Below are 55,848 nucleotides of genomic sequence, written 5' to 3'. Positions count from 1 at the left end.
GGCGGGTAATGCCCCTGGTGATTGCCCACGCGCTCCTGGACATCGTGGCGTTCGTCGGCTTCAGCCTGTTTGGCAGGGCCATGGGATTGGGCTAAAGCGTCCAATCCGACGCCGCGCAAATAGCAACACGGCGCGGATCCCGGGAGTTGGGCAGGCCGAATCCAGCTCCTGAGGCGGGAGCCGGTTTCGACGAAGGTTCATCCACCGCCGGCAGGCAGGTACCGCTCGATGCCGTCTTCTGCGAGGGATAAACCGATGCAAACAAGATCCACGTCGACTCGTGGAGGATCCCCGGGCGCCGGCTGCAATTGGTGCGGCCAGTGGGGTGGTTCCCAGTCCTGGTGTTCGCTTTTGTAGAGCCGGCCGGTGGGTGAGATCCAGCCGGGTGGTTCGGTTTTGGTCGCTGGGGTGGGTTTCCAGCCGCTGGTGTGACGGAGTTTGTGGTGTTTTGGGCAGGGCTGTCCGAGGTTTGATACCCCTGTGGTGCCGCCGTTGTGCCAAGTGAGGATGTGGTCGGCTTCGTTGTCGAGGGAAGAGTTATTGCAGCCAGGGAAGGGGCATTTGCCGTCCCGCAGGCTGAGCCAGTTCCGCATCGCCTTGCTGACCCGGTATTTGGTGCTGCCGATTTCCAGCGGCGCCCGTCCCGGGGGTCCACCAGGACCCGGTGGAACGAGCCGGCGCCGTCGGCGATGAGCTTGCGTGCCATCGACGGCGGGATGAGTCCGTACCCGTCGAGCATCGCCGGTTCATCGGTCAGGCCCATGAGGGAGAACACCGGCACCGTTACCAGCACCTGGGGCCGGATCGACGACGACGGGCCGGCGGCCGTTCCTGTATCGGATCCATTACCGTGGTGATCTCCGGTGGTTGTTCCGCCGAGGAGGCAGCTGCCGTACAGGTCCGCCCGCAACTGGGTAAGGGTGCGGGTTTCTGCCGGGCCCTGTAACTCCCGCGCATCAGCGGTGAGTTTGTTCCAGACCGCCGTGGCTTCGTCGGCGGGCAGGTAGGCAGAGAGCCAGGCCATTCCGTCCTGATCGGGCCGATATTCCACCCGCCGGTCCGCCACACCTTTGGCGTGGCGTTTCTCGATGGGCTCGGCGTGGTGCCGCTCCCGCCAGGTCCGGGCATTGTGGCGGAACCGGGAGGCCGGCATCTCCCCGATCGGGGCAGCAGCGGCCGGCCTGGGTGTGTTCGGGTCCAGGAACTGTGCTTCCAGTGCCGCCGCCCCGGCCGGGTCGAGGCTAGCCGTTTCCTCCACCATCACCAGGGCGTGCTGCCAGGAGATGGTTCCGGCCTGCAACGCCGACAGGGTCAGCGGCAACTCCTTGGCCAGGGCATGGGATGCTGCAAGGAATGAACCCGCTGCCCGGGGGCCGAGGGCCAGCAGGGTGCCGATTTCCGCGGCGATAGCCATCTCCTGCGCCTGCACCGGTGCGTCCGGCGGCGCTATGGCGACGGCGCTGTCCGCGTACTTCACGGCAGCCCGGGCCTTAAGACCCGCGAACCCGGCCTCCGCCGCCCGTGCCCCGGCAAGGATGTCCAGGCACCCATCCGCCAGCCCGGCCAACGGATCAGCATACGAAAACGGCTCAGAGTCACACCCGTCCACCTCAGCATTAAGCACAGCAAGGGCGGCGTTGATGTCGTCATACGCCTTTGCCACCGCCGCTTTGCCCATAAACCAATCATGACAAGGGGGTCGGACATTCCGGTGAGGGCTGATGCAATCCGGGTTCACAAAAGGATTCGGCCGCCATCGGCGGGTGACGCCGTTGTCACCTGCTGATGGCGGCCGAAGTTCTGGAGGGCAAACGGGAACGCCTGCCCAACAGGCGGAGGTCCGGGCAGAGCTGCCCAGGCCCAGGAAGGATCAGATCGTGACAGCTCCGTTGGAGGTCTCGAACGTCACCGAAAGGATTCCGGGGGTCCCGTGCGGTGCCACCCACTCCACGGCCACGTCTTCCAACGGCTTTTCCACCGGTTCACCCAGCCATTCGGTGACCCGGGCTGCCGAACCGGCGATGGTCAGGCAGCTCATCTTCACGTTGCTGTCGTAGGCGTTGGAGGGGTGCAGGGAAGGGTCGCCGTCCCACTTGAGCATGTAGGGAACCTGGGGGTCGGCTATCAAACCCAGGATGCCGATCTGTTTCCAGACCAGTTCGCGGCCGTCCGGAAACTTGCGGTTGCCGTTGACTGCGGAGCGTCCCAGACGTTCCTCAAAGGGGGCGAGGTCGTCTACTTCGACGCACCAGCCCATCCAGCCGCCCCCTGCTGCAGACCGTGCACGCACTGCCTGGCCGAAGGGGGCCTTGTCCGAAGCCGGGTGGTCCAGGACCTCCACCACTTCAAGGTACTTGTGGCCCGCGAGCGGGATAATCATGTTTCGGGTGCCGAACCGGGGGTGTACCCCGCCCTTCACTGCCTCGACGCCGAGGGCAGAGGAAATACGTTCGGTGGTGGCAGCCAGGCCATCGTGTTCACAGGCGTAAGAGACGTGATCCATGCGCATGCCATCATCTTGGCACTTTGTGATCGGGCTCTCAGCTAAGGGTAGCCTTACTGGGATTTTCCCTTGTGAACCCTGATTAAGCCCCCGTCACACCCAGGCAACTTTGAGGACTATGTTCGTCACAATCCTGTTCGGCGCTGCGTGCTCCTTCCTACACTGAGCTCAGGTCATGAGTGCCAGTGACAAGCCCCGGCTCGCTGGCCGGCAACCCTCCATCCGCGGTGGGGTGCCCCGGGTGAGGACCTGGCTGTCCGGCAACGGCCGGATGGCAAGCGCGGCCCGCGGTGCTTCCAGCATGCCGGGCCCATGTCAAAGGAGCCTTAGTTGTCCAACGGATGGTCTTTCGAAACCCGCCAGATCCACGCCGGGCAGGAGCCGGACGGCGCCACGGGCGCCCGTGCACTGCCCATCTACCAGACCACGTCCTTCGTGTTCCCCAGCGCCGAAAGCGCTGCCAAGCGCTTTGCCCTGGCCGAACTGGCGCCCATTTACACCAGGATCGGCAACCCCACGCAGGAGGCCGTGGAGCAGCGGATAGCCAGCCTGGAAGGCGGACTGGGGGCGTTGCTGCTCAGCTCCGGTCAGGCCGCGGAGACTTTCGCCGTCCTGAACATTGCCGAGGCGGGGGACCATATCGTCGCCAGCCCCAGCCTCTACGGCGGCACCTACAACCTCTTCGCCCACACCCTGAAGAAGTTCGGGATCTCAGTCACGTTTGTCGCGGACCCGGACAATCTGGACCAGTGGCGCGCAGCAGTGCAGCCCAACACCAAGCTCTTCTTCGGCGAGGTGGTATCCAACCCCCGGCAGGATGTCCTGGACATCGAAGGCGTGTCCCAGGTCGCGCACGGGGCCGGCGTTCCCCTGATCGTGGACAACACCCTGTCCACCCCATACCTGATCCGGCCGCTGGAATGGGGCGCGGACATCGCGGTGCACTCGGCCACCAAGTACCTGGGCGGCCACGGCTCCGCGATTGCGGGCGTGATCGTCGACTCCGGAAAGTTCGACTTCGGCAAGGACCCCGCAAAGTTCCCCGGCTTCAACACCCCGGACCCCACCTACAACGGGCTCGTCTACGCCCGGGACCTTGGCGCCCAAGGTGCCCTGGGCGCCAATCTCTCCTACATCCTGAAGGCCCGGGTGCAGCTGCTGCGCGACCTTGGCTCGGCAGTGTCGCCCTTCAACGCCTTCCTGATCGCCCAGGGTCTGGAGACCCTGAGCCTGCGGGTTGAGCGGCACGTGGCCAACGCGCTGGAGGTGGCGCAGTGGCTGGAAGCTCGTGACGACGTCGAATCGGTCGCCTATGCCGGGCTGCCGTCCAGCCCCTGGTACGAGCGGGGCCGCAAGTACGGCCCCAAGGGGACGGGCGCCATCGTCTCGTTCAACCTCGCCGGGGGTGCGGAGGCAGGCAAGCGCTTCGTGGACGCACTGGAGCTGCACTCCCACGTGGCAAACATCGGTGACGTCCGCTCGCTGGTGATTCATCCGGCGTCGACCACCCACAGCCAGCTCTCGCCGGAGCAGCAGGTGGTGGCCGGTGTAAACCCGGGTCTTGTGCGGCTTTCGGTGGGTATCGAGCACATCGATGACATCCTGGCAGACCTCGAAGCCGGCTTCCGGGCCGCCAAGGAGGCCACCGGCGCCTAGACCTACCCCGGGGCACCCAAACGCGGCATCACGCCGGGGAAGTCACAACCAGTCACACTCTTGGCGGCAGGCAGGGGCTGTTTCGTACACTCGAACCAGGTCATGAGTGCCAGTGACAGCCCCGGCTTGCTGGCCGGCAACCCTCCTTCCGCGGCGGGGTGCCCCGGGTGAAGACCTGGCCTGCCGGTCATTCGACGGCGGGCAAGCGCGTAGAAGAGGTCTTGCCATGACGGTTACCGTCACCCGTACAACTGTCCCCGAACACGGGATTGTCCGCTATGCCTCCATTGGGGGACTGGAACTGGAAGCCGGCGGATACCTTCCGGACGTCACGCTGGCCTATGAAACCTGGGGCACCCTGAACGAGGACGGCAGCAACGCCGTCCTGATCGAACATGCGTTGACCGGCAGCACCCACGTGACCCGGGGCGATACGGAGGAAGCCGGCTGGTGGGAACAGCTCGCGGGGCCCGGTGCCCCGGTGGATACCAACCGTTTTTTCGTGGTGTCGATCAACATCGTGGGCGGTTGCTACGGGTCCACCGGGCCATCGTCCCCCGGGCCGGACGGAAATCCCTGGGGCTCACGTTTTCCACTGGTCACCCTGCGGGACAGCACCGTGGCCGAGGCCCGGCTGGCCGACCAGCTCGGCATCAGGAGCTGGTTCGCTGTGCTGGGCGGTTCCATGGGCGGAGCCCGGGCCCTCGAGTGGGCGGTCACGTTCCCGGAACGGGTGCAGCGTTGCGCAGTGATATCCGTGGGCGCCGCGAGTACCGCTGAGCAGATCGCTTTCGCCCAGGCACAGACGCTCGCCATCCGCCAGGACGCCAACTTCAACAGCGGTGACTACTACAACGGACCTGCCCCCGAGGAGGGCCTGGCCCTGGCCCGGCGCATTGCCCACATTACGTACCGCTCCCCGGTGGAGCTGGACGGACGCTTTGGCCGCGCGCCGCAGGCCCCCGAAACACCGCTTCAAGGCGAGCAGCTTGCAGCCCGCGGGCGCTACCAGGTTGAAAGCTACCTGGACCACCAGGGCACCAAGCTGGTCCAGCGGTTTGACGCCAACAGCTATATCGCCATCACCGAGGCGCTCATGAGCCACGATATCTGCCGGGGACGCGGCTCCCTCGCCCAGACCTTGTCCAGTTCGCAGGCTCGCTTCTTTGTGGCCGCTGTGGACTCGGACCGGCTCTACTTTCCATCCCAGTCGCGGGAGCTGGCCCAGGCACTCCCCGGCGAGGTGGACGTGCATCTTATCCAGGCACCCATCGGGCACGATGGCTTTCTGACCGAGATCGGCCAGCTGGGGAGCCAGCTGAGGGAGCACCTTTCGGATTAACACCGCGCCCCAAACGTCAACAGATGTGCATTAATGCAGATGCGCTCTGCATCATTCGGCGTTGAGCTGGGCGTTCCGGCAGACCATACTCGATGGGACCCGGCGGTTCGTGACCAAAACCACACGCATCCGCCATAGCCTGTCCCAGTGGTGTCGATGACGACGCCGAAGGAGTTCATACATGAGTACGGAAAGCTCGGCCGCACGGCGGCCAGAGGAAACCGACGTCAAGGCCTCAGGCCTGAAGAAAGTAGTCACGGCCTCCATGGCCGGCACCGTGGTTGAGTGGTATGAGTTTTTCCTCTATGCCTCCGCCGCCACCCTGGTGTTCGGCAAAATGTTCTTCCCCAATTCCGGGACCGAACTGGACGGCATCATCGCCGCCTTCGTTACCTATGCCGTGGGCTTCGTGGCCCGGCCGATCGGCGGCATCGTCTTCGGCCACTTCGGTGACAAGTTCGGCCGCAAGCAGTTGCTGCAGCTGAGCATCGTCCTGGTTGGCGTCTCCACCTTCCTCATGGGATGCCTGCCCACCTTCGCGCAGATCGGCTACTGGGCTCCGGCCCTCCTGGTGTTCCTGCGCTTCGTCCAGGGCTTCGCCGTCGGCGGTGAGTGGGGCGGCGCCGTTCTGCTGGTCGCCGAGCACAGCCCCAACAAGTCCCGCGGGTTCTGGTCCAGCTGGCCGCAGTCCGCCGTGCCTATGGGCAACCTCCTGGCCACCGGCGTGCTGTTCACCCTTTCCGCCACGCTTTCCCAGGAAGCATTCCTCGGCTGGGGCTGGCGCGTCGCCTTCTGGCTCTCCGCCGTGATCGTGATCGTTGGCTACTACATCCGCACCAAGGTCCAGGATGCGCCGATCTTCATCGAAGCCCGCAAGGAAGTCACGGTGGAGAAGAAGGGCTACGGTGTTGCCGAAGTCTTCCGCCGCTACCCACGGGGTGTCTTCACCGCCATGGGCCTGCGTTTTGCCGAGAACATCCTGTACTACCTCGTGGTGACGTTCTCCATCACCTACCTCAAAGTGGTCGTCCAGACCGACACCTCCCGCATCCTCTTGCTTCTGCTCGTGGCGCACTTCATCCACTTCTGCGCCGTGCCGCTCGTCGGCAAGATGTCGGACGCGTTCGGCCGGCGGCCGGTCTACATGGTGGGCGCCATCCTCGGCGGCACCTGGGGCTTCTTCGCCTTCCCCATGATGGACACCGGCAATGACATCATCATCCTGGCCGCCATCACCATCGGCCTGCTGTTCCACGCGCTGATGTATGCCGGGCAGCCGTCCATCATGGCCGAGATGTTCCCCACCCGGATGCGGTACTCTGGCGTTTCCCTGGGCTACCAGGTGACTTCCATCGTCGCCGGCTCGCTGGCACCGATCATCGCCACATCGCTGCTGGGAACGTTCAAGTCCTCCACTCCGGTGGCGCTGTACCTGCTGGGTGCCTGCATCGTGACCGCAATCTCCGTGTTCTTCCTCAAGGAGACCCGCGGCATTTCGCTGCACGACGTGGACGCCGCCGACGCGAAGGGCACCGCAGACCTGCTCGCAGCCGGCAAGAAGTAGGCGCTGCCACGCCCAAGCACGACACACAGCACACCCACTGCCCGGACCCGCGACCACGCAGGCCCGGGCAGTTGGGTGTCAGCACCTTCGACGAAGTCAGGATTCCCCATGAAAGCAGCCGTCCTTTACTCCACGGTCCCGTCCGGAGCCAGCTACACCGAAGCGCACGCCCTTCGGGTCGAAGAGCTTGACCGGCCGGAACCCCGAGCCGGTGAGTTGGGCATCACCATCACCTACTCGAGCCTGTGCCACTCGGACCTGTCCGTAGTGGACGGCTCCCGTGTCCGGCCCCTTCCCATGGCGCTGGGGCATGAGGCCGTAGGGCGGGTTGCCGCGGTGGGTGAAGGCGTCACGGACGTTTCCCCCGGGGACCACGTGGTGCTCGTCTTCGTTCCGAGCTGTGGCGCCTGCCGTGCATGCCGGGCGGGCCGCCCGGCGCTCTGCCACCGCGCGGCGGAAGTCAACGGGTCCGGGGACCTCCTGCATGGCGAGGCCCTGCTGCGGACGCCCGCAGGGGAGCGGATCAACCACCATCTGGGGGTTTCCGCGTTCGCCGATTACGCCGTGGTGGCACGGGAATCAGTGGTGGTCATTGACGACGACGTCCCGGACACTGTTGCGGCAATGTTCGGTTGCGCCGTGCTCACCGGAATGGGAGCGGTCCTCAACACGGCAGCTGTCCAGGCCGGACAGTCCATAGCCGTTTTCGGACTCGGCGCGGTAGGACTTTCGGCCGTAATGGCCGCGGCGCTCGCCGGCGCCTCCTCCGTGATCGCCATCGATCCCAATGCGGGCAAGCACGGGCTCGCCCTGAAGTGCGGGGCAACTGCCGTGGGGACCCCGGACGAGGCTTCCCGTCTGATCGGTGAGGCTGCCGGTGACGGCGTGGACGTCGCCATCGAAGCTGTGGGGTCAACCCGGGTCATATCGTCCTGCCTCGAGCACGTGACCCGCGGCGGGGCAGTAGTCTCGGTAGGGCTGCCGCACCCCACCGCAGAACTGACAGTGCCCGCGCTCCAGTTCGCCGGGGCCGGCAAGCGGTTGCTTGGCTCGTATATGGGCGACGCCGTTCCGGACCGGGACATCCCCCTGTACCTTGGCTACTGGCGCGAGGGCAGGCTTCCCGTCGAGCTTCTGCACACCGACACCCGGCCGCTGGAGGAGATCAACGAAGGCCTCGACGCACTCGCCGCCGGGCAAGTGGTGAGGCGGCTCTTCCAGGCCTGAAACCGGACCCGCATGTCGGAGGCCTAGGCAGCCAGCAGGTCCTGGCGTTCCGCCACCTCTTCCTTCAGGGCAACGATAACGGCCTGCACCCGTGCGGACCGGAGCGATTCCGGCCGGGCCACCGCCCAGATGGGCAACTGACGCTGGAAGGCGTCGGGGAGCACCGGAATGAACTCCGGATTGCGGGCCACCATAAAGTTCGGAAGCAGCCCGATGCCGGCGCCCCGCCGCACCGCCTCGACCTGGGCAAAGATGCTCGTCGCCTGGAAGCTGGACTTCGGCATCGGCAGCTGCGAGGACCGGTGGCCCAGTTCGGCAACCTGAAGCGCCGACTCAACGTAAGAGACAAAGCCGTGCTGCCCCACGCCGTCGAGCGTTTCCGGCAAGCCCCGCCGGGCGGCGTAGGAGGGGCTGGCGTAGAGCCGGAGGAAGTAGTTGGTCAGGAAGATGGTCTGGGCGTTGCTCACGTCCGTGCGGCCCACCACCACCTCCAGGTCCACGCCGGAGCGGTTCTGGCTGACCTTGCGCGTTGCGCTCAGCATTTCCACATTCAGCATGGCGTGCCGGTGCTGGAGGCGGACCAGCGCCGGCGTCACGAATTCGGCGCCGAAGCCGTCGGAGGTGCTGATCCGCACCATGCCGGCCAGGGCGTCCCGGTCCTGGCCGGTAACGGCTGCCAGGGACCCCAGCGTCTCCTCGATCGTTTCCGCCGCGGCGACGGCCGAAGCCCCGAGCTCCGTCAATTCCCAGCCGTGCGGGCTGCGCTCCAGGGTTCGGCCGCCCAGTTGCTTGTCGAGGGCGAGGATCCGGCGCGAAATGGTGGTGTGCGTGGTGCCCAGCGTTTCGGCGACGGCGTTGAAACGCCCCAGCCGGGCCACGGTCAGCAAAATGAGCAAGTCGTCCGGACTCGGAAGCCGCGCCACCCGGTGCCTCTCATCTGTGTGCATCAGTGCACATGCCGTCTGTGATTTTTCCCCTTGATTGCACTGTAGCAGGGTGTGATGGTGGACACAGACCTTCCGGCCGCCCTCGGCGGGAGAAACAGCAAAGGAGCTTGGGCCATGGCAGTAATAGGTTGGATCGGTTTGGGGAACATGGGCGGTTCCATGTCCGGGAACCTCGCAAAGGCGGGCCACGACGTGCGGGGATTCGATCTCAACCCCGCCGCCCTCGCCGCAGCGGAGGCCGGAGGCGTAAAACCGGTGGCGAGCATCGCCGAGGCCGTGGCGGGCGCCGACGTCGTATTCACCATGCTTCCGAAGGGCGAGCACGCCAAGGCCGTCTACCTGGGCGGGGACGGGGTGCTGGCTCATGCTGAGACGCGCACCCTCCTGGTTGATTCCTCCACCATCGATATCGCCGCCGCGAAGGAACTGCACGACGCCGCCGCTGCCGCCGGCTTCCGCTTCGTCGACGCCCCTGTCTCGGGCGGAATGAGCGGCGCGGCAGCAGGAACGCTTACCTTTATGGTCGGCGGTGAAGCAGCCGCCGTGGCCGACGCCACCGGCTACATCGAGCCGATGGCCGCCAACATCATCCCCACCGGTGGAGCCACCACCGGACAGGCAGCCAAAATCTGCAACAACCTGATGCTCCTGATCAACCTGGCCTCCACGGCTGAGGGTGCAGTGCTGGCGGACCGGCTCGGCCTCGACAAGAAGGTGTTCTGGGACATCGCCTCCGTCTCCTCCGGGGACAGCTGGGCCCTGCGTACCTGGTACCCCGTTCCCGGCGTAGTCCCCACCGCAGCATCCAACAACGACTTCGCGCCCACCTTCACTGCCGAGCTGGCGAACAAGGACATCGGCCTGGCCATCAGCGCCGCTGAGGACACCGGCACTCCGCTCGAAATCGGCAAGCACGTTCAGCAGCTGTACCAGCGCCTCATCGATGCGGGTGAATCCGGCAAGGACTGCTCCATGATCATCAAGCTCGTTGACGGCTCGCTGGATTCAGCAAAGTAGAAGAGAGACCTCCATGCAAACCATTCCGCACTTCATCAATGGCAGCCGCGTCACGGACGCTGAACGCTTCGGCCCCGTCTTCAACCCTGCCACCGGCGAACAGGAGAAGCAGGTGGCGCTGGCGTCGGCGGCCCGGGTAGAGGAAGCCATTGCCGCGGCCAAGGCAGCGCTGCCTGCCTGGCGGGCAACAAGCCTGGCCAAGCGGACCAACATCTTCTTCCGCGTCCGCGAAATCCTCACCCAGCGCAAGTCCGAACTGGCCGCCATCCTCACCAGCGAGCACGGCAAGGTACTTTCCGACGCCGAAGGGGAAATCTCCCGTGGCCTCGAGAACATCGAGTTCGCCACGGGGCTGTCCCACATGCTCAAGGGGGAGCGCTCCGAACAGGTCTCCAGCGGTGTGGACGTCCACTCCGTCCGGCAACCTGTGGGCGTGGTGGCCTGCATCACCCCGTTCAACTTTCCGGCCATGGTGCCGCTGTGGATGATCGGCAGTGCCCTGGCGTGCGGCAACACCGTGCTCCTGAAGCCCAGTGAAAAGGATCCGTCCTCGGCCGTCTTCATCGCGGAAGTCTTCGCGGAAGCAGGGCTGCCCGCCGGTGTGCTGAATGTAGTCCAGGGCGACAAGGAAGCAGTGGACGTACTGCTCGAACACCAGGACGTCAAAGCCGTCAGCTTCGTTGGCTCAACGCCCATCGCGCAGTCGATCTACAAGCGCGCAGCGGACCACGGCAAGCGGGTCCAGGCCCTGGGCGGCGCCAAAAACCACATGGTGGTCCTGCCGGACGCGGACCTGGACATGGCAGCCGACGCCGCCATTTCTGCTGCCTACGGTTCGGCGGGCGAGCGCTGCATGGCGGTCAGTGTGCTCGTTGCCGTCGGCAACATCGCGGACGATCTCGTGGCGGCCATCCAGAGCCGGATGGCTACCCTGACGATCGGACCAGGCACGGATCCGGCGTCGCAAATGGGCCCGCTGATCACCGCCGAACACCGCGACAAGGTGGCCTCCTATGTGGCCGGCGCCGAGAACGAAGGCGCCACGGTGGTTGTCGACGGCCGCTCGCAGCAGTTCGATTCAAACGGGTTCTTCATTGGAGTCAGCCTGGTGGACCACGTCAAGCCGGGCATGAAGGTGTACGACGACGAAATCTTCGGCCCAGTCCTGTCCGTGGTCCGCGTGGACACCTACAGTGATGCAGTCCGCCTGGTCAACGACAACGAGTTCGGCAACGGGGTTGCCATCTTCACCCGCGACGGCGGCGCCGCCCGTCAGTTCGAGTTCGACGTCGAGGCGGGCATGGTGGGCGTCAACGTGCCCATCCCGGTGCCGGTAGGTACCTTCTCCTTCGGCGGCTGGAAGAACTCCCTGTTCGGTGACACGCACATGTACGGACCGGACAGCATCCGGTTCTACACCAGGGGAAAAGTGGTCACCACGCGGTGGCCGGACCCGGCAACGTCGGTCATCGATCTGGGCTTCCCGCAGGTGGACTGACGGGTGGGTTGACCCAGGCTAGCCGTTCATGATCTCGCCGCGGCGGGTCATGTACTCCTCAACGGACAGTTCGCCGTTGCTGTACTTCTCATCCAGTTCGGCAAGCTTGCGGGCGCGGTAGCCCTGCGGGGCCGACGGCGGCGGGGGAGTCGCAGGTGCCGCAGGCTGCTGCGGGGCTTCTTCGCGGTAGCCCTGTTGTTGCCCATCCTGCGGCTGCCCGTACGGCGGGAACTGCTGGTCCACCGGCGGAACGGGGTGGATGGGCGGCAGGGGCTGCGGCCGGTCCAGCTCGCGGAATCCGCCGCTGAAGTAATCCTGCTGGGTGAAGCCGTCCCGCGGCTGCTTGTTCTGCGGGGCGGCTGATCCCGGGAACTGCCCTCCGCCGGGGAACTGCTCCGGGTAGCGCCCGGAAAAGGTCTGCTCGTGGTTCCTTCGCGCGACAGACTTCCGGTACATCCGCATGGCCATCGGGATCAGGAATGACAAAATGATGATCCAGAAAAACAAGTTGCTCACGGTGCCGTGCCTCTCATGTGTGTCCTTCCAGCTTAACCCCGGACTGCACCCGGACGGCCGGGAGTCCGGTGTATGCGCCGTACCGGTCCATTGCATCCTGCACTGCGGCGGCCAGCGATGAACCGGGGCGGTCAGCGGAATGCGTCAACCGGATGTCCAGTTCGCACCGCCCGGGAAGCAGCGTATGCCGCCAGGACCCAGCCATCCGCCCGTCCAGCAGCACCACGTGCATTGGCAAACCTTCAAAGGGAAAAGCGGGAGCGCCGCCGCCCATATAGTGCCGTGTGGCCGAATAACCCATGACATATTCGTCGTAGCACTGAATCAGGTCTATCCGTGGTCCGGCTTCCGAAGGAATGGTGCCGCCGGGCCGGGGCCCGGCTTCAGTCCTGCCGGCATCAGCTCTGCCGGCTTCCGCACTGTAATAGAGCACGACGCCGTCAACCACCGTTTCGGCGAGCGCGTCGGGGTGTGCCTCCAGAGTGAGTTGCAGGCCCTTGCGGACGTCCGTCATGGTCATCCCCGACCAGTCGGCGCAGTCCTTAACCGTTGCGGGGCCGCGGCCGGTGAAATAGCGGCGGGTCAGTTCGGCCAGTGCTTCAGCCCGGGTGGGGGCCGTATTCGGGCCGGCAGGAACGCGTTCGTCGAAAAGGGCATACGTCTGCTTCAGCGCGCCACCCGGGCTCCGCACCGGCGTCCCGCTCACCAGGACGCCGCTGATTTCGGCGTGCATGATCAGGTACGCAAGCTCCAGGCCTTTCGCCGCGAACCCGGCGTCCCGCAGTCTTGCCGCAAGACCTTCCCGGGTCAGGTGGTTCCCGTCAGCAACGGCCTGGGCCAGCACATCCGCGCTCCGGGCAGCAGCACCCGCGTCGATGCCGGTGCTCCGGTAGGTGAAGGCGTTGGCCTGTTCGAGGCGTGGCGCGGAGAGCGCACGGAGCCAGCGGAGGTCTTCGCGGTGGACGAAATGCCAGGTGGGCCGGAGGATATGGGTACGCAGGATCCGGCCATCGGCTACCGCCGTCTCGATGTCCGCTGCCGTTACAGGAGGATCAACACCGGCTGCTACGCGCTGCGCCAGGCTCCACCTGGCGTAGGGAAATTCCTGTGCCTGCACCGCCAGCAGGGTGCGAAGGGCAACCTCCGGCGAGGCGGCCCCGGGTTCCCGGAGCAGCTGGGACTGAAGCCGCAGCCGTACCACCGCCTCTGGTTCCATGCCCGTCACCTGAGCTGGTCAGCTGCCCGCACAAGGTGCCCTGTTCCGAAAACTCCCGGCGTCAGCGCCGGGCAGCCTCGGTGGTTCCCAACGGACCCTCGCCGGATCCCAACGGAACACCCGGACCAAAGACGGGACCCGGCGTCGGACGCTTCGCAGTGATTCCGTCGCCGGAGGACTGATGGCGCAGCCTGCGCAGCACCCAGGGCACGAAGTACTCGCGTGCCCATACCATGTCGCCTGAGCGCGCCTCGCGCCAGGTACGTGAAGGCACCGGCTTGGGCTGCAGCGGCTCCAGCGTATGGTCCACATTCAGCGAGTCCAGCACCATCGCCGCGATGGTGTGGTGGCCCAACGGAGAGAAATGCAGCCGGTCCTGGTCCCACATCTGCGGATCGCTGAGCTGGCGCAGGGACCACATGTCGGCAATGACGGCGTCGTGCCCGGCAGCTACGGTACGCAGGTTCTCGTTATAGATGGCCACCTTGCTGCGGATCCTGCCCAGCACCGACGAGCCAGTGTCCGGGCCGTTAAAGAGCACCACCGTGGCTCCGCCCATGGCCAGGATCTGCACCACCGAGTCGAGTTTCTCCGCCAGGACGTCGGGGTCGCCGCCCGGGCGCAGCAGGTCATTGCCGCCCGCCGAGAGGGTGACAAGGTCCGGCTTCAGCGCCAAGCAGGGGGCGAGTTGCCGGTCCACAATCTGCTGGAGCAGCCGCCCACGCACTGCAAGGTTGGCATATGCGAAGTCGGGCTGCGTACGGCCCAGCTCCTCCGCCACCCGGTCTGCCCAGCCGCGATAACCGCCGGGGCTGGAGGGCTCGGGGTCGCCGATGCCCTCTGTGAAGGAATCGCCCATTGCCACGTAGCGGGTCCAGGGGTGGGATCCGGCGTGGGCAGTGGGGGTCCGAATGGCACTCGTGTCAGTCACGGTCCTATCCTGCCTTCCGCTTCGCTGGCTACGCCAACGTAGGTTGTTACCTAGGGGTAACTGTAAGAATGGAAACCATGACTGAAGCCGAAGTATTTCCTGCCCCTGTTGTTTTGTGGTCCCATCCGGAGGACCAGCGCGACGGCAAGCCGCTGCTGGTACTGCTGCACGGCTACGGCGCCAACGAACAGGACCTGCTCAGTCTTGCTGACCTGCTGCCGGGGGACTTCGCCGTCGCCTCCGTCCGGGCGCCCATCGCCATGGGTCCGGGCTTCACCTGGTTCCCGCTCACGGCGTCCATCGACTACTCCCTGGAGCGGGTCAAGGAAGCCTCGTCCTACGTGCTCGACTGGATCGACGCCATCAGGGTGGGGCACCCCTCGGTGTCCCTGCTTGGCTTCTCCATGGGGATGGCCATGGCCACCACGCTCCTGCGGCAGCGGCCCACTGACTTTGCGGCCGTCGTCGGGCTCTCAGGCTTTGTGGTGGACGCGGGCGACGATCCCAGCTTCAGGGACTCCGAACTGGACGGCACGATTCCCATGTTCTGGGGCCGGGACCAGCAGGACCCGGTGATCACCCCGGACAAGATCGACTACACCATGGGCTGGGTCCGCCAGCACGTCAAGCTCACCAAAGTGCTCTACACGGGCATGTGGCACGGGATCAACCAGCAGGAGATTGGCCACGTGGGCGAATTCCTTACCCACGAGGTCCTCAAGAAGTAGGCGGACGACGGCGGGCCCCGGCCCGCGAGGTCAGCCCGCCTTCGGTGCCACGACCCGGACGGTCTGCCCGTTGACGGTGACAGTGTCCCCGTTGTGCAGCTGGCGGCCGCGGCGGTCGTCGATCTCGCCGTTGACCTTGACGAGCCCGTTCTTGATGAGCTCCGCCGCCTCAACACCGTCCTCCACCAGGCTCGCGAGCTTGAGGAGCTGGCCGAGGCGGATCATGCTGTCGCGGATGGGGATGTCTTCAACGGGGTTGCTCATGAAGCAATAATGCCTGACGTAAGGTGGATTCAGTGACCTCCACCTCCCGCCTGCCGTTGCTCGCAGGCCTTCCATTGGCGGTGGGCGCAGGCCTGGCCATTCCCCTGCAGGGCCGTATCAACGGCGCCCTGGGTGCGCGGTTGAACGACGGCATCGCCGCTTCTGTGGTGAGTTTCAGCACAGGGCTCGTGGTGATGATCCTGATCTCACTGCTCCTGCCCCGCGGCCGGGCCGGGCTGGCACAGATCCTGCCCGCCGTCCGCAGCAGGGCGTTTCCGCGCGTCTATGTCCTCGCCGGAGGCATCGGGGCGCTGTTTGTTTTTGCCCAGTCCTTTACCGTGGGCATCCTGGGCGTGGCCCTTTTCACCGTTGCCACGGTAACCGGCCAAACCGTCAGCGGGCTGCTCGTGGACCGGCTGGGCATCGGGCCTGCAGGCCGGAAACCCGTCACCGCGATCCGGGTCATCGGCTGCCTGCTGACCATCGCCGCCGTGGCCTGGGCAGTTTCGCCCCGGTTCACCGGGTCCTCCGGGGGAGGGTCCGACGGCGGACCCGCAACTTTGCTGCTTCCGCTCCTTCTCCCCGTCGTCGCAGGGTTCCTGATGAGCTTCCAGCAGGCCATGAACGGAACAGCCACAGTCCATTACGGGACGCCGATCGCAGCCACCCTGGTGAATTTCGTGGCCGGTTCGATGGTTCTCTGGACGGCGTACGCCATCAAGGTGGTAATTGCCGGGCCCGGCAATTCCCTGCCGGGGGAGTGGTGGTATTACGTCGGCGGTCCCATGGGGTGCGTGTTCATCGGCCTGGGCGCGCTGCTGGTCCGCAGCCTGGGCGTACTGGTCACAGGTTTGGGCATGATCGCCGGCCAGTTGCTCGGCTCGCTGGCGCTCGACGTGATCCTGCCCTCGCCCGGAACCGTGGTTGCGCCGGCCACGGTGCTCGGCACCATGCTTACGCTGGCCGCCATCATCCTGGCTACCCTGCCCTGGCCGCGGGGCGCGCTCCGCAGTGGGCACCGGTAGGCTAGGACACGCAGCTTTTTGCATCTTTCCTTCATCCGCCCCCGCGGCAGCCTGCGGTCACGTACCGCCGGCTTTCCCGGGGCCTGAAAACCGCGGACCGCACCCAGCGGCCCTGTAGAAATTGGAGTTTCCCCATGGCAGCAAAATCCGTTCTCGACCAGGTCATTTCCCTCTCCAAGCGGAGGGGTTTTGTGTTCCAGGCCGGTGAGATCTACGGAGGTTCGCGTTCTGCCTGGGACTACGGGCCCCTCGGCGCCGAACTGAAGGAAAACATCAAGCGCCAGTGGTGGCAGTCCATGGTCCGCGGCCGCGAGGACGTGGTGGGCCTGGACTCCTCCGTCATCCTGCCCCGCCAGGTATGGGAAGCTTCCGGCCACGTGGAGGTCTTCTCCGATCCGCTGGTGGAATGCCTTTCCTGCCACAAGCGCTACCGTGCGGACCACCTCGAGGAAGAGTACGAGGAAAAGAAGGGCCGCCCCGCCGAGAACGGCCTGAAGGACATCGCCTGCGCCAACTGCGGCACCCGCGGCGAATGGACCGAACCCCAGGAATTCTCCGGCCTGCTCAAGACCTTCCTCGGCCCGGTGGCCAGCGAGGAAGGCATGCACTACCTGCGCCCGGAAACGGCCCAGGGCATCTTCGTGAACTTCAACAACGTGCTCACCACCTCCCGCAAAAAGCCGCCGTTCGGCATCGGCCAGATCGGCAAGTCCTTCCGGAACGAGATCACCCCGGGCAACTTCATCTTCCGCACCCGCGAGTTCGAGCAGATGGAAATGGAGTTCTTTGTTGAGCCCGGTACCGATGAGGAATGGCACCAGTACTGGATGAAGGAGCGCATGTCCTGGTACACCGGCCTGGGCATCCGCGAGGAAAACCTGCGTTTCTTCGAGCACCCGCTGGAGAAGCTGAGCCACTACTCCAAGGGCACCACGGACATCGAGTACCGCTTCGGTTTCCAGGGCTCGGAGTGGGGCGAGCTCGAAGGCATCGCCAACCGGACCGACTTTGACCTCTCCACGCACGCCAAGGCCTCCGGCACGGACCTGAGCTACTTCAACCAGGCCACCAACGAGCGCTACACCCCCTACGTCATCGAGCCGGCCGCCGGCCTCACCCGTTCCTTTATGGCGTTCCTGGTGGACGCCTACACCGAGGACGAGGCGCCCAACGCCAAGGGCGGCGTGGACGTCCGCACCGTCCTGAAGCTTGACCCGCGCCTGGCCCCGGTCAAGGCCGCCGTGCTGCCGCTGAGCCGCAACGAGGACCTGTCCCCGAAGGCCAAGGACCTCGGCGCCCAGCTGCGCAAGAACTGGAACATCGACTTCGACGACGCCGGCGCCATCGGCCGCCGCTACCGCCGCCAGGACGAGATCGGTACCCCGTTCTGCATCACCGTGGACTTCGACACCCTTGAGGACCAGGCCGTGACCATTCGTGAGCGGGACACCATGAGCCAGGAGCGCGTCTCCCTGGACAAGGTGGAGGGCTACCTGGCCGCACGCCTGATCGGGGCTTAGCAGTGGCCATCGAATACCGCGAGTGGCGCGAGGGTGATGACCTGGCCCTCCTCGAGATCTGGGGCGGCCCGGAAACCCACCAGGCCCGGCAGTTCCGCGGTGCCTTGGCGCCTTCCTCCGACGGCGCCGGCTCGCCGTGGCGGCGGTGCATCGTGGCCGAGGACGTGGTGGACGGCGTCGGTATCCCGGTCGCCGCGGGCGTTGTCTACGAGGCCTCCTTGCACCCTGAGCGGCTCTGGACCTACATCGAGGTGGCACGGGATCACCGGCGCTCGGGCGTCGGTGCGACGCTCCTGACCATGCTGCGCCGCGAAGCCGAACAGTCGCCGTCGGGCGTGTCCAGGCTCCGCGCCAAGGTGGAGCCGGGCACCCCCGGCGCCGCCTTTGCGGAGGCCTTCGGCCTTTCGCCCATCCAGCGTTCCCGGCTGGTGGTGGTGGAACCGGGTGCCCTGCGGCTTCCCGTATTCCCGGCGAAGGACGACGGCGGCGGGCCGGCCAACGACGAAAACGCGGGCTCCGACGTCGTGATGGACCTGGCCACCGGCTCCGTGGAACTCACCGACGTGGTGGGGCGCTACTACACCGCCATCCACGGATGGGATTCACCGGGCGTGCTGTCTATGGGCCAGGTGCAGAAGCTGTTCCTGGACGACCTCACCGGTGCGCACGGCGCGATTGTGCTGCGTGCCCAGCCTGAGTCGGCCTTCGGTTCGGGAGTGGCGCCGACCAGGAAGGGCAGGATCCGCGCCTTTGCCGTAAGTTATGCAGCGCCGGCGCAGGGGCCGGACCAGGATCCGGTCCATGACGGGCAGGACGCGCCCACGGACGTTTTCGTTGGCCACGAACCTGCGCTTGCCGCCGATGACGCCGCGGAAGCCGTCCGGGACATGCTCGCGCTGATTGCGTACCAACACCCGGTGATGCTGGAGCTGGACGATTCCATGACAGCCCTGCGCGCCGCCGTCGAGCCCCTGCTCGAAAACGGCAAGGCGCGCCTCTCCGGTCCGGAAACCCTGGTCGTCTCGGACTAAGCAGTCTCCACCCAACTGACTCGCAGTTAACGTTCCCAAAAAGCGATTTCAGGACGTTAACTGCGAGTCACTTGGGTGCGTCAGCTGCGCTTGGGCGGCCGGGGGATAAAGCCGCTGGTGGCTTCGACGTACTCGCGGTAGCCCGGGCGCCCGGACATCGCCTTTTCCGTGAGCGGCTTGCCCGTCTTCGCCGCCAGGGTCCACACCATCAACGCCGGCGAGAGCACAGTCAGGATTCCGGGCCACGAATCGGCGGCGATGAGGAACAAACCAGTCCACACGGCGGCATCACCAAAGTAGTTGGGGTGCCGGGTGTAGCGCCACAGACCGGTGTCCAGGACAGTCCCGCGCCGGCCCGGGTCCCGCTTGAACCGCTGCAGCTGCCAGTCGCCCACCGTCTCAAAAAAGAACCCCGTGAGCCAGAGCAGGACACCCGGAAGCGCAAGCCAGTCGAGGCCGCCGGTGGCGAACATGCCGACCTGGACGGGCAGGGAAACAAAGAACATCACCATGCCCTGTGGCAGGTAGACCCGCCGGAGCGCATATACATCCCTGTTGCCGGGCGCACTGCTGAGCATGGCCTGGTACCGGGGGTCCTCATGGCCGTCGCGGGCGCGCCAGCCGATGTGGGCGCCCAGCCGCAGGCCCCACACCGCGGTCAGCAGGAGGAGCAGCACGCGCCTGGCATCGTCACCAACTCCGGCCGAAAGGTACCACGACACCAGTGCGACAGCCACAAAGCCCGGGCCCCAGGCCACATCCATCACCGAGTGCCGCCCCTGGCGGACTGCCACGGCGAAAGTGGTGCCCAGGAGCACGACGACGGCGAGCGCGGTCCAGGGCAGGGCGGTGGCAAAGTCCGCCCAGGGGAAGGGGGTCACAGGGTCACCTGGACCGCCGATGCCGGCAGGAGTTGGTCAAACCCCCTGGGCAGGGAGACGTCCGCCCCGGTTGATTCGCGGAAGGCCTTCAGGACGTACCCGGTGGAGAGCGTGTGCCATAGCCGGATCTTGCGGAACATAAAGTGCCCGACGCCTTTCAGTGCGACGTACTGCATGGACTCAGCATCTGCGGCGGCGCGGCGGGCGAACGCGAGCGACGCCGATGGGCTGGTCCACTTATCGAGGGTGCCGTGGACAATAAGCACCTTCCGGCCGGCCACTGCCGAGACAGGAGTCCCCGGGCTGAGCCAGGGCGCCAGGGCCACAACAGCTTCCACCTGTGCGTGGTCCGCAGCGCAGACCGCGGTCAACCCGCCCATCGAGTGCCCCACCAGGAAAACCGGCACGCCCGGGTGCTGGCTGCTGATCTGTTCGAGGGCCCAGCGCGCATCCTGCAGCGGCGACATGTCAGCCCCGTTCCAGCCACGCACGCTGTTGCGCAGGGACCACACCGCAAGTCCGTTCTTCCTGCCCGCCCGGTGCAGGTGCCGAGCGAAGGGGATCATCCTTGCGGGGCTCAGGTGGGTGGACTCCACCGGCTCGCGGCTGTGCGATTTTCCTCCGTGCAGCACCAGGGCAACCCCCAGGGTGGGCCCGGACGATGGAAGCACGCTGAGCACGGCCTGGCGGGCGGTTTCAGCCGTTGTTCCCGCGGCATCAAAACTGCCGCTTTCCTCAGTGCTGCGGTGGGCCATCCCGGTTCCTCCCAGTTCTGACGATCCATTTATCAACCCTATGGTGCCGGACGTAGAGTTCAACGTATGAGGTTCTACTGCTGATGGGGTCCGGCCACTCCCACGCTTCTACAGGTCATTCGGAGCCGACGCCGCAGGCGATGGCCGCCCGCCGGAAGGCAAACCGCATCCTCGCGGCGGTGCTGATTCCCCTGACGCTCCTGACCCTGGCCGGCATGGCCATGCTTTGGCCTTCCGGGAGCAAGGAAGGGATCTCGCTGGCGAACCCCTACTCCGCGGCCCCGGGCGTCACGTTCGACACTGGCAGCATCCAAAGCGTGGTCACCGAAAACTGCATGCAGGGCGTAGCCCAGCAGGGTCAAAGGCAGCCTGGCTCCGGCGAACAAAACCAAAACCAGCAGGGCCAAAGCCAGCAGGGATCAGACTGCACGTTCGCCTTCACGGAACCGGACAAGGGCGGAAGCCCGGTCAAGGTGGTTATCAACCCGGACGTCGCGAAGTCGCATGGGGTCAAACCCGGCGACCAGATCCGCTACCTTAACCTGTCCAACGCCCAGGGCGCCTCAGCTTCCCAGGGATCGCCCGCCTTTATCTTTGTGGACTTCGTTCGGACCCTGCCTATAGTCCTGCTCGCACTGCTTTATTCCGCGGTGGTCATCGCGGTGGCCCGCTGGCGCGGCCTCCGCGCACTGATCGGACTGGTTGGCGCCTACTTTGTGCTGGCCAGCTTTATGCTTCCCGGCCTGGTGGAAGGCAAACCGCCGCTGCTGCTGGCCCTGGTGGGATCAACGGTGATTATGATCGGGGTCCTTTACTTCGCCCACGGCTTCTCGGCCCGGACCTCAACCGCCCTTCTGGGCACCATGTTCGGGCTGGGCATCACGGCGCTCCTGGCAGCGTGGGCCACCGGTGCCGCGAACCTCGCCGGTGTGGGCAACCACGAGGCGACCACCCTGGTGAACACCTCGGCCAATATCTCCATCTCGGGGGTGATCCTGTGCGGGCTCATCATCTCGGGGCTCGGTGTCCTGAACGATGTGACCATCACACAGTCCTCCGCCGTGTGGGAGCTGTACGAACTGGCACCCGGCAGCAGCGCGCGGAAACTGTTCACCTCCGCCATGCGCATCGGGCGCGACCACATCGCCTCCACCGTGTACACCATCGCTTTCGCCTACGCCGGCGCCGCCCTGCCGATCCTCATCATTGTGATGCTTTACGACCGACCGCTGGCGGACACACTCACCAGCGCGGAGCTGTCGGAAGAGGTCATCCGGACCCTGGTCGGTTCCATCGGCCTGGTCCTGGCGATCCCGGTCACCACCCTGATTGCCGTGCTGGTGGTGAAGGCGACCGGTTCAGGAGCCGCGGAGCTACCGGGCTCCGGCGGCCGTGGAACGGAAATGGACCACGCCGAAGCCACGGCCACTCGAGGCTCAGCCCACCCGACAACGCAACCAATCGTCAACCCGGACGATCTCACCGATACGGGCACGCTCGCGGCCGCGGCCCTCCAGACCCGGCGGGGGCGCAGGGCGGCGGAGCGGGACTGACGGCGGCGGCTGCCGGGGGAGTGAGTTCTGCTGGAACTCCCGATTTGCCCGGCTTTGCAACAATGGAAAGGTGACTGTTACAGCAACTCCTCCCGCCCCCAAGCTGGAACTCCCGCCACTGAAGCTTGGCCCCATCACCGTGGACACCCCGGTGATCCTGGCGCCCATGGCCGGGATCACCAACTCCGCTTTTCGTCGTTTGTGCCGCGAATACGGCGGCGGCATGTACGTGGCGGAAATGGTCACCTCCCGCGCCCTGGTGGAAAGGACGCCTGAATCCCTCCGCATCATTTCCCACGACGACGACGAAAAGGTCCGGTCCGTCCAGCTGTACGGTGTTGACCCGGTGACAGTGGGCCGCGCCGTGCAGATGCTTGTGGAGGAAGACCGGGCGGACCACATTGACCTGAACTTCGGCTGCCCCGTGCCCAAGGTCACCCGCCGCGGCGGCGGCTCGGCCCTGCCCTGGAAGATCGACCTCTTCACTTCGATCGTCCAGACAGCCGTCAAGGAAGCCTCGAAGGGCAACGTCCCGCTCACCATCAAGATGCGCAAGGGCATCGACGACGACCACCTGACGTACCTCGACGCCGGCCGGATCGCCCGCGATTCCGGCGTTGCCGCCGTCGCCCTCCACGGCAGGACAGCCGCCCAGTTCTACTCCGGACAGGCTGACTGGTCCGCGATCGCCCGCCTTCGCGAGGCGCTGCCCGACATCCCGGTGCTGGGCAACGGCGACATCTGGTCCGCAGAAGACGCTGTGCGGATGGTCCGCGAAACAGGTGTTGATGGCGTGGTGGTGGGCCGCGGCTGCCAGGGCCGGCCCTGGCTGTTCGGGGACCTGCAGGCAGCCTTCGAAGGCAGCGACACCCGCTTCCGGCCCAACCTGCGGCAGGTGGCCGAGGGTGTGTACCGGCACGCGGAACTCATGGTGGAAACCTTTGGCGACGAGGGCAAGGCGCTCCGCGAGATCCGCAAGCACATCGCCTGGTACTTCAAGGGCTACGTGGTGGGCGGGGAACTGCGCACCAGGCTGGCACTGGTGACCAGCCTGCAGGTGCTTCGGGACACCCTCGCGGAGCTGGACCTGGACTCGCCCTATCCGGGCGGCGACGCCGAAGGCCCGCGCGGGCGGGCAGGCTCACCGAAGAGGCCTGCGCTGCCGAAGGACTGGCTGGAATCGCGGGCACTCAACGCCGACCAGTCACGGGAGATCTCCGCTGCGGAACTGGACGTTTCCGGTGGCTGAGACACGGACCGCTGCACCGGTGCTGCCGGGCTACGACAGCCACGATTCCGCCCGCTGGGTGGAGGAACCGAGCAAGAACGTTTACCGTTCGGACTTTGAGCGTGACCGCGCCAGGGTGCTCCATTCCTCCGCGCTCCGCAGGCTGGGGGCCAAGACCCAGGTGGTTGCGCCGGACACGGACGACTTTGTCCGGACCCGGCTCACCCACAGCCTGGAAGTGGCCCAGGTGGGCCGCGAACTGGGCCGCGCCCTGGGCTGCGACCCGGACGTGGTGGACACAGCCTGCCTCAGCCACGACCTGGGCCACCCGCCGTTCGGCCACAACGGGGAATCTGCGCTGAACGAGGTGGCTCACGCCATTGGCGGCTTCGAAGGGAACGCGCAGACCCTCCGGCTGCTGACGCGCCTGGAGCCCAAGGTGCTGACGCCAGATAACCAGCCGGCCGGGCTGAACCTCACCAGGGCCAGCCTGGACGCCGCAGCGAAGTACCCCTGGTCTGCGTTGGAAGCCCCGGTGATCCACGGGCAGCGGACCAGCAAGTTCGGCGCCTATGAGGACGATCTCCCCATCTTCAATTGGATCCGCGAGGGTGCCCCGGAGCGCCGGTCCTGCCTGGAGGCCCAGGTCATGGACCTTGCCGACGACATTTCCTACTCCGTGCACGACGTCGAGGACGCGATCGTGGCCGGACACTTCCAGCTCCGCTGGATGGACAATCCGGACCACCGCGCCCGGGTGGTGGGCTACGCCAAGCAGTGGTACCTGCCTCACAACGATCCCGCCGCGATCGACGCCGCGCTGGCGCGGCTGGAGGCCACGGACGTGTGGGTTCGCGAGGCGGACGGAAGTCGCAAGTCCATGGCAGCCCTGAAGAACATGACCAGCCAGCTGATCGGCCGGTTCTGCCAGAGCGCACTGGAGACCACCCGCGCGGTCTACGGCCCCGAGAACCTGACGCGCTACAGCGCCCAGCTCATGGTGCCGGACGAGACCGTGATGGAGATCGCCGTTATGAAGGGCCTGGCCACCACCTTTGTGATGACCACGGAACACCGCCAGCCCATCTACGAGCGCCAGCGCGAGGTACTTCACGCCCTGGTCACGGCGCTGAGCGCCACCGGCGACCGGCACCTCGAGCCGATGTTCGCTGCCGACTGGCGGGACGCGCCCGACGACGGTGCACGCCTTCGCGTCGTGATTGACCAGGTGGCGTCACTCACCGACGGCTCGGCGCTGGCCATGTACGAACGCCTTGTGGGGAGCCTTCCGTCGCTGTGGTGAGGAACGCCATAAGGCGACAGTCGCCGTCGTACCCCGGGGCTAGGATTGCACTGTGGCTGGGCTGATCAAACGTGAAGATATCGACGAAGTACGCCAGCGCACGGACATCAAGGAAGTGGTTGACGGCTACGTCACGCTCAAGGGCGCCGGGCTGGGGACCTTCAAGGGCCTGTGCCCCTTCCACGACGAGCGCTCGCCGTCCTTCACCGTCCGTCCCCAGGTAGGCCGTTACCACTGCTTCGGCTGCGGCGAGGACGGCGACGTCATTGCGTTTGTCCAGAAGCAGGACCACAGCTCCTTCCAGGAGGCCGTCGAGAAGCTGGCTTCCAGGATCGGCTATGAACTCCGGTACGAGGACGGCGGGACCGGCCCCAGCCGTGAGGAAGTGGGCCGCAGGCAGCGGCTGCTGGACGCCCACAAAATTGCCGACGAATTCTTCCAGGCCCAGCTGCTGACGCCCGGTGCCGCGGAGGGGCGAACGTTCCTGCACGGCCGCGGGTTCGACCGTGCCGCCGCCGAACAGTTCGGCGTCGGGTACGCCCCGCAGGGCTGGGATGCACTGCTCAAGCACCTCCGCGGCCGGAATTTTACCGACGCGGAGCTGAAGCTTACGGGCATGTTCTCGGAAGGAAACCGGGGCATCTACGACCGTTTCCGCGGGCGCCTCATCTGGCCCATCCGGGACATTGCGGGGGACACCATCGGCTTCGGCGCCCGCAAGCTCTACGAGGACGACCAAGGCCCCAAGTACCTGAACACCCCAGAGACCACCCTGTACAAAAAATCCCAGGTGCTGTACGGGATCGATCTCGCCAAGCGCAACATCGCCAAGGACCGGCAGCTGGTGGTGGTGGAGGGCTACACGGACGTGATGGCATGCCACCTGGCAGGGGTCCCGACGGCGGTGGCCACTTGCGGCACCGCGTTCGGCACCGAGCACATCAAGGTCGCCCGCAGGCTGCTTTCTGACGACGGTACCGGGGGAGAGGTCATCTTCACCTTCGATGGCGACGCCGCCGGCCAGAAAGCGGCGCTGCGCGCCTTTGAAGAGGACCAGCGTTTCACCGCCCAGACGTTTGTGGCCGTGGAGCCCACGGGAGCGGATCCGTGCGACCTTCGCCAAAGCAGAGGCGACGAGGCAGTACACGCGCTGGTGCAGTCGCGACGGCCGCTGTTCGAATTCGCCATCCGCACCACGCTGAAGCAGTTCAACCTGGACACCGTGGAAGGGCGTGTGCAGGGTCTGAAGGCCTCCGTTCCGGTGGTTGCCGCCATCCGCGACGCGTCCACCCGCACGGGCTACTGCCAGGCGCTCACGGGTTGGTTGGGCATGCCGGACCCCAACGAAGTGCTGCGTATGGTGACCGCTGCCGTTAAGCGCGGAGACCAGGGCGGGCCTCCCTCCGCCGATCCCCGGACTCCCGCAGGCGCCGCCCAACCCGGCGGACCCGGCGTCGCTGCCGGGCCGTCGTCGGGCGCTGTCCCGTCCTTCCACCGCCCGGATCCGCGTGATCCGGTGGCTTCCATGGAGCGGCAGGCCCTGGAGGTGGCACTGCAGGAGCCCGCGCTGCTGGCCGGCGGGGTGTGGGAGCGCTTCTCCGCTGCCAGGTTCGCCACACCTGCCTTCCAGGCAGTCCATGACGCCATGCGCGCCACGGACCCGGACCTTACTGCTGACCCGGTGCGCTGGGTGGAGCACGTGATGAACGAAGTCCCCGAACCGCTGCGGCCCCTGGTGTCCGAACTGGCCGTGGTGCCATTGCCCGCCAGTACGGAGGAAGCAGTGCAGAAGTACTGCCGGGACATCCTCTCGCGGCTTTTCGAGCTCCAGATCACCCGGGTCAAGGCGGACAAGATGGGCCAGCTCCAACGGCTGGACCCGGCGGCCGATCCGGGAACCTATCAGCGGCTCAACCGCGAGCTGATGATGCTGGAAATGGAACGCCGCGCCCTGCGCTCGGATGCCTGACCCGTTCCCCGGCACCGCACCGGCAGGGCCCGATTTCGTTTCCCGGCCAGACCTTTGCTAGGCTAATACCCGCTTCATTCCTCCTTAGCTCAATTGGCAGAGCATTCGACTGTTAATCGAAGGGTTGCTGGTTCAAGTCCAGCAGGAGGAGCGCACAATCCCCGTTCCGGCCTCCGGAACGGGGATTTTTTGTGCCCTTGAAGCGCAATGAGGCCCGCAAGACCGCCGATTTCACTTTGGTGTGAATCCTTTGCTAATGTCATACCTGCTTCATTCCTCCTTAGCTCAATTGGCAGAGCATTCGACTGTTAATCGAAGGGTTGCTGGTTCAAGTCCAGCAGGAGGAGCCAAATGGAAATTCCCTGTTCCTCCCTTGGAGGGACGGGGATTTTTCTTTCCTAGACGAAGTCCATTTCCACTTGGAGAAACCGCTCTGCCTCGACAATGGCGGCCAGGAACGCCTCGTGTTCCGTGGGCGACTTCCGCGGCTGGCGCGGGTTCCACTCGTGGGGCGCGGAATGGACGCGCACAAAGCCGGTTTCCGGTGGCGCGTAGAAGATGCCGAAGCGCTGCACGGGCCATTCGGGTGAGGTTTCCGGGGCTACCAGCAGTGCTGCCATGAAGGCGGGGTTGTACCACTGGGCGATCGGCCGACGGCGGTCCTCGGTGAACAAGCCCGCGGCGTAGAGGGCGGCGGACTGCTCGCCGCTCTGGGCACACAACCGGTCCCACCACAGTGGCAGCATCCCGGCATCGCACCGTTGCCACGTGGCCGGAAGCGGCGGTTGATTCTGCCGGCGGGGCACGGACACATTTTATCCCGGGACGGGCGTTCAGCGGCAGACGTGGAGGCTGCGGCGCAGCCGGGCCTGCGGGAGCGCCGCGGGGGGCCGTGCGGGAATGATCAGGGCCGGTTCCAGGGCCCGGGGTTGACCCGGTACAGCAAAGCGGATCCCGCGATCATGCCCAGGACAATCCCCATGGCGGGGTTGCCCAGGGCGCGGCCGGCGAAGTAGCCTGCGACGGCGCCCAGCACCGCCCCGAGGAAGAGTCCCGGCGGTTCCGGTGCGGCTTTCGCTTCTCAGGAGGCTTCATAACGTCAGTGAATCGACGGGACGGTGCGTGGCCGGACCACCAGCCAGAGGGCCGCGATGGCCAGCAGGATGCAGGCTCCCTGGACGGCGCCCATGGGAGCGGCGCTGCTGATGCCCAGCCAGCCCACCACCGGGGAGATGAGCCCTGCCATCATGAAGGTCGCGAAACCCAGCAGCGAGGCTGCGGTGCCGGCCTGGGCAGCATGGCTGGCCAGGGCGAGCACCTGCACGCAGGGGAACATAAAACCCGTGCCCATAATGTAGAACCACAACGGGACCAGCACGCCCCAGAGGCCGAACCCCAGCTGGTCGAACACCACGATCAGCATGGCCATCACGAACATCCAGGCCGTGGCGGCGGCAATGATCCACTGTGGCGGCACGCGGCGGATGAGGCGCGAACTTGTCTGGATTCCGGCGACGATGCCCAAGGAATTGATGCCGAAGAGCAGCCCGTACTCCTGCGCGGAAAAGCCGAAAACGTCCTGGAACAGGAAGGGGGAGGCCGAAAGGTAGGTGAACAGCCCGCCAAAGTTCAGGCCGGCCACCAGCAGCAGCCCAACGAAGACCCTGTCACTGAAGAGGACCCGGTAGCGCTGGCGGGCCGTCATGCCGCTTTGCCGGCGTTTTTCCGGAGGCAGCGTCTCGCGTACCAGGAACAGGGCGGCAACGATGACCAAAGTGCCGTAGGCGGCAAGGAAAACGAAAATCCCCGGCCACGGCATCACCAAGAGCAGCTGGGAGCCGATCACGGGCGCCAGGATCGGTGCCAGCCCGCTGACCAGGGACATCCGGGAAAACATCTTGACCAATGCGTAGCCGGAAAACAGGTCTCGAACCATGGCCATCGCCACGACGCCGCCGCCGGCAGCACCCACACCCATCAGGACGCGGAAAATCCCGAGGCTGGTGATGTCGGTGGACAGGGCGGCGCCCAGCGACGCTGCGATGTGAACTGCCGTGGCAAGGATCAGCGGGGTCCGGCGGCCGAACCTGTCGCTGAAGGGGCCCACCACCAGCTGGCCAATAGCAAAGCCCACGGTAGTCCCCGCGAGGGTCAGCTGGACCTGGGCCTCGGTCACGCCGAGGCTTTCCTCCAACGCGGGGAAGGCGGGAAGGTAAAGGTCGATCGTGAACGGACCCAACGCCGTCAGGGCGCCGAGGAGGAGGATGTACAGGAGTTTCCGGCGGCGGCTCAACAGATCGCCCGGATTGCTGGGTATGGTCACGGAGATTAATCCTAGGCCCGGGGCGGAAGGAATTCTGCAGCGTTGTAGGCCGCGCCGTCCGGCAAGCCCCGGGGTCCGTCATTCAGCTGAATGATAGTTTTGGTGCCGGGGACTGTGCAGTTGCACTTTCCCGCAGCACATGGAAGCCGAATCGGCCATGAAACAGTAAGGCGGAACCGATGAGCGGACGTCACAGCGGGCGGACCAGCCCGGGATTGCGCATCGCTGCGCTGCCCAGGACGCTTAAACTCCTTTTCCGGTTGGCGCCCCGCCAGCTGAATGACGAAGTTGCTTTCGCGAAGATCGAGCTCAAGCGCAAGGGCATCCAGGTCGGAGTTGCCGCGGCCTTCCTCGCAGTGGCCCTCGTCTTCCTCCTTTTCCTTTTGGTCGGCCTGATTGTTGCCGCCATCATGGGCCTCGCCACGATCATGCCGGCGTGGTTGGCTGCCCTGCTGGTCTCCGCGGCCTTCCTGCTGATAGCACTCATCGGTGGCTTAATCGGAATGCGTAAATTCAAGAAGGCGATGCCCCTGCTGCCGGAGGAAACCATCCGCGGCATCAAGCACGATATCGGCATCGCGAAGGAGGGCTCCGCCTTCAACCCCGCGGTCCTCGATCCGCGGAGCCCCGAGGAGAAAGCGGCCAAGGCAGCCAAAGCGGAGGCCGACGCCACGGCAAAGGCCGAGAAGGAAGCAAAGGCGGCGGAGCACAACAAGGAGTTCCCGGACGCCTCCGAGCCGGAACTTGTCCGCCGCCTGAACCAGCGCCGCCACCACCTCACCGAAGTCCGCGACGACCTCGGCGAAGAGCTCGACGTCAAAACCCAGGCACAGTTCCTGATGGCTGCGGCGCAGGGCAAACTCCGCCACGGCCAGGCTCTCGCCGGGCGGGGCAAGGACCTTGCCGGGCACCGGCTTGCAGCTCTCTCAGAGTCCGCAGGCAGCCTGGGCAACCGGTGGAAACCATTGGCTGCCTTCGCCGCAGCCGGCACCTTGTTCGTCGTCCTGGTCCGCAAGCTCCTTCGGACCTACTAGACCCGGCTTTCCATGGAGCTGCCGTCGGGCGGAGCGCCGCAGGGCCGCAGGCACAAATCGTTAGGCCACGCCCGGAGGGCAGCAGGAAGGAAAGGGGTCGGGATGAAGTTCATCGGTGCCGGTTCCCGTCCCGGACGCCCCCAAGTGGACCACGACCGTGTATTCACCATCCCCAACCTGCTGACTGTGGTCCGGTTCATGGGCGTGCCGCTCTTCGTCTGGCTGGTCCTGGCCCAAAAAGAGTATGGCGCCGCTGTGGTTGTCCTGGCAGTGATGGGCTGCACCGACTGGATTGACGGCTACGTGGCGCGCCGCTTCGACCAGGCCTCCAAGCTCGGCCGCGTCCTGGATCCCATTGCCGACCGGCTGGCGCTGATCGCCGTCGCCGTCACGCTGGTGATCGCCGGCGTTGTGCACTGGCTGTATCTGGCCGCGCTGGTGATCCCCGACGCCATACTGCTGGTCCTGACGCTGTCCTTCTTCGGCGGCCACCCGGACCTTCCCGTCAGCGCGGTGGGCAAGGTGCGCACCGGCCTGCTGCTCCTGGGCACGCCGCTGCTGGTCCTGTCCCGGCTGGACACCGCGTTTTCAGGGGAGCTGCTGGTCGCCGCGTGGATCGTCCTGGGCCTTGGCCTCATCGGCCACTGGATCGCCGCCTACAACTACTTCTGGGCCATCCTCCGCAAAGGCAGAATGCAGCAGGACCACGACGGCGGGGCCTCCTGATGGTGTGGATGGCGGTTGTGCTTGCGGTGCTTGGCGCCTTCTGCCTGGCCTTGGGCGCCCAGCGCCAGGGGAGCGCGGTCAAAGCCGATACCGGAGGCTTGGCACTGAGCTCCAACGGATTCCTCCGCCTCCTCCGGAACCCGCGCTGGGTCTTCGGCCTCCTGCTCCTTTGCGCCGGAATGGCCCTGAACGCAGTGGCTTTGGTCTCAGCCCCGCTTACGGTCGTGCAGCCCATCGGGGCCATTGCGCTGGTAATTACCACCATCGTCAATGCCAAAGACCAGGATCTCACCATCAACCGCGCCACCATCGTGGCCATCTCCGCCTGCGTCGCAGGCTCAGCGCTCTTTGTTCTCCTCGCCGTCAACGTGACGCAGGAAAACCACCATGTGAGTCTCGAGGCCGAACTTACCATTGTCCTGCTGCTTGCCCTCGCCGTCGGGCTCTTCGGCACTCTTGCCGTGATGTTGAAGCACCGGCTGAACGCGTTCGTCTATATCCTCGGCGCCGGCGTCCTCTTCGGGTTTGTGGCTGTGCTGACCAGGATCATCGGCAAACATCTGCTTGATCCCAATGGACTGTTTATGCTGAACGTGCAGTGGTATTCGGTGGTGGCCATCATCGCCGCGGGCGGCCTGGGATCCTGGTTCGTCCAGAGCGCCTATTCCTCGGGCCCGCCGGACCTGGTGATCGCGGGCCTCACAGTTATCGACCCCATCGTCGGCATCGCCATCGGGATCGTCATCCTTGGTGAACTCCGCCCCGATGTCCACGCCGTGATGGCCATTGCCATGGGAACCGCTGCATCGCTTGCTATCGTGGGGGTAATCGCCCTTTCAAGGCACCATCCCGAGGTCACCAAGCGCAAAAAAGACGCTCGGAAGGCCGCGGGCAGGCCGTCCCACTAGTCCGTCAAGCAACTACACGAGGCCCCGGCGCCATGCCGGCGGCCAACCGTGCTGCCAGTACCAGCTGTCCGCACCGTGACCATCAGGAGCCCTCCACGTGACCACGCCCGCAGACCAGCAACCCCTGACCGTCCTGATCGCCGCGGATACCTACCCGCCCCACATCAACGGGGCCGCCCAGTTCGGCTACCGGCTGGCCAAGGGAATGACCGGCCGGGGCCACAACGTGCACGTGCTGGCCTGCCGGGCGGACAACGGCAAGAGCTTCACCGAGTTCCGGTCAGAAGCCACCGTGCACCGCCTCCGCTCGCACGGTGTCCCCACCCATGAGTACTTCCGGATCTGCCTTCCCTGGGAAATCAAAAAGGAGATCAGCCTCCTTTTTGACCGCGTCAAACCCGATGTAGTGCACATCCAGAGCCACTACATGATCGGTGAGCACGTCCTGTACGAGGCCCACAGGCGGGGCATCCGGATCGTCGCCACCAACCACTTCATGCCGGAAAACCTCAACCCGTTCCTGCCGTTTCCGCAGTGGTTCAAGAACATCATCGGGAAAATCTCATGGAAGGACATGGGCAAGGTCATGGGGATGGCTGACGTGGTCACCACGCCAACCCCGCTGGCTGCAAAGGCCATGCACCAGCACGCTTTCCTGCGCAAGGTCCTCCCGCTCTCCAACGGCATCGACTCGGCTGCCTACGAACTCCAGCCGGGCGAGCACATCGAACCGCACGCCCACCCCACCGTGATGTTTGCCGGCCGCCTCGCCGAGGAAAAGCATGTGGATGTACTGATTGAAGCCATCAGCAAGACACCACCCGAGCTGAACGTTCACCTGGAAATCGTGGGTGGCGGCGAAGTCCGTTCCTCCCTCGAAAACCTTGTCCAGCGGCTCGGGCTGGGGGACAGGGTGAGGTTCCTGGGCCTGGCCAGCGACGAGGACCTCCGGACGACCTACATCAAGGCCGATCTTTTCTGCATGCCGGGTACTGCGGAGCTGCAGTCACTGGTGACCCTGGAGGCGATGTCCGCTTCGACGCCGGTGGTGCTGGCGGATGCCATGGCCTTGCCGCACCTGGTGCGCGACGGCGAAAACGGGTACCTGTTCACGCCGAACGACAGCGATGACCTCGCCAAGAAGATCACCATGATCCTTGAACTGCCGGCAGACCAGCGAGCCGCCATGGGCCAGGTCAGCCGGCAGATGGTGGAACCCCACAGCATCGAAGGCACCCTGCAGACCTTTGAGGACCTGTACCGGGGCGCGCGCTTCGAGGACAAAGTGGTCTGAACGCTTTCCGGGGTTTGCTAGAGTAATTTTGCCCTGCAGGCACATCCCTTTTGGGACGCCGGCAAGGGCATCTGGGGCTATAGCTCAGCTGGTTAGAGCGCGGGACTCATAATCCTAAGGTCCTCGGTTCAAGTCCGAGTAGCCCTACCCACGAACGCGGAAACCGCGGCCGGCACCTCTGCCGGCCGCGGTTTTCTTTCTTAAGCGTCACACCTGCGGTATGTTACTGAGCAGTAACTTACCGTGCTCCTTTCCCGAGAGCTCCGGTCACCGCCGATCATTTGCGAGGTAAACATGTCCACTCCTGCTGCCGACCTCACCAACCTGCCCTATGCCGACGGTAACTTCTACTCCTTCGAGCAGCTGCTGAGCGGAAAGGAACAGGACCGGCTGGCGGAGATCAGGCATTTCCTGACTCGCGAGGTGCGGCCCATCGCTGTTGACTTCTGGAACCGCGGCGAATTCCCCATGGACTTGCTTCCGAAGCTGGCGGACGTCGACCTGGTCAGCCCGGTCCGGCGGCAGGGCTATTCCAACCTGTTTGCCGGCCTGATGCACGCAGAGGTGACGCGCGCTGACGCGTCCATCTCCACGTTTATGGGCGTCCACGACGGACTCTTCACCGGTTCCATCGAGGCGCTGGCCTCCCAGGAGCAAAAGGACGCCTGGTTGCCTGATATTTATGCGCTGAGGAAGATCGGGGCATTCGGCCTGACGGAACCCCTGGGCGGATCGGACGTAGCGGGTGGGACACGGACCACTGCGCGCCGCGAAGGTGGATCGTGGATCCTGAACGGGGCCAAGCGCTGGATTGGGAACGCCACCTTCTCTGACTGGGTGGTCATCTATGCGCGGGACCTTGAGGACAACCAGGTCAAGGGCTTCCTGGTGGACACCGCGCTGGAGGGGTTCAGTGCGGAGAAGATCGAGAACAAGATTGCGCTCCGGACTGTCCAGAACGCCGACATCACGCTGGACAATGTAGTGGTTCCGGACTTCTACAAGCTCGCCCACGCCAATAGCTTCCGCGACGTCAACAAGGTCCTGAAAGTCACGCGCCTCGGTGTTGCCTGGCAGGCCGTGGGCCAGCAGTTGGCCGCGTTCGACGTGGCCCGACGCTACGCCGTGGAGCGCCACCAGTTCGGCCGGCCGCTAGCCTCCTTCCAGCTGGTCCAAAGCCAACTGGTCCAGATCCTGGGCAACACCGTCAGCTCCATGGGCATGATGGTGAGACTGGCACAGTTGGAGGATGCCGGCGTGGCCAGGGACGAACAGTCCGCCCTGGCCAAGGCGTTCACCACGGCAAGGATGCGTGAAAGCGTTGCGATCGGCCGGAACATCCTGGGCGGCAACGGCATCGTGGCCGACTTTGAAATGGCCAAGATCTTTGCAGACGCCGAGGCCATCTACTCCTACGAGGGGACGCACGAAATCAACACCCTCGTCACCGGCCGCGCCATCACCGGTATCTCCGCGATCGTCTGACCGGTTGCGGTCCGTGCCCGCCGTTCACGCCGGGTACTACGGCGGTGCTCCCAGGGGCAGCAGGATGGATGGCCGCAGGTCCATCACAAACTGCAGCGGATTCACATACTCCTCGCCGCGCCGGACGCCCCAATGAACGCAGGAAGCGGCCGGGCAATGGCCCGGGAGAAGAGTGCCAATTACTTGGCCGTTGCCCACTGCGCTGCCGGCTGCCAGGCTGCTTTCCACAGGCTCAAAGCTGCTGCGCAGGCCGTTGCCGTGGTCGATGGTGATCACGGGCCGGTCCACCACAACCCCCACGAAGCTGACGGTTCCGGGCGCCGGGGAGGTGACCTGGGCGCCGACGGACGCTGTTCCTAGGTCCACGCCCCGATGGCCGCTAAGCCACGGCTTGGGCGGTGGATCGAAGTCCCGAAGAACCGGCGGGCGCGGCGATACCGGCCATTGCCAGGAGGGCGCCGCCTCCGCGCTGGCGGGCGCCGGACCGAAGGCCAGCGTCTCCCCGGCGGGGGCAAGGGAAGCGGGCAGCAGGAGCAGGGCTGCGAGCAGTACCGGAGGTTTCATATGCCCAGCCTGAACCGTTTACAAAGGAGCCGGCAGGGGCGGGCCGGCCTATGTGGATAAGGCCGTGGAGCGGCGTCGTTCCTGTCTTCCGGGTGCGGGTGCCTGTAGTACACTTGATGGAGCAGTTTGCTGCGCCCTCAACGCTGTCCGTCCGGCGGCTATCCCAATGGTTTTTCCAACGGTATACGCCCCTGTCCGGGTTCGCGTCGGCACGTCTCATTCAGGAGTGTGGGGGAGCGGCAGCTGACTACGCGCATCCAGCCCTCCCACGGAGGATCATGCTTCTTGCGGTCAGCACCCTGGTGCTGATGAGAAGCGCGATGGATGCCAGGAGCACGGCCCGCCCGGGCCACGCTAATCAACCGTCAACTATTGGCAGGGTAAGAAGCCTTAGGGCTTTCTCATGAATGACCTGCCGGAAGGAGCGCCGGCATGCCCGTCGTAACTATGCGCCAGCTGCTTGACAGCGGCGTCCACTTTGGACACCAGACCCGCCGTTGGAACCCGAAGATGAAGCGCTTCATCTTCACGGAGCGCAATGGCATCTACATCATCGACCTTCAGCAGTCGCTGTCCTACATCGACCGCGCCTACGAGTTCGTGAAGGCCACCGTCGCACACGGCGGCACCGTACTCTTTGTCGGCACCAAGAAGCAGGCACAGGAAGCAATTGCCGAGCAGGCAACCCGCGTTGGCCAGCCCTACGTCAACCAGCGTTGGCTCGGCGGTATGCTGACCAACTTCCAGACCGTCTCCAAGCGCATCCAGCGCATGAAGGAACTGGAAGAGATCGACTTCGACGACGTCGCCGGTTCCGCGTACACCAAGAAGGAACTGCTGCTCCTTCGCCGCGAACTCACCAAACTTGAGACCAACCTCGGCGGTATCCGCAACCTGACCAAGGCACCCTCGGTGCTCTGGATCGTGGACACCAAGAAGGAACACCTTGCTGTTGACGAAGCCAAGAAGCTGAACATCCCGGTTGTGGCCATCCTGGACACCAACTGCGATCCGGACGAAGTCGACTTCCCGATCCCGGGCAACGACGACGCCATCCGCTCCGTGAACCTCCTGACCCGCGTTGTTGCCGACGCCGTTGCCGAAGGCCTCATCGCCCGCAACAACCGCGCCACCGGCACCACCGAAGCTCCGGAAGAGCCCCTGGCTGAGTGGGAGCGTGAGCTTCTCGAAGGCAGCAAGGCTGAAGAAGCCGCCGCTCCTGCTGCTCCGGCAGAAGAGGCTGCAGCACCGGCTGCTGCCGAGGCTCCCGCTGCTGAGGCCCCCGCTGCCGAAGCTCCCGCCGCCGAAGCTCCGGCTGAAGACGCCAAGTAACAAGTAAATCTGGATTCTCCTGCGCCGCTTGCGGCGCCGGAGCTGCTGACAGGATGGCGGCCCACCAGGTGGGCTGCTGTCCTGTCAGTCCGTACACCACAACAAATTTCTAGACAGAGGGGTTCACATGGCGAACTACACTGCCGCGGACATCAAGGCCCTGCGCGAGCGCACCGGCGCCGGCATGATGGACGTCAAGAAGGCTCTTGACGAAGCTAACGGTGACGCCGAGAAGGCCATCGAAATCATCCGCATCAAGGGCCTCAAGGGCGCTACCAAGCGCGAGGGCCGCTCCACCGCCGAAGGCCTGGTGGCCGCCAAGGTCAGCAACGGCGTCGGCGTTATGATCGAGGTCAACTGCGAGACTGACTTCGTCGCCAAGGCTGACAAGTTCATCCAGCTGGCTGACAAGGTCCTGGCCGTTGCAGTCGAGTCCGGCGCAGCCGACCTCGAGACCCTGCTGGCCACCGAAGTTGACGGCAAGCCGCTGTCCGAGGTTGTCGTCGAAGAGGGCGCAATCCTGGGCGAGAAGGTTGTTGTCCGCAGGATTTCGCGCGTCGAGGGCGGCACTGTTGACGCTTACCTGCACAAGACCTCCAAGGATCTCCCGGCACAGGTCGGCGTCCTGTTCGCTGTCGACGGTGAAGGCGAAGCCGCTGCCACCGCCGCGCACGACGTTGCAGTCCACATTGCTGCGATGTCCCCGAACTACCTGACCCGCGAGGACGTTCCGTCCGATCTCGTCGAGTCCGAGCGCCGCATCGCCGAAGAGACCGCAAAGGCCGAGGGCAAGCCCGAAGCTGCACTCACCAAGATCGTGGAAGGCCGCGTAACCGGCTTCTACAAGGGTGAGGTCCTGGTTGACCAGGCATTCGCGAAGGACGCCAAGAAGTCCGTGGCGCAGGTCCTCAAAGAGGCCGGTGTCAACGGAACCGCTTTCACGCGTTTCCGCGTCGGCTCCTAGTCGAAACTGCAAGGGGTGGCCACTTCGGTGGCCGCCCCTTTTGCATGCGCGGGGGAGGCCCCGAATGGGACAAACCCCGAATGGGACCTTTCCCCGCGCAGCAGGATAACCTTTTTTTAGAGTTCACTAACGGGAAGGCATCATGGAAGCCGTCAACACTGTAGTCCAGCCAGAGAAAAGTCGACGCCGGGTCCTCCTGAAGCTTTCCGGCGAGGTCTTCGGCGGCGGGAAGCTGGGCGTTGATCCCGAGACCGTCCGCGACGTCGCCAAGCAGATCGCAGCAGCCGTCCCCGAAGTGGAAGTGGCGATCGTTGTTGGCGGCGGGAACTTCTTCCGGGGTGCCGAACTTTCCCAGAGCGGGATGGACCGCTCCAGGGCCGACTACATGGGCATGCTCGGAACGGTGATGAACTGCCTGGCACTGCAGGATTTCCTGGAGCAGGCCGGCGTCGAAACCAGGGTCCAGAGCGCCATCACCATGGGCCAGGTAGCCGAAGCCTACATTCCCCGCCGCGCCATCCGGCACATGGAAAAGGGACGCGTGGTCATTTTCGGCGCAGGTGCCGGGCTGCCGTACTTCTCCACCGACACCGTGGCCGCCCAGCGGGCACTAGAAGTCCATGCGGACGTCGTGCTGATGGCCAAAAGCGGCGTGGACGCCGTTTACACGGCCGACCCGAAGAAGGACCCCAGTGCCGAGCGGCTCGAAACCCTCAGCTACGACGAAGCCCTCCGCCGCGACATCCGCGTGATGGACCAGACGGCGATGACCATGTGCAAGGACAACAACCTCTCTATGGTGGTCTTTGGCATGGAGGGCGAAGGCAACGTTACCCGGGCCATCCTGGGCGAGAAGCTGGGCACCCTGGTCACGGCCTAGCTACGGCTAGGATGTCTTCAGGACAGTTCCGCCCCTGCCTTCGCGGCCTGGGGCGGAAGCACCACAGAACCACGTTTGTGCATGGAACCGGCGCCCCGGACTGCACCAGAATCTTCAGGAGAGACCGTGATCGAAGAAACCTTGCTCGAAGCCGAAGAAAAGATGGACAAGGCAGTTGAGGTAGCCAAGGAAGACTTCGCTTCCATCCGCACCGGACGGGCCAATCCTGGCCTCTACAACAAGGTCCTGGTGGACTACTACGGCTCACCCACGCCATTGCAGCAGCTCGCCTCGTTCGCCATTCCGGACGCCCGCACCATTCTCATCACCCCCTTTGACAAGACGGCACTCCGCGACATCGAACGTGCGCTCAGCGATTCTGAGGTCGGCGCCAACCCGTCCAACGACGGCAACGTCATCCGTATCACCATTCCGGAGCTGACCAAGGAACGTCGCAAGGAGTACGTCAAGATCGTCAAGACCAAGGGCGAGGACGCCAAGGTCTCCATCCGCAACATCCGCCGCAAGGCCAAGGAAACCCTTGACAAGCTGGTCAAGGACGGCGAGGCCGGTGAGGATGAGGGCACCCGCGCCGAAAAGGAACTGGACGGCCTCACCAAGGCGCACGTGGACGGCATCGACGAGCTGCTGAAGCGCAAGGAAGCAGAGCTGCTCGAAGTCTGATGGGCCAGGCAGAGCAGGCCCCGGTACAACGGGCGCGCACACGGGGGAAGCAGCCCAGGACCAACCCGACGCCGAAGGCCGGGCGGAACCTGCCGGCCGCGGTGGTGGTGGGCCTGGCCATGCTCTTCGCTGTGCTGGGCGGGCTCCTGTTCCTCCCTCTTGGCTTTGTTGCGGTCACCACCGCCTTCGCTGTTTTTGGGGTGTGGGAAATCTTCCGTGCCCTGGAGGCGAACGGGACCAGGATGCCCATCGTGCCGGTGATGACCGGTACGGTGGCGATGCCCTTTGCCGCTTATTTCGGCGGCATCGAGAGCCTGCTTTTCGCCATGCTGTTGAGCTCGGTGGCCGTGCTGCTGTGGCGTTCCGTCGAGAGCGCTGCCGGCTCGGCCAACAGCATCTTCGCGGGCGTCTTCACCCTGGGCTGGGTGCCGTTCTTCATCAGCTTCGCGGCGCTCCCGCTGCATGCTTCGGGCGGCGCTACCCCGCTGGGGTTTTGGCCGGGAGGAACAATTCCCGACGGTGCGTGGCAGGTGGCGGTAATGCTGCTGCTGGTGGTATCCAACGACACTTTCGGCTATCTCGTGGGCGCGTCCCTGGGCAAGCACCCGATGGCGCCCAAGATCAGCCCGAAGAAATCCTGGGAAGGGTTTGCCGGTTCCATCGGCGGTGCGATACTGATCGGCGTCCTTGCCAGCCTCTTTCTGCTGGACAAACCCTGGTGGGTGGGTGTGGTCCTCGCGGTGGGACTCGTTGCGGCATCGACAGCCGGTGACCTCGCCGAATCCATGGTTAAACGCGAACTGGGCGTCAAGGACATGAGCAGCATCCTGCCAGGGCACGGCGGCGTCATGGACCGGCTGGACTCCATAGTTTTTGCAGCCCCGGCGGCTTTTGTCCTGTACGGCCTCGTTTCGTGGGCCTGAAACACACACCCCCGCCGGACCCGGACGCCAATAGACTGGTGCAGGAGCGGTACGGCTTGAAGAGCATCGAAGGAACTGAAAGTGGCATTGGACATTCATCGGCAGATCCCTGCGTCCTTTGAGCGGGTGCAGCGCAGCGATTACGGCTACAACGCCAAGCAGGTGGACCAGTTCCTGCAGCGGGCGCGGGTATCACTTGAAACCCCCGACGCTGCGGCGGAGCCTGTCAACAGTGCTGATGTCAGAGCTGTGTCCTTTGATCCGGTCAAAGGCGGTTACTCCGCCGCTGTTGTGGACGCAGCCCTGGACCGCCTGGAAGACGCTTTTGCCCGCCGGGAGCGGGACGAGTTGATCGCTGCCCGTGGCGAAGATGCGTGGCTGCGCGAAATCGGCAACCTGTCCGGCATCCTCCGCGGCCGGCTGCACCGGCCGGACGGCGACCGCTTCCGCCGCCCCGCAAAGAAGAAGGCCCGCAGCTACAACACTGCTGACGTGGACCGGCTGTGCCACGAACTCATCGGCTACCTCGAACAGGACAAGCCGCTGAGCGTCGATAACGTGCGCCGGGCAGTCTTCCGTCCCGCGGTCGGCCGGGACGGGTACGAGGAAACCCAGGTGGACGCCTTCCTGGACCGCGTGGTTGAACTGATGGCAGCCATCGACTGACCCGCACTCAGTCTCCCGCCGGCGTGCGTCCCGCACGCCGGACGCGCTGCCGCCCTCGGTGGACAGGGCGTAATTCTAGCGCTCGGTTGCCAGCGGCCGTTCCGGGGTGTGGAGCCGGGTCATGACCCGGGACATCGTCTTGGGGACCCTCCGAACGGTGGCACGCGAAACAACCACCATCACGGCGAAGGCAGCCGGCACTGTCCAGGCCGCAGGCTGTGCGAGCCAGGGCGCCAGGTTGGCCGCGCCCGCCACGGCGCCCGCGATCATCGCCCCGCCGCACAGCACCCCGCCTGTCAGCATCCCGGCGATGGCACCGGCGTCGGTAAGCCCACGCCACCAGATGCCCAGCAGGAGTACCGGGCAGACCGTGGAGGCGGTGAAGGCGAAAACCAGGCCCACGCTTCCGGCAAGCGCCAGCGAGTCCGTCATGGACGCGAAAGCCAACGGCACCACGATCGAGATCACCGCCGCCAGCCGGAAGCCGCCCACGCCGGCGCCCAGGACGTCCTGGCTGATAACCCCGGCAAGGGACACCACCAGGCCCGATGTGGTGGAGAGGAAGGCGGCAAAGGCGCCGGCCACCACAAAGGCTGAGAGCAGGTCGCCTGCGGCACCGCCCACCAGTTCGGCGGGGAGCAGCAGCACCATGGCATCGGCCTGGTTGGCGCGGGCAAGGCCGGGCGCGAACATTCTGCCCACCAGTCCGTAGGCCGTGGGAAACAGGTAGAACACGGACAGCAGGCCCAGGACGATCAGCGTGGTCCGCCGGGCCGAGTGCCCGTCCGGGTTGGTGTAAAAGCGCACCAGCACGTGCGGCAGCCCGAGGGTGCCGAAGAGGAGGGCCACCAGCAGCGACACGTTCTGGTAGACCCCGGCGGGGGCCAGATTCGTCGGGTTCACGGCAGGCGGAGACAGGGCAGGAGTGCCGTTTCCTGCGAGCACAAAAACGATGAAGAGGATAGGAACCGCCAGGGCGGTGAGCTTGAGCCAGTACTGGAAGGCCTGGACAAAAGTGATGGAACGCATGCCGCCGGCAACCACCGTCAGGCACACAACTATCACCACAGCCACCGATCCCACCCAGGACGGCAGTCCTGTGGTGATCCGGATGGTCAAAGCGGCTCCGTGGAGCTGGGGCACAATGTACAGCCAGCCCACCAGGACCACCACGAGGCTGGTGACCTTCCGGACCGCCCGCGAGTCCAGCCTGGCCTCGGTGAAATCAGGAATCGTGTAGGCGCCGGAGCGCCGCAGCGGCGCGGCAACAAACAGAAGCAGCATCAGGTACCCGGCCGTGTAGCCCACCGGAAACCATAAAGCGTCCGTCCCGGACAGCAGGATGAGTCCGGCAACACCGAGGAAGCTTGCGGCGGAGAGGTACTCTCCGCCAATGGCCGAGGCATTCCACCAGGGCCGAACGGTTCGGGAAGCAACATAGAAATCGCCCGTGGTCCGCGAGATCCGCAGGCCGTAGAAGCCGATCACCGCAGTGGCCACGGACACCACGGCGAGCGCGGCTATGGCCACGCCTGGATTCATGGCGCCGTCACTGGTCCTTCGCCAGGTCCCGGTACCGCGCCTCATTGCGGGCGGCGGTCCGGATGTACAGCCAGGCGCTGAGCCCGGTAAGGGGGTAGATGCCGGCACCCAGGAGAAGCCAGTCAAAGGGGATCCCCGCGATGCGGGTCTCCCGCAGGCCGGGAACCACACCCAGCAGCAGCGGGAAGGCGCCTAGGATCAGCAGGAAACCGGCAGCCACCACCAGGGCCAGCCGCAGCTGGGACCGGATGAGCGACCTGACGAAGACCTGCCCCACCTCGGAGTCCTGCGCCGCCTCCCGGCTGTCGCGGGGAGGAAGCGCTGCCGAGCGCGGTGCAGTGACCCGTACCCTGCTCATGCGTGCGGCCTGATCCGGGTGGCGCCCAGCTTTTCCCGCACGGTTGGCAGGTGGCGCCGGCTGATGGGAAGGCCCGCACCGGCAACGGTGACGCTGGGACCGTCTGCCGCCAGCTTCATTGATGTCACGTGCTTCAGGGCAACGAGGTAGGAGCGGTGCGTCCGGATGAAGCCCGCGTCCGCCCACTGCTGCTCGAGGTCAGCCAGCGGAACCCGGATCAGGTAGCTCGCATCTGCCGTGTGCAGCCGTGCGTAGTCGCCCTGGGCCTGAACGTACGTCACGTCGTCACGCCTGATCATCCTGGTGGTTCCGCCCTGGTCGACGGTGATCATCTCCGGTGCGGTACCGCCGTCGCGCAGTTCACTGATGCGCCCCACGGACCTGGCCAGCCGCTCGGCCCGGACCGGCTTCAGCAGGTAATCCACGGCGGCGAGTTCGAACGCCTTCAGCGCGTAATCCTCGTCCGCGGTCACAAAGACCACCGCCGGGGGATTCCTGCTCGTGGCGATGGCGCGTGCAATATCCAGCCCGGAGACCGCCGGCATATGGATGTCCAGGAAGACGGCGTCAACAGGGCTGGCTGCCAGAGCCCGGAGGGCCTCGGTGCCGGAGGTGGCGCGGAGGACAGTGCCGATGCGGTCGTCCCGCCCCAGGAGGAAGGCCAGTTCCTCGACGGCGGGCAGCTCGTCATCGACGACGAGGACGTTAATCATGTTCCTAGGGTACTTTCCGGTGGGAGCGGCAGGTTCACGCGTCGTGGCCAGGCTGGGACTTCGGGACCCGCATGGTGATCAGCGTCCCCTCCCCGGGGGCGGTGTCGATGACCAGGCCGTGGTCATTGCCGTAGACCTGGCGGAGGCGTGCGTCCACGTTCCGCAGGCCCACGTGCTCGCCGTCGGTATGGCCGGCAAGCACGGACTGCAGCTGGGCAGGGTCCATGCCCACGCCGTCGTCCTCAATCGTCACCTCGGCGAAAGCGCCGGCGTCGTTCGCGCTGATGCTGATGTGCCCCGGCCCTTCCTTGGCCTCGAGCCCGTGCCGGACGGCGTTTTCGACCAGCGGCTGCAGGCTGAGGAAGGGGATGACGGTGCTGAGGACTTCCGGCGCCACCCGCAGGCTGACCTGGACGCGCTCGCCGAACCGGGCACGTTCCAGGAGGAGGTAGCGGTCGATGCAGCGAAGCTCCTCGGCGAGCGTGGTGAAGTCGCCGTGGCGACGGAAGGAGTAGCGGGTGAAATCGGCGAACTCCACCACCAGCTCGCGCGCCCGGGCGGGGTCGGTGTTAATGAAGGACGCTATGGCGTTGAGCGAGTTGTAGATGAAGTGCGGGCTGATCTGGGCGCGCAGGGCACGTACCTCGGCCTCCATGAGCAGTGTCCGTGACGCGTCCAGCTCCGCAAGCTCCACCTGCACGGCCACCCAGTCGGCCACCTCGCCGGTGGCCCGCACCAGTCCCGCGCTTGTTGACGGAGCGAAGGCGGCGACGGCGCCCACCACCCGGGTCCCGGCTCGCACCGGGGCAATCACCGCGGCGAGCTGACCGCCCGTGCCGCTCTTCTGGGCGCCGCCCCGCCCTGTGGGGCCGCCGGCCGGAAGAACCGCCGTCCGCCCGCCTGCCAGCACCCCTTCGGCGAGATCCATCAACCGCGGTTTCAGTTCTTCGGCTGCCCCGTCCCACGCAAGCACCCCGGTGGTATCGGTGATGGCCAGCGCCTCGCAACCCAGCAGCGTGCGCAGCTGCCGGCTGGCTTTCGCCGCACCCGCGGGGTTGAGGCCGCGACGGAGATGCTGGCCGGCCTGGGATGCCGCGTGCAGCGTGTGGTAGGTGGCGCGTTCGGCGTCCGTTCCGAGGTCGCGAAAGGAGCGCAGCACCTTGAGTCCCACGCCAACGACGACGGCGACGGCCATGGCGATCACGGCCACGGCCGCGGCGGTCAGGAGGGGGGAGTCCGGCATGGTGCCCAGCGTAATGGCGGGTGCCGTTTGTCGCAGCATCCCGACCGTTGAGCGACCGCCGGCGGGCCGGATCTGGCATGTGCCGCCGGCGCCCAGCAGAGTGATTGCAGTCACACTTGCGGTATTCCTGACAGGATTTGCGGCTGGTGTGTTCAAGGCAAGTCTCAATGAGGAGGAACGATGGGTAATGATGCCCACACTCCGGACGCAGCGGCGTCCGTGGACTTTGAACAGGTCCAGTCGACCGAGCAGTTCCAAGAACTGCGCAAGCGTCACCGCAGCTTTGTCTTCCCCATGGCAATCGCATTCCTGCTGTGGTATTTCGCATACGTCCTGCTGGCGGACTACGCCGTGGGCTTTATGTCCACCAAGGTCTGGGGCAACATCAACGTTGGCCTGATCCTCGGCCTGCTCCAGTTCGTCTCGACGTTTGCGATCACCAGCTGGTACGTCAGCTACTCCAACCGGCGGCTGGACCCCATCGCCGCGGAAATCCGTGACGAGATTGAAGGGCACGAATTTGATAAGGACGGCAACCGAGTGGGCGGGGTAAACAAATGATCGGGATTGCCACGGCGGTGGACGTCGCCGCCCTCAAGGACACCACCCTGCTGAACATGGGCGTCTTCGGCCTGTTTGTGGCCGTGACCATGGTGATTGTTTTCCGCGCCAGCCGGAACAACAAAACGGCGGCCGACTACTACGCCGCCGGCCGCTCCTTCACCGGCTCGCAGAACGGAACGGCCATCGCGGGGGACTACCTCTCGGCAGCCTCATTCCTGGGCATCACCGGAGCCATCGCCATCAACGGCTACGACGGTTTTATGTACTCCATTGGCTTCCTGGTGGCCTGGCTTGTGGCGCTGCTGCTCGTTGCCGAGCTCCTGCGCAACACAGGCAAGTTCACCATGGCGGACGTGCTGTCCTTCCGCCTCAGGCAGCGGCCCGTCCGAATCGCCGCCGCCATCTCCACCCTCGTTGTCTGCTTCTTCTACTTGCTGGCCCAGATGGCAGGCGCCGGAAGCCTTGTCTCGCTGCTGCTCGGCATCAGCGACTGGGGCGGACAGGCATTGGTAATCATCGTCGTCGGCGGCCTGATGATCATGTACGTGCTCATCGGCGGCATGAAGGGCACCACCTGGGTGCAGATCATCAAGGCAGTCCTGCTCATAGCCGGAGCAGCGGTTATGACGCTCTGGGTCCTGGCGATCTACGGCTTCAACCTCTCCAGCCTGCTGGGTGCAGCAGTGGAGACGGCCAACAATCCCGCCGTCCTCAACCCGGGCCTGCAGTACGGCAAGACCGAGACGTCCAAGCTCGACTTTATGTCCCTGGGCCTCGCGCTGGTCCTTGGAACAGCCGCCCTGCCGCACGTCCTGATGCGCTTCTACACGGTTCCAACCGCAAAGGAAGCCCGTAAGTCCGTGGTGTGGGCCATCTGGCTGATTGGCCTGTTCTACCTCTTCACCTTGGTGCTCGGCTACGGCGCAGCTGCACTCGTGGGTCCGGAAACCATCCGTACCGCACCCGGCGGCGTGAATGCCGCGGCCCCGCTGCTGGCCTTCTACCTGGGCGGACCGCTGCTGCTGGGCTTCATCTCGGCCGTCGCCTTCGCCACCATCCTCGCCGTTGTGGCCGGCCTGACCATCACCGCCGCTGCGTCCTTCGCCCATGACATTTACGCAAGTGTCATCTCCAAGGGCAAGGCCGACGCCGACACCGAAGTTAAGGTCGCCCGTCGCACCGTGGTGGTGATTGGCATCCTGGCCATCCTGGGCGGCATCCTCGCCAACGGGCAGAACGTGGCGTTCCTCGTGGCGCTGGCATTCGCCGTCGCCGCCTCCGCCAACCTGCCCACCATCGTCTACTCCCTGTTCTGGCGGAAGTTCACCACGCAGGGTGCAGTCTGGAGCATGTACGGCGGGCTTGGCGCCGCGATTGTCCTGATCATCTTCTCGCCGGTGGTTTCCGGCGGCGCAACCTCGATGATCAAGGACGCCAACTTCGCCATCTTCCCGCTGAGCAACCCGGGCATTGTGTCCATTCCGCTGGCGTTCTTCCTCGGCTGGCTGGGAACCGTCCTGGACAAGAGGCGCGAAGACACCGCCAAGCAGGCGGAGATGGAAGTCCGGTCCCTCACCGGGGTCGGGGCAGAGAAGGCAGTCAACCACTAACCCTCCGGAAGCAATTACCTGCCACTCCAGAAAGAGCCTCGGCGCTGCGGCGCCGAGGCTCTTTTTCTGCCTGTCTGTGAGCTGGTCTGTCTGTGAGCTGGTCTGTGTGGAGCCCGCCGTTGTGAGGCCGCCCTTGCGGGCTGGGCTGCGGTGGAGCTAGGCCTTCGGCCGGAGCTTGATGTTGGTCATCTTCAGCTCCTCTGTGCCTTCGAAGCGGTAGGAAAGGTCCACTTCCTTGCCGTCACAGGTGATGACACCCGCCACGTCCGCCGCCTTGACCCCGTTGTCGGTGCCCACCTCAAGGGCGTTGTAGGACGGCTTGCACGAATCATTCATCTCCAGGGTGTCCACTCCGGCGATAAACGCTTCCATTGACAACTGTTCCTTCAGGGCAGGGTCGAGGTACTCATCGTAGGCCTGCGAGCTCTGGCCGCTGATGACCATCCTGGTGAAACCGTCAGCAAGGCCCCTTGCCTGGGTGGTGGCACTCCCCACCACGTTGACCAGGATGATGATGCCCAGGACCACCAAAAGCAGGACGCCGCCGATGCTCGCCAAGATGATCCACAGTTTCCGCCGGCTCCTAACCGGGGGCTGCTGGCCCGGCAGCCCGAACGGGCCGGGCTCCGCGTACGCGCCGGCGGGAACCTGGTAGGCCCGGCCACCGTGGCCCGGCAGCTGCTGCGGGGGCAGGGATGGCTGCTGCGGCGCCTGTCGGCGTTGTCCCGGCTGGTGCGGTTCCTGAGGACTGCTCAAGATGGAGCCTTTCCGGCGTGTTGCATGGCACCGCCTGGTTGCGGGGCCCTCCCGGAACCCGTGATTAACTTGCAACAGCCTATAGCCCGCGCTGCCGCCGTCGTACTTCCATGGCAGTCCCGCGGGCGCTGTCAGCTGCCTTGCGGGCCCCGCTCCAGCAGGGGCTGCACCCGGAAGGGAATGAGCTCACCCATCGCCAGGGCAGTATCAGTCCGGTCCACGCCGTCGCACGCGAGGATCTTCCCGTTGATGCGGAAGAGGTCCTCGGCGTCCAGTGCCACCACCCGGAGCAGCAGGTCGGCGGAGCCGGTGAGTCCGTAGCCTTCGAGGATTTCCGGGACATCGGCCAGGGCTGTCGCCAGCTGGGCAAGCTTTTGCTGCTGGACATGGACGGAAATGAACGCCATCAGCGGATACCCGAGCGCCACCGGATTGATCCTGCGTTCGAAGGAAAGGAAGACGTGCTTTTTCTCCAGCTGGGCCATCCGTGCCTGCACCGTATTCCTGGACAGTCCAAGCTTCTGGGCAAGGGCCACCACCGTCCGCCGCGGATCCTGGGCCAAGGCAACTAAAAGGCGGGTGTCAGTGCCATCCAAAGCTTGCATAATGCGCAACGTTAGCACTGTCACAAGACGCCTCGCAGAGCATTGTGCTCAACGACGGCCCTGGTGGTTGTACCCAATGAGCATTGTGAGTAGGGTCACAGTATCCGGGGCAACGGCGCCCGGGGGCCGGCGGCCAGCGGGATCACAAGTCCCGAATTCCGCGGGTCAACAACGTGAGAAGGTGCGGCTATCGTGTCTACAGACGGAACGGGCCAGGACGGCGCAGATACCCCAAGTGCAGGTGCCCCAAGCACTGATGCCATGGCGGACATCCACGGGCAGGGCAGGGGCCTCGTCCAGTTGATTACTCCCTCCGGGGAGCGGGTAAGCCACCCGGAATTCGACCCCTGGGTCCAGGACATTACAGACGAGCAGTTGTGTTCGCTGTTCGAGGACATGACTGTGGTCCGGCGCATCGACGTCGAAGCCACGGCCCTGCAGAGGCAGGGTGAGCTCGCATTGTGGCCGCCGCTGCTGGGGCAGGAGGCGGCGCAGGTCGGCTCCGGCCGGTCCCTCCGCGCGGACGACTTCGTTTTTTCCAGCTACCGCGAAAACGGTGTGGCGTACTGCCGGGGTGTTGACCTGACGGACATCGTACGGGTCTGGCGCGGAAACGCGTCGTCCGGCTGGGATCCGTATTCGATCAACATGGCGACGCCGCAGATCATCATCGGCGCCCAAACCCTCCACGCCACCGGCTATGCCATGGGTATCCAGAACGATGGCGCTGATTCCGCTGCGGTCACCTACTTTGGCGACGGCGCGACCAGCGAAGGCGACGTCAGCGAGGCCATGGTCTTTGCCGCGAGCTTCCAGGTGCCCGTGGTGTTTTTCTGCACCAACAACCATTGGGCCATTTCAGAGCCGGTGCGGCTTCAGTCGCATATCCAGCTGGCGGACAGGGCGGCCGGCTTCGGCATCCCCAGCCTCCGGGTGGACGGCAACGACGTTTTGGCGGTGATGGCCGCAACGCGGGTGGCCCTGGACCGGGCCCGGCGCGGCGGCGGTCCCACCTTCATTGAAGCCGTCAGCTACCGGATGGGCCCCCACACCACTGCCGATGACCCCACCCGCTACCGGGATGCCAACGAACTTGAGGACTGGGCAGCGAAGGACCCAATCAGCCGGGTGGAAGCGCTTCTGGACCGCAAAGGCCTGCTGACGGCAGCGCTGAAGCAGCAGGTCAAGGACAGAGCCGACGCCGTTGCCCGGGAAATGCGCACAGGTTGCACCACCATGCCGGAGCCGCAGCCGCTGGACGTTTTCAAGCACGTCTACAGCACCCCCAACTCCTGGCTGGACCGGCAGCAGGACCACTACACCCGTTACCTGGCCTCCTTCGGTGATCCCGCAGAAGCCGTCTCAGAAGAAGGTGCACGCTGATGACCCAGATGACCTTTGCCCGCGCCATCAACGCCGGCCTCCGCAAATCCCTGGAGAACGACCCCAAGGTAATCCTCCTCGGCGAGGACATCGGTGCCCTGGGCGGTGTCTTCAGGATCACCGACGGGCTTCAGAAGGACTTTGGCAAGCACCGCGTGGTGGACACACCCCTGGCAGAGTCCGCCATTGTTGGAACCGCTGTGGGGCTGGCCTACCGCGGCTACCGCCCCGTGGTGGAAATCCAGTTCGACGGCTTCATATACCCGGCTTTCGACCAGATCGTCAGCCAGGTGGCCAAGCTCCACTACCGGACACGTGGTGCTGTGAAAATGCCCATCACCATCAGGGTCCCCTTCGGCGGCGGCATCGGCTCACCCGAACACCATTCGGAATCCCCGGAAGCCTACTTCACCCACACCTCCGGATTGCGGGTTGTGACCGTGTCCAACCCACAGGACGCCCACACAGTCATCCAGCAGGCCATCTCCTGCGACGACCCCGTCCTGTACTTCGAGCCCAAGCGCCGCTATCACGACAAAGCCGACGTCGATGAGTCAGTTGATCCGCACTCCGCCGCACCCATGGACAAGGCCAGGGTGCTGGCGGAAGGCGCTGACGTCACTTTGGTGGCCTACGGCCCGCTGGTGAAGACGGCCCGCGACGCCGCCCTTGCAGCCGCAGATGAAGGCATTTCCATCGAGGTCATCGACCTGCGCTCGCTGGCCCCCGTGGACTACGACACCGTTGTGGCCTCGGTCCGCAAGACCGGCCGCCTGGTCATGACCCACGAGGCCGGGCAGTCCGGAGGCCTCGGCGCGGAGGTGGCAGCCAGCATTACCGAGCGGTGCTTCTACTACCTCGAAGCGGCGCCTGTCCGCGTTACCGGCTTCGACATCCCGTACCCGTACTCCAAGTTGGAAATGCACCACCTGCCGGGCCTGGACCGCATCCTCGACGGCGTGGACCGCGCCCTGGGCCGGCCGAACTCCCTCAGCGGGCTGGAAGGATGAGCGCCACCATGATCAAGGAATTCCGGCTCCCGGACCTGGGCGAAGGGCTTACTGAATCGGAGATCCTCAGCTGGAAGGTTGGGGTGGGGGATACCGTCAGCCTCAACCAGGTAATCGCGGAGGTCGAAACCGCCAAGGCAGTGGTTGAGCTGCCGTCCCCCTTCGCCGGAGTCATCAGGGAACTGCACGAACAACCGGGAACGATCGTGGAGGTGGGCAAGCCCATCGTCTCGTTTGAGGTATCGGACGACGCCGGAACCCCCTCGCCAGGGCCCGGTACCGCCGCCTCGTCCCCGGCAGCCCCGGCAGCCCCGGCGGGCCCCGCAGCAGGGCAGGAGGGGGAGCCGGCCAAGAGGCAACCCAATCTGGTGGGGTACGGCGCCGTCGTCGAAAGCTCCGCCCGGCCGGCCCGTCGCCCCCGCAACCGGCTCCCGGTGGTTGAGTCTGTCCAGGTGATAGCCCCGGTGGTTGAGTCTGTCGAAACCCGGCCTGTCGAAACCAAAGCCCCGGTGGTTGCGTCCGTCGAAGCCCAGCCCGTCGAAGCCCAGTCCGCCGGGACCCGCCCCCGGTCTACCCCGCCCGTGCGGAAGTTTGCGAAGGACTCGGGCGTGGACCTGGCACTGGTTGCAGCGACGGGACCCCAGGGCCTGATCACCCGCGAGGACGTCCAGCACTTTCTGGATGGCAGGTCGGCGGGCGCTGCTCCCGCCCGGGAAGCAGGGGCCGCCGTCGCGCTGCAAGTTCGTCAGGGAGAGCGGGAAACCCGGACGCCCATCAAGGGCGTGCGGAAGTTCACGGCGGCCGCCATGGTGCAGAGCGCCTTCACCGCTCCCCATGTCACCGAATTCCTCACGGTGGATGTCACCCCCGCCATGGACCTGCTGGCAAAGCTCAAGGGAAGCCGCGAATTCGGCGGCCACAAGCTGACCCCGCTCACGCTGGCGGCGAAGGCTGTGCTTATCGCTCTGCGCCGGAACCCCGCCCTGAACGCCCGGTGGGACGAGGCGAATCAGGAGATCGTGACGTTCAACTACGTGAACCTCGGTATCGCCGCCGCAACACCAAGGGGACTGACTGTTCCCAATATCAAGGACGCGGACTCGCTGTCACTCCTGCAGCTCGCGGATGCCCTGGCGGAACTCACCGAAGCCGCCCGGGCGGGCAAGACCACACCGGCGGATCTGTCCGGGGGAACCATTTCGATCACTAACATCGGTGTTTTCGGGATCGACGCCGGCACGCCCATCCTCAACCCGGGGGAGGCAGCCATCCTTGCGCTGGGGGCGGTGCGGAACATGCCATGGGAGTATCAGGGCCAGGTTGCCCTGCGCCAAGTCCTCACCCTGAGCCTGTCCTTTGACCACCGCCTGGTGGACGGGGAACAGGGTTCACGCTTCCTGGCTGATGTGGGCGCGATCCTCGGGGAGCCGGGAATGGCCCTCACGATGGTGTAGCTGCCCCGGCAGCTTCTTGCGTGGCGGCCCTGGACCACACGAGCGTTGCGGCCCTGCACCGCTTATGCGGTCCAGGGCCGCTCCTGTCCCCGAGCCGCGTGTGGTCCGTGTGCTCCTGGCCGAGAACTTGTCGCAGCTTCCTGGTTAGCCCTGCGGAACCTCGACCAGCAGGGCGGCGAGCGCCATGTTCTCCAGCAGGGGACGGGCGGATCGTGCCGCCATTTTCCGGCCGTGGCTGCGGACGGAGTGCGGCGTGGAGTTGATCAGTCCGAACGTGGCATGGGCGCGCATCCGGAGTTCCGCGATCTCGGTGTCCGGATGCAGCTTGGCGAGTACGTCCACCCACACCTCGACGTAACTAAGCTGGAGCGTCCGTACGGCCGACTGGTCCTGTTCGGACAGATTGCTGAAGTCGCGGTCCTGTACCCGGATGACGTCCGGCTTGCCCAGGGCAAAGTCCACCTGGAACTCCACAAGGCAGCGCAGGGCGGATGCGGGATCGGGATTTTGGGCAACCACCTCGAGGCCGCCGTCGAGCAGTTCCTTGCTGACGGTCACCAGCAGGTCCGCGAGGACCGCCTGCTTGCCGGGAAAATGACGGTAGACCGCGGGGCCGCTGACTCCTGCCGCCGCTCCGAGGTCCTCAAGGGACACGCGGTTGAACCCGTTGACGGCGAACAGCGAAGCGGCGGCAGACAGCAGCGCCTGCCGGCGGTTCTCCTTCGCCTGGCCGCGCTGGGTTGACGAGCCGCCTGGGGTTGAAGACCCGCGCGGGCTGGCGGGATCACGTGGCGGAGGCGGGGCCGCGTCCGAAGTGGCGTCCCCTGTCGAGGACGCGCGCCCGCCGGCCCGGGTGGCGTTGGTGCTGGCCACATTCCCTCCTCGTAACCGCAGGCCTAGACAGGGCGGTATGTGTGTTGGACTTCACAGTTAATAAAGACTAACCTGAATTTCAGTTATTGGGCGCTAACCGAGTTGGCTTTCGGCGGCTCGGATCGGAACAGGAACGGACCGTCAATGGAGACCCTTGCCACCAGGCTCGACGCAACAGCCGAGGCCTATGCGTCCAACCGGGCAGCCCAGCTGGCGCTCGCCGAAGAGCTGCGAAAGAAGCTGGCCGACGCCGCCCTGGGCGGGCCCGAAAAGTCCAGGGAACGCCACATAGCCAGGGGGAAGCTCCTGCCCCGCGAGCGCATCAACCAGCTGCTGGATGACGGCAGCCCTTTCCTTGAGATCGCCCCGCTGGCCGCCAACGGGATGTACAACGACGAGGCTCCCGGCGCGGGCGTCATTGCGGGAATCGGGCTGGTTCACGGGCGGCACGTTTTGGTAATCTCCAACGACGCCACCGTCAAGGGCGGAACGTACTATCCCATGACGGTGAAGAAGCACCTGCGGGCCCAGGAGATCGCCCTCGAAAACCGGCTGCCCTGCATCTACCTGGTGGACTCCGGCGGAGCTTTCCTGCCCAAGCAGGACGAGGTTTTTCCGGACAGGGACCACTTCGGGCGTATCTTCTACAACCAGGCGAGGCTCTCGGCGGCCAAGATTCCCCAGATCGCTTCGGTCATGGGGTCCTGCACAGCGGGCGGCGCCTACGTCCCTGCCATGAGTGATGAGACCGTCATCGTCCGGAACCAGGGCACCATCTTCCTGGGCGGGCCGCCGCTGGTGAAGGCCGCGATCGGTGAAATAGTCAGTCCGGAGGAGCTCGGCGGCGGGGAAGTTCACTCGAGGATCTCCGGCGTGACCGACCATCTTGCCGAAAACGACGAACACGCTCTGCAGATCATCCGGGACATCGTCGCCACCTTGCCACCCCCGGCCTTACCGGCGTGGGAGGTGGCAGACGCCGTCGAACCCGCCGCAGACCCGGCCGGGCTCTACGGGGCCGTTCCCACTGACGTCAATGCCCCCTACGATGTCCACGAGGTGATCGCCCGGTTGGTGGACGGCGGCCGGTTCCACGAGTTCAAGAAGGAGTACGGCGCCACCCTGGTGACCGGCTTCGCCAGGCTGCACGGTCACCAGGTGGGCCTCGTGGCCAACAATGGTGTGCTGTTCAGTGAGTCTTCCCTGAAAGGCGCCCACTTCATCGAACTATGCGACCAGCGCGGGATCCCACTGGTGTTCCTGCAAAACATCTCCGGTTTTATGGTGGGCAAGGATTCGGAGCAGGGTGGCATCGCCAAGAACGGCGCCAAGATGGTCACGGCCGTGGCCACGGCCCGCGTGCCCAAGCTCACGGTGGTGATCGGGGGCTCCTTCGGTGCCGGCAACTATTCCATGTGCGGCCGCGCCTATTCGCCGCGGTTCCTGTGGATGTGGCCCGCTGCCCGGATCTCTGTGATGGGAGGCAACCAGGCCTCCAGCGTCCTGGCCACCGTGAAGCGTGACCAGTACGAGGCTGCCGGCCACGAGTGGTCCGCTGAGGACGAGGAAGCCTTCAAAGCGCCCATCCGCCGGCAGTACGAGGACCAGGGCAGCCCCTACTACTCCACCGCCCGGCTGTGGGATGACGGGGTAATTGATCCCGCGGACACCCGCACCGTCCTGGGCCTGGCGCTGGACGTGGTGTCCCGTACCCCGCTGCCGGAAACCTCCTTTGGCCTCTTCAGGATGTGAGCCCGCAATGACCATGCCTCTATCGCCCGCCACCCGGCAGGAAACAGCCGTCACGGCGCCGCCAAACCAGAATGCACTTTTCGGTACTGTCCTCGTGGCCAACCGCGGCGAGATCGCCAGCCGCGTCATCCGCACGCTCCGTTCCCTGGGTATCAGGTCAGTCGCCGTTTACAGCGATGCCGACGCCGGCGCCCGGCACGTGCGCGAAGCAGACACGGCCGTCCGGATCGGCCCCGCCGCCGCCACCGAAAGCTACCTCAAGATCGAGGCCATCATCGAGGCCTGCCATAAGACCGGAGCCGAAGCGGTGCACCCGGGCTACGGCTTCCTGAGCGAGAACGCGGACTTCGCCCGCGCCCTGGACCAGGCCGGCATCACCTTCATCGGCCCGGGCGTGGAGGCCCTGAACATGATGGGCGACAAAATCCGGTCCAAAAACCATGTTTCCGGATACGGCGTGCCCGTAGTCCCCGGGGTGGCGCAACCAGGAATGACGGACGAACAGCTGGAGCTGGCTGCTGCAGCGGTGGGGTTCCCCCTGCTGATCAAACCCTCCGCCGGTGGAGGCGGCAAGGGCATGCATGTGGTTGAACGCCCGGAGGACCTCAAGGCCACGCTGGCCACGGCGCGGCGGGTGGCGGCAAGCGCCTTCGGCGACGACACCCTGTTCCTCGAGCGGTTGGTGTCAACGCCGCGGCACATCGAGGTGCAGGTGCTCGCGGACAACCACGGCAACGTCATCCACCTCGGCGAGCGTGAATGCTCGCTGCAGCGGCGGCACCAGAAGGTTATTGAAGAGGCACCGTCGCCGCTGCTTGAAGGGCTCCCCGAGGGCAGCGCGATCCGTGCCCGGATCGGCGAGGCCGCCTGCAACGCCGCTCGCAGCGTGAATTACAGCGGTGCCGGAACAGTGGAGTTCCTTGTCTCCGACGATTCGCCGGAGGACTTTTACTTCATGGAGATGAACACCCGGCTGCAGGTGGAGCACCCTGTGACAGAGATGGTGACCGGCATCGATCTCGTTGAATGGCAGGTGCGGATCGCCGCCGGCGAGGAATTCACCGTCCGCCAGGCCGACGTCGAACTTAACGGGCACGCAGTGGAAGCCCGCGTGTACGCCGAGGTGCCCGAGAAGAACTTCCTTCCGTCCACGGGCACGTTGCTCCTGCTGGACGAATTGCCCGGCGGGCCAAGGCGGCCCAGCGCCCCTTCCCGGACCCAGGTTACGGCCGGCAACGGCATCGTGCGGGTGGACTCGTCCCTGGTGGAGGGCCTGGAGCTCTCGGCCAGCTATGACCCCATGATGTCCAAGCTCATCGCGTGGGGCGAGAACCGCGCGGCTGCCCTGGCTACCCTCGACGCGGCGCTCGCCGGATATACAGCGCTGGGGCTGGACACCAACGTGGAGTACCTGCGGTTGCTCATCAATGATCCCGACGTCCGCGCCGGCCGGCTCGATACCGGCCTGATAGAGCGCAAACTGCAGGATCTCTCGTTCCGCCGGGTTGCCGATTCCGAACTGGTGGCG

Annotated in this window: 51 protein-coding genes, 3 tRNA genes, 2 pseudogenes and 2 riboswitches (2 of these 58 running past the window's edge); of the genes and pseudogenes, 36 read left to right on the top strand and 20 right to left on the bottom strand. The window is 65.5% G+C overall.

Annotation, left to right across the window (positions count from 1 at the left end; translation table 11 throughout):
- Nucleotides 1–95, top strand: partial view of a CPBP family intramembrane glutamic endopeptidase gene (locus CXQ88_RS04015; RefSeq protein ID WP_104042874.1) — the end only. It extends 685 nt beyond the left edge of the window; the window shows 95 of its 780 coding nt (coding positions 686–780); its start codon lies off the left edge, out of view; it ends in the stop codon at nucleotides 93–95.
- Between the two features lie 102 nt (nucleotides 96–197).
- Here CXQ88_RS04015 and CXQ88_RS04010 read toward each other — a convergent pair.
- Both CXQ88_RS04010 and CXQ88_RS04005 read right to left on the bottom strand, forming a co-directional pair.
- Nucleotides 198–1,678, bottom strand: a pseudogene (locus CXQ88_RS04010) (DUF222 domain-containing protein).
- 192 nt (nucleotides 1,679–1,870) lie between these two features.
- Nucleotides 1,871–2,509: a VOC family protein gene (locus tag CXQ88_RS04005; protein ID WP_104042873.1), complete on the bottom strand. Its 639-nt coding sequence runs from the start codon at nucleotides 2,507–2,509 to the stop codon at nucleotides 1,871–1,873.
- Nucleotides 2,510–2,674: 165 nt separating this feature from the next.
- A riboswitch (SAM riboswitch) is annotated at nucleotides 2,675–2,790 on the top strand.
- Between the two features lie 43 nt (nucleotides 2,791–2,833).
- On the opposite strand from CXQ88_RS04005, the gene CXQ88_RS04000 reads away from it, so the two are divergent.
- From CXQ88_RS04000 to CXQ88_RS03985, 4 genes are all read left to right on the top strand, one after another.
- On the top strand, nucleotides 2,834–4,159 hold the full coding sequence (locus CXQ88_RS04000) for a bifunctional o-acetylhomoserine/o-acetylserine sulfhydrylase (RefSeq protein ID WP_104042872.1): 1,326 nt from the start codon (nucleotides 2,834–2,836) through the stop codon (nucleotides 4,157–4,159).
- A 98-nt stretch (nucleotides 4,160–4,257) separates the two neighbouring features.
- Nucleotides 4,258–4,373, top strand: a riboswitch (SAM riboswitch).
- Between the two features lie 12 nt (nucleotides 4,374–4,385).
- Nucleotides 4,386–5,501 (top strand): homoserine O-acetyltransferase MetX, encoded by a 1,116-nt coding sequence (metX, locus tag CXQ88_RS03995; RefSeq protein WP_104042871.1) that lies wholly within the window; start codon nucleotides 4,386–4,388, stop codon nucleotides 5,499–5,501.
- A gap of 181 nt (nucleotides 5,502–5,682) precedes the next feature.
- Nucleotides 5,683–7,065, top strand: a complete 1,383-nt coding sequence (locus tag CXQ88_RS03990; RefSeq protein WP_104042870.1) for an MFS transporter — start codon at nucleotides 5,683–5,685, stop codon at nucleotides 7,063–7,065.
- 108 nt (nucleotides 7,066–7,173) lie between these two features.
- Nucleotides 7,174–8,292: an alcohol dehydrogenase catalytic domain-containing protein gene (locus CXQ88_RS03985; protein WP_104042869.1), complete on the top strand. Its 1,119-nt coding sequence runs from the start codon at nucleotides 7,174–7,176 to the stop codon at nucleotides 8,290–8,292.
- A 23-nt stretch (nucleotides 8,293–8,315) separates the two neighbouring features.
- On the opposite strand, the gene CXQ88_RS03980 is transcribed toward CXQ88_RS03985, so the two are convergent.
- Nucleotides 8,316–9,239 (bottom strand): LysR family transcriptional regulator, encoded by a 924-nt coding sequence (locus CXQ88_RS03980; protein WP_181037404.1) that lies wholly within the window; start codon nucleotides 9,237–9,239, stop codon nucleotides 8,316–8,318.
- Between the two features lie 114 nt (nucleotides 9,240–9,353).
- Here CXQ88_RS03980 and mmsB point away from each other — a divergent pair, with 114 nt between their 5' ends.
- Together mmsB and CXQ88_RS03970 are read left to right on the top strand one after the other, a co-directional pair.
- Complete coding sequence (gene mmsB / locus CXQ88_RS03975; protein ID WP_104042868.1) at nucleotides 9,354–10,256, top strand: 3-hydroxyisobutyrate dehydrogenase; 903 nt, start codon at nucleotides 9,354–9,356, stop codon at nucleotides 10,254–10,256.
- Between the two features lie 13 nt (nucleotides 10,257–10,269).
- Nucleotides 10,270–11,754: a CoA-acylating methylmalonate-semialdehyde dehydrogenase gene (locus CXQ88_RS03970; protein ID WP_104042867.1), complete on the top strand. Its 1,485-nt coding sequence runs from the start codon at nucleotides 10,270–10,272 to the stop codon at nucleotides 11,752–11,754.
- An 18-nt stretch (nucleotides 11,755–11,772) separates the two neighbouring features.
- On the opposite strand, the gene CXQ88_RS03965 is transcribed toward CXQ88_RS03970, so the two are convergent.
- From CXQ88_RS03965 to CXQ88_RS03955, 3 genes are all read right to left on the bottom strand, one after another.
- The gene (locus CXQ88_RS03965; RefSeq protein ID WP_104042866.1) at nucleotides 11,773–12,270 is read right to left on the bottom strand and encodes a hypothetical protein; all 498 of its coding nucleotides are present in this window, start codon (nucleotides 12,268–12,270) and stop codon (nucleotides 11,773–11,775) included.
- Nucleotides 12,271–12,283: 13 nt separating this feature from the next.
- Nucleotides 12,284–13,486, bottom strand: coding sequence for a winged helix DNA-binding domain-containing protein (locus CXQ88_RS03960; RefSeq protein ID WP_104042865.1), 1,203 nt, complete (start codon nucleotides 13,484–13,486; stop codon nucleotides 12,284–12,286).
- A gap of 61 nt (nucleotides 13,487–13,547) precedes the next feature.
- Nucleotides 13,548–14,417: an SGNH/GDSL hydrolase family protein gene (locus tag CXQ88_RS03955; protein WP_104042864.1), complete on the bottom strand. Its 870-nt coding sequence runs from the start codon at nucleotides 14,415–14,417 to the stop codon at nucleotides 13,548–13,550.
- A 77-nt stretch (nucleotides 14,418–14,494) separates the two neighbouring features.
- Between CXQ88_RS03955 and CXQ88_RS03950 the strand changes: the two genes are divergently transcribed.
- Entirely contained in the window at nucleotides 14,495–15,145 is a 651-nt protein-coding gene (locus tag CXQ88_RS03950; protein ID WP_104042863.1) for an alpha/beta hydrolase, read from the top strand.
- A gap of 30 nt (nucleotides 15,146–15,175) precedes the next feature.
- Here CXQ88_RS03950 and CXQ88_RS03945 read toward each other — a convergent pair whose 3' ends face one another.
- On the bottom strand, nucleotides 15,176–15,409 hold the full coding sequence (locus CXQ88_RS03945; RefSeq protein ID WP_104042862.1) for an RNA-binding S4 domain-containing protein: 234 nt from the start codon (nucleotides 15,407–15,409) through the stop codon (nucleotides 15,176–15,178).
- A gap of 32 nt (nucleotides 15,410–15,441) precedes the next feature.
- Here CXQ88_RS03945 and CXQ88_RS03940 point away from each other — a divergent pair, with 32 nt between their 5' ends.
- The 3 genes from CXQ88_RS03940 to CXQ88_RS03930 all read left to right on the top strand — a co-directional run bounded on the left by CXQ88_RS03940 (nucleotide 15,442) and on the right by CXQ88_RS03930 (nucleotide 18,985).
- A complete protein-coding gene (locus tag CXQ88_RS03940) occupies nucleotides 15,442–16,434 on the top strand; it encodes a DMT family transporter (protein WP_104042861.1) in 993 nt (330 codons plus the stop codon).
- A 134-nt stretch (nucleotides 16,435–16,568) separates the two neighbouring features.
- Nucleotides 16,569–17,954, top strand: a complete 1,386-nt coding sequence (locus CXQ88_RS03935) for a glycine--tRNA ligase (RefSeq protein WP_104042860.1) — start codon at nucleotides 16,569–16,571, stop codon at nucleotides 17,952–17,954.
- Nucleotides 17,955–17,956: 2 nt separating this feature from the next.
- A complete protein-coding gene (locus tag CXQ88_RS03930) occupies nucleotides 17,957–18,985 on the top strand; it encodes a GNAT family N-acetyltransferase (protein ID WP_104042859.1) in 1,029 nt (342 codons plus the stop codon).
- 80 nt (nucleotides 18,986–19,065) lie between these two features.
- On the opposite strand, the gene CXQ88_RS03925 is transcribed toward CXQ88_RS03930, so the two are convergent.
- Entirely contained in the window at nucleotides 19,066–19,866 is an 801-nt protein-coding gene (locus CXQ88_RS03925) for a DUF1295 domain-containing protein (protein WP_104042858.1), read from the bottom strand.
- Entirely contained in the window at nucleotides 19,863–20,621 is a 759-nt protein-coding gene (locus tag CXQ88_RS03920) for an alpha/beta hydrolase (protein ID WP_104042857.1), read from the bottom strand. Before CXQ88_RS03920 ends, CXQ88_RS03925 begins: the two co-directional genes overlap by 4 nt.
- An 83-nt stretch (nucleotides 20,622–20,704) precedes the next feature.
- On the opposite strand from CXQ88_RS03920, the gene CXQ88_RS03915 reads away from it, so the two are divergent.
- The 6 genes from CXQ88_RS03915 (at nucleotide 20,705) to CXQ88_RS03890 (ending at nucleotide 27,024) form a co-directional block, all read left to right on the top strand.
- Nucleotides 20,705–22,174, top strand: a complete 1,470-nt coding sequence (locus tag CXQ88_RS03915; protein ID WP_258061678.1) for a YibE/F family protein — start codon at nucleotides 20,705–20,707, stop codon at nucleotides 22,172–22,174.
- Between the two features lie 70 nt (nucleotides 22,175–22,244).
- On the top strand, nucleotides 22,245–23,423 hold the full coding sequence (dusB, locus tag CXQ88_RS03910) for a tRNA dihydrouridine synthase DusB (protein WP_104042855.1): 1,179 nt from the start codon (nucleotides 22,245–22,247) through the stop codon (nucleotides 23,421–23,423).
- Complete coding sequence (locus tag CXQ88_RS03905) at nucleotides 23,416–24,705, top strand: deoxyguanosinetriphosphate triphosphohydrolase (RefSeq protein ID WP_104042854.1); 1,290 nt, start codon at nucleotides 23,416–23,418, stop codon at nucleotides 24,703–24,705. The genes dusB and CXQ88_RS03905 overlap by 8 nt, the downstream gene beginning before the upstream one ends.
- 52 nt (nucleotides 24,706–24,757) lie before the next feature.
- Nucleotides 24,758–26,674 (top strand): DNA primase, encoded by a 1,917-nt coding sequence (dnaG, locus tag CXQ88_RS03900; RefSeq protein ID WP_104042853.1) that lies wholly within the window; start codon nucleotides 24,758–24,760, stop codon nucleotides 26,672–26,674.
- Between the two features lie 78 nt (nucleotides 26,675–26,752).
- Nucleotides 26,753–26,825, top strand: a tRNA-Asn gene (locus CXQ88_RS03895).
- A 123-nt stretch (nucleotides 26,826–26,948) separates the two neighbouring features.
- A tRNA-Asn gene (locus tag CXQ88_RS03890) sits at nucleotides 26,949–27,024 on the top strand.
- A 48-nt stretch (nucleotides 27,025–27,072) separates the two neighbouring features.
- On the opposite strand, the gene CXQ88_RS03885 is transcribed toward CXQ88_RS03890, so the two are convergent.
- The 3 genes and pseudogenes from CXQ88_RS03885 to CXQ88_RS03875 all read right to left on the bottom strand — a co-directional run bounded on the left by CXQ88_RS03885 (nucleotide 27,073) and on the right by CXQ88_RS03875 (nucleotide 28,997).
- Nucleotides 27,073–27,420 (bottom strand): hypothetical protein, encoded by a 348-nt coding sequence (locus tag CXQ88_RS03885; protein ID WP_373637697.1) that lies wholly within the window; start codon nucleotides 27,418–27,420, stop codon nucleotides 27,073–27,075.
- A 158-nt stretch (nucleotides 27,421–27,578) separates the two neighbouring features.
- Nucleotides 27,579–27,769 (bottom strand): annotated as a pseudogene (locus CXQ88_RS03880) (hypothetical protein).
- A 4-nt stretch (nucleotides 27,770–27,773) separates the two neighbouring features.
- Nucleotides 27,774–28,997: a multidrug effflux MFS transporter gene (locus CXQ88_RS03875; protein ID WP_181037403.1), complete on the bottom strand. Its 1,224-nt coding sequence runs from the start codon at nucleotides 28,995–28,997 to the stop codon at nucleotides 27,774–27,776.
- A 179-nt stretch (nucleotides 28,998–29,176) separates the two neighbouring features.
- Here CXQ88_RS03875 and CXQ88_RS03870 point away from each other — a divergent pair, with 179 nt between their 5' ends.
- The 6 genes from CXQ88_RS03870 to CXQ88_RS03845 all read left to right on the top strand — a co-directional run bounded on the left by CXQ88_RS03870 (nucleotide 29,177) and on the right by CXQ88_RS03845 (nucleotide 34,444).
- A complete protein-coding gene (locus CXQ88_RS03870; RefSeq protein WP_104042851.1) occupies nucleotides 29,177–30,031 on the top strand; it encodes a phage holin family protein in 855 nt (284 codons plus the stop codon).
- 102 nt (nucleotides 30,032–30,133) lie between these two features.
- Nucleotides 30,134–30,757: a CDP-alcohol phosphatidyltransferase family protein gene (locus tag CXQ88_RS03865; protein ID WP_104042850.1), complete on the top strand. Its 624-nt coding sequence runs from the start codon at nucleotides 30,134–30,136 to the stop codon at nucleotides 30,755–30,757.
- Nucleotides 30,757–31,665, top strand: a complete 909-nt coding sequence (locus tag CXQ88_RS03860; protein WP_104042849.1) for a DMT family transporter — start codon at nucleotides 30,757–30,759, stop codon at nucleotides 31,663–31,665. The genes CXQ88_RS03865 and CXQ88_RS03860 overlap by 1 nt, the downstream gene beginning before the upstream one ends.
- Nucleotides 31,666–31,762: 97 nt before the next feature.
- The gene (locus tag CXQ88_RS03855; protein ID WP_104042848.1) at nucleotides 31,763–32,959 is read left to right on the top strand and encodes a glycosyltransferase; all 1,197 of its coding nucleotides are present in this window, start codon (nucleotides 31,763–31,765) and stop codon (nucleotides 32,957–32,959) included.
- Between the two features lie 73 nt (nucleotides 32,960–33,032).
- Nucleotides 33,033–33,106, top strand: a tRNA-Ile gene (locus tag CXQ88_RS03850).
- 147 nt (nucleotides 33,107–33,253) lie between these two features.
- Nucleotides 33,254–34,444, top strand: a complete 1,191-nt coding sequence (locus CXQ88_RS03845) for an acyl-CoA dehydrogenase family protein (protein WP_104042847.1) — start codon at nucleotides 33,254–33,256, stop codon at nucleotides 34,442–34,444.
- A 36-nt stretch (nucleotides 34,445–34,480) separates the two neighbouring features.
- Here CXQ88_RS03845 and CXQ88_RS03840 read toward each other — a convergent pair whose 3' ends face one another.
- Nucleotides 34,481–35,008, bottom strand: a complete 528-nt coding sequence (locus CXQ88_RS03840) for a murein hydrolase activator EnvC family protein (protein WP_104042846.1) — start codon at nucleotides 35,006–35,008, stop codon at nucleotides 34,481–34,483.
- A 432-nt stretch (nucleotides 35,009–35,440) separates the two neighbouring features.
- On the opposite strand from CXQ88_RS03840, the gene rpsB reads away from it, so the two are divergent.
- The 6 genes from rpsB to CXQ88_RS03810 all read left to right on the top strand — a co-directional run bounded on the left by rpsB (nucleotide 35,441) and on the right by CXQ88_RS03810 (nucleotide 40,457).
- Entirely contained in the window at nucleotides 35,441–36,340 is a 900-nt protein-coding gene (gene rpsB / locus CXQ88_RS03835; protein WP_104042845.1) for a 30S ribosomal protein S2, read from the top strand.
- Between the two features lie 127 nt (nucleotides 36,341–36,467).
- Nucleotides 36,468–37,304, top strand: coding sequence for a translation elongation factor Ts (gene tsf / locus CXQ88_RS03830; protein WP_104042844.1), 837 nt, complete (start codon nucleotides 36,468–36,470; stop codon nucleotides 37,302–37,304).
- A 142-nt stretch (nucleotides 37,305–37,446) separates the two neighbouring features.
- Nucleotides 37,447–38,184: a UMP kinase gene (gene pyrH / locus CXQ88_RS03825; RefSeq protein WP_104042843.1), complete on the top strand. Its 738-nt coding sequence runs from the start codon at nucleotides 37,447–37,449 to the stop codon at nucleotides 38,182–38,184.
- A 126-nt stretch (nucleotides 38,185–38,310) separates the two neighbouring features.
- Entirely contained in the window at nucleotides 38,311–38,868 is a 558-nt protein-coding gene (gene frr, locus CXQ88_RS03820; RefSeq protein WP_104042842.1) for a ribosome recycling factor, read from the top strand.
- The gene (locus CXQ88_RS03815; protein ID WP_104042841.1) at nucleotides 38,868–39,791 is read left to right on the top strand and encodes a phosphatidate cytidylyltransferase; all 924 of its coding nucleotides are present in this window, start codon (nucleotides 38,868–38,870) and stop codon (nucleotides 39,789–39,791) included. Before frr ends, CXQ88_RS03815 begins: the two co-directional genes overlap by 1 nt.
- Before the next feature lie 81 nt (nucleotides 39,792–39,872).
- Nucleotides 39,873–40,457 (top strand): DivIVA domain-containing protein, encoded by a 585-nt coding sequence (locus CXQ88_RS03810; RefSeq protein WP_104042840.1) that lies wholly within the window; start codon nucleotides 39,873–39,875, stop codon nucleotides 40,455–40,457.
- 75 nt (nucleotides 40,458–40,532) lie between these two features.
- Here the strand turns inward: CXQ88_RS03810 and CXQ88_RS03805 are convergent, their stop codons facing one another.
- Genes CXQ88_RS03805 through CXQ88_RS03790 form a run of 4 tightly spaced genes read right to left on the bottom strand, consistent with a single transcriptional unit; the run spans nucleotide 40,533 to nucleotide 44,313 of the window.
- Nucleotides 40,533–41,999 carry a sodium/solute symporter gene (locus CXQ88_RS03805; protein WP_104042839.1) on the bottom strand — a complete coding sequence of 489 codons (1,467 nt, stop codon included), beginning with the start codon at nucleotides 41,997–41,999 and terminating at the stop codon, nucleotides 40,533–40,535.
- 7 nt (nucleotides 42,000–42,006) lie between these two features.
- Entirely contained in the window at nucleotides 42,007–42,357 is a 351-nt protein-coding gene (locus CXQ88_RS03800; RefSeq protein WP_104042838.1) for a hypothetical protein, read from the bottom strand.
- Complete coding sequence (locus CXQ88_RS03795; protein ID WP_104042837.1) at nucleotides 42,354–43,070, bottom strand: LytR/AlgR family response regulator transcription factor; 717 nt, start codon at nucleotides 43,068–43,070, stop codon at nucleotides 42,354–42,356. Before CXQ88_RS03795 ends, CXQ88_RS03800 begins: the two co-directional genes overlap by 4 nt.
- Before the next feature lie 34 nt (nucleotides 43,071–43,104).
- Complete coding sequence (locus tag CXQ88_RS03790; RefSeq protein ID WP_104043057.1) at nucleotides 43,105–44,313, bottom strand: sensor histidine kinase; 1,209 nt, start codon at nucleotides 44,311–44,313, stop codon at nucleotides 43,105–43,107.
- 180 nt (nucleotides 44,314–44,493) lie between these two features.
- Between CXQ88_RS03790 and CXQ88_RS03785 the strand changes: the two genes are divergently transcribed.
- Nucleotides 44,494–44,874, top strand: a complete 381-nt coding sequence (locus CXQ88_RS03785; protein ID WP_104042836.1) for a DUF485 domain-containing protein — start codon at nucleotides 44,494–44,496, stop codon at nucleotides 44,872–44,874.
- Entirely contained in the window at nucleotides 44,871–46,487 is a 1,617-nt protein-coding gene (locus CXQ88_RS03780) for a solute symporter family protein (protein WP_104042835.1), read from the top strand. The genes CXQ88_RS03785 and CXQ88_RS03780 overlap by 4 nt, the downstream gene beginning before the upstream one ends.
- A gap of 156 nt (nucleotides 46,488–46,643) precedes the next feature.
- On the opposite strand, the gene CXQ88_RS03775 is transcribed toward CXQ88_RS03780, so the two are convergent.
- Together CXQ88_RS03775 and CXQ88_RS03770 are read right to left on the bottom strand one after the other, a co-directional pair.
- The gene (locus tag CXQ88_RS03775) at nucleotides 46,644–47,243 is read right to left on the bottom strand and encodes a hypothetical protein (RefSeq protein WP_258061677.1); all 600 of its coding nucleotides are present in this window, start codon (nucleotides 47,241–47,243) and stop codon (nucleotides 46,644–46,646) included.
- Between the two features lie 131 nt (nucleotides 47,244–47,374).
- Nucleotides 47,375–47,848 (bottom strand): Lrp/AsnC family transcriptional regulator, encoded by a 474-nt coding sequence (locus CXQ88_RS03770; RefSeq protein WP_104042834.1) that lies wholly within the window; start codon nucleotides 47,846–47,848, stop codon nucleotides 47,375–47,377.
- A gap of 192 nt (nucleotides 47,849–48,040) precedes the next feature.
- Here CXQ88_RS03770 and pdhA point away from each other — a divergent pair, with 192 nt between their 5' ends.
- Genes pdhA through CXQ88_RS03755 form a run of 3 tightly spaced genes read left to right on the top strand, consistent with a single transcriptional unit; the run spans nucleotide 48,041 to nucleotide 51,695 of the window.
- The gene (gene pdhA, locus CXQ88_RS03765) at nucleotides 48,041–49,231 is read left to right on the top strand and encodes a pyruvate dehydrogenase (acetyl-transferring) E1 component subunit alpha (protein WP_104042833.1); all 1,191 of its coding nucleotides are present in this window, start codon (nucleotides 48,041–48,043) and stop codon (nucleotides 49,229–49,231) included.
- Entirely contained in the window at nucleotides 49,231–50,241 is a 1,011-nt protein-coding gene (locus CXQ88_RS03760) for an alpha-ketoacid dehydrogenase subunit beta (RefSeq protein ID WP_104042832.1), read from the top strand. The genes pdhA and CXQ88_RS03760 overlap by 1 nt, the downstream gene beginning before the upstream one ends.
- On the top strand, nucleotides 50,238–51,695 hold the full coding sequence (locus tag CXQ88_RS03755) for a dihydrolipoamide acetyltransferase family protein (RefSeq protein WP_258061676.1): 1,458 nt from the start codon (nucleotides 50,238–50,240) through the stop codon (nucleotides 51,693–51,695). The genes CXQ88_RS03760 and CXQ88_RS03755 overlap by 4 nt, the downstream gene beginning before the upstream one ends.
- 144 nt (nucleotides 51,696–51,839) lie before the next feature.
- On the opposite strand, the gene CXQ88_RS03750 is transcribed toward CXQ88_RS03755, so the two are convergent.
- Nucleotides 51,840–52,568: an SACE_7040 family transcriptional regulator gene (locus tag CXQ88_RS03750; RefSeq protein ID WP_104042831.1), complete on the bottom strand. Its 729-nt coding sequence runs from the start codon at nucleotides 52,566–52,568 to the stop codon at nucleotides 51,840–51,842.
- 144 nt (nucleotides 52,569–52,712) lie between these two features.
- Between CXQ88_RS03750 and CXQ88_RS03745 the strand changes: the two genes are divergently transcribed.
- Together CXQ88_RS03745 and CXQ88_RS03740 are read left to right on the top strand one after the other, a co-directional pair.
- The gene (locus tag CXQ88_RS03745) at nucleotides 52,713–54,320 is read left to right on the top strand and encodes a carboxyl transferase domain-containing protein (protein WP_104042830.1); all 1,608 of its coding nucleotides are present in this window, start codon (nucleotides 52,713–52,715) and stop codon (nucleotides 54,318–54,320) included.
- Between the two features lie 7 nt (nucleotides 54,321–54,327).
- Nucleotides 54,328–55,848 carry the 5' portion of an acetyl/propionyl/methylcrotonyl-CoA carboxylase subunit alpha gene (locus CXQ88_RS03740; RefSeq protein WP_373637690.1) on the top strand. It continues 789 nt past the right edge of the window, so only the first 1,521 of its 2,310 coding nucleotides appear in the window; the start codon lies at nucleotides 54,328–54,330; the stop codon falls past the right edge of the window.

The organism is Arthrobacter sp. ZGTC412, from assembly GCF_002929215.1.
Lineage (GTDB): Bacteria > Actinomycetota > Actinomycetes > Actinomycetales > Micrococcaceae > Arthrobacter.
The sequence above is the reverse complement of the archived record's forward strand: the minus strand, read 5'-3'. Positions and strand labels throughout refer to the sequence as shown.

What these genes read in the sequence shown, in the direction of transcription:
- CXQ88_RS03970 (WP_104042867.1), top strand. Translation starts at nt 10,270, where the DNA reads ATGCAAACCATTCCGCACTTCATCAATGGCAGCCGCGTCACGGACGCT.
- metX (WP_104042871.1), top strand. Translation starts at nt 4,386, where the DNA reads ATGACGGTTACCGTCACCCGTACAACTGTCCCCGAACACGGGATTGTC.
- CXQ88_RS03745 (WP_104042830.1), top strand. Translation starts at nt 52,713, where the DNA reads ATGGAGACCCTTGCCACCAGGCTCGACGCAACAGCCGAGGCCTATGCG.
- CXQ88_RS03805 (WP_104042839.1), bottom strand. Translation starts at nt 41,999, where the DNA reads ATGAATCCAGGCGTGGCCATAGCCGCGCTCGCCGTGGTGTCCGTGGCC.
- CXQ88_RS04005 (WP_104042873.1), bottom strand. Translation starts at nt 2,509, where the DNA reads ATGCGCATGGATCACGTCTCTTACGCCTGTGAACACGATGGCCTGGCT.
- CXQ88_RS03790 (WP_104043057.1), bottom strand. Translation starts at nt 44,313, where the DNA reads ATGCCGGACTCCCCCCTCCTGACCGCCGCGGCCGTGGCCGTGATCGCC.
- CXQ88_RS03935 (WP_104042860.1), top strand. Translation starts at nt 16,569, where the DNA reads ATGGCAGCAAAATCCGTTCTCGACCAGGTCATTTCCCTCTCCAAGCGG.
- CXQ88_RS03785 (WP_104042836.1), top strand. Translation starts at nt 44,494, where the DNA reads ATGGGTAATGATGCCCACACTCCGGACGCAGCGGCGTCCGTGGACTTT.
- CXQ88_RS03815 (WP_104042841.1), top strand. Translation starts at nt 38,868, where the DNA reads ATGGGCCAGGCAGAGCAGGCCCCGGTACAACGGGCGCGCACACGGGGG.
- rpsB (WP_104042845.1), top strand. Translation starts at nt 35,441, where the DNA reads ATGCCCGTCGTAACTATGCGCCAGCTGCTTGACAGCGGCGTCCACTTT.
- CXQ88_RS03920 (WP_104042857.1), bottom strand. Translation starts at nt 20,621, where the DNA reads ATGGCCCACCGCAGCACTGAGGAAAGCGGCAGTTTTGATGCCGCGGGA.
- mmsB (WP_104042868.1), top strand. Translation starts at nt 9,354, where the DNA reads ATGGCAGTAATAGGTTGGATCGGTTTGGGGAACATGGGCGGTTCCATG.
- CXQ88_RS03840 (WP_104042846.1), bottom strand. Translation starts at nt 35,008, where the DNA reads ATGAAACCTCCGGTACTGCTCGCAGCCCTGCTCCTGCTGCCCGCTTCC.
- CXQ88_RS03865 (WP_104042850.1), top strand. Translation starts at nt 30,134, where the DNA reads ATGAAGTTCATCGGTGCCGGTTCCCGTCCCGGACGCCCCCAAGTGGAC.
- CXQ88_RS03990 (WP_104042870.1), top strand. Translation starts at nt 5,683, where the DNA reads ATGAGTACGGAAAGCTCGGCCGCACGGCGGCCAGAGGAAACCGACGTC.
- pyrH (WP_104042843.1), top strand. Translation starts at nt 37,447, where the DNA reads ATGGAAGCCGTCAACACTGTAGTCCAGCCAGAGAAAAGTCGACGCCGG.
- CXQ88_RS03780 (WP_104042835.1), top strand. Translation starts at nt 44,871, where the DNA reads ATGATCGGGATTGCCACGGCGGTGGACGTCGCCGCCCTCAAGGACACC.
- CXQ88_RS03845 (WP_104042847.1), top strand. Translation starts at nt 33,254, where the DNA reads ATGTCCACTCCTGCTGCCGACCTCACCAACCTGCCCTATGCCGACGGT.
- CXQ88_RS03960 (WP_104042865.1), bottom strand. Translation starts at nt 13,486, where the DNA reads ATGGAACCAGAGGCGGTGGTACGGCTGCGGCTTCAGTCCCAGCTGCTC.
- CXQ88_RS03980 (WP_181037404.1), bottom strand. Translation starts at nt 9,239, where the DNA reads ATGCACACAGATGAGAGGCACCGGGTGGCGCGGCTTCCGAGTCCGGAC.
- CXQ88_RS03755 (WP_258061676.1), top strand. Translation starts at nt 50,238, where the DNA reads ATGAGCGCCACCATGATCAAGGAATTCCGGCTCCCGGACCTGGGCGAA.
- CXQ88_RS03915 (WP_258061678.1), top strand. Translation starts at nt 20,705, where the DNA reads ATGGGGTCCGGCCACTCCCACGCTTCTACAGGTCATTCGGAGCCGACG.
- CXQ88_RS03770 (WP_104042834.1), bottom strand. Translation starts at nt 47,848, where the DNA reads ATGCAAGCTTTGGATGGCACTGACACCCGCCTTTTAGTTGCCTTGGCC.
- CXQ88_RS03950 (WP_104042863.1), top strand. Translation starts at nt 14,495, where the DNA reads ATGACTGAAGCCGAAGTATTTCCTGCCCCTGTTGTTTTGTGGTCCCAT.
- CXQ88_RS03985 (WP_104042869.1), top strand. Translation starts at nt 7,174, where the DNA reads ATGAAAGCAGCCGTCCTTTACTCCACGGTCCCGTCCGGAGCCAGCTAC.
- CXQ88_RS03795 (WP_104042837.1), bottom strand. Translation starts at nt 43,070, where the DNA reads ATGATTAACGTCCTCGTCGTCGATGACGAGCTGCCCGCCGTCGAGGAA.
- tsf (WP_104042844.1), top strand. Translation starts at nt 36,468, where the DNA reads ATGGCGAACTACACTGCCGCGGACATCAAGGCCCTGCGCGAGCGCACC.
- CXQ88_RS03885 (WP_373637697.1), bottom strand. Translation starts at nt 27,420, where the DNA reads ATGCTGCCACTGTGGTGGGACCGGTTGTGTGCCCAGAGCGGCGAGCAG.
- CXQ88_RS03870 (WP_104042851.1), top strand. Translation starts at nt 29,177, where the DNA reads ATGAGCGGACGTCACAGCGGGCGGACCAGCCCGGGATTGCGCATCGCT.
- CXQ88_RS03760 (WP_104042832.1), top strand. Translation starts at nt 49,231, where the DNA reads ATGACCCAGATGACCTTTGCCCGCGCCATCAACGCCGGCCTCCGCAAA.
- CXQ88_RS03945 (WP_104042862.1), bottom strand. Translation starts at nt 15,409, where the DNA reads ATGAGCAACCCCGTTGAAGACATCCCCATCCGCGACAGCATGATCCGC.
- CXQ88_RS03800 (WP_104042838.1), bottom strand. Translation starts at nt 42,357, where the DNA reads ATGAGCAGGGTACGGGTCACTGCACCGCGCTCGGCAGCGCTTCCTCCC.
- CXQ88_RS03860 (WP_104042849.1), top strand. Translation starts at nt 30,757, where the DNA reads ATGGTGTGGATGGCGGTTGTGCTTGCGGTGCTTGGCGCCTTCTGCCTG.